This window comes from Aminobacter sp. 01T433 (assembly GCF_056398585.1).
In genome coordinates, this window is the sequence record NZ_JBFTPR010000020.1 from 56,032 (window position 1) to 100,000 (window position 43,969).

Annotated in this window: 38 protein-coding genes and 2 rRNA genes (2 of these 40 running past the window's edge); 20 read left to right on the forward strand and 20 right to left on the reverse strand. The window is 62.9% G+C overall.

The window, feature by feature from the left end; genetic code table 11:
- The 6 genes from AC1DLV_RS25775 to bcoG all read right to left on the reverse strand — a co-directional run.
- Positions 1–916, reverse strand: partial view of an alpha/beta hydrolase gene (locus tag AC1DLV_RS25775; RefSeq protein ID WP_476802887.1) — the 5' portion only. Its footprint begins 26 nt before the window's first position; 916 of the gene's 942 nt are visible here — the first part of the coding sequence; it begins with the start codon at positions 914–916; its stop codon lies off the left edge, out of view.
- A gap of 223 nt (positions 917–1,139) precedes the next feature.
- Positions 1,140–1,922, reverse strand: coding sequence for a carnitinyl-CoA dehydratase (locus AC1DLV_RS25780; protein ID WP_476802888.1), 783 nt, complete (start codon positions 1,920–1,922; stop codon positions 1,140–1,142).
- An 8-nt stretch (positions 1,923–1,930) separates the two neighbouring features.
- Positions 1,931–4,012 (reverse strand): acetate--CoA ligase family protein, encoded by a 2,082-nt coding sequence (locus tag AC1DLV_RS25785; RefSeq protein ID WP_476802889.1) that lies wholly within the window; start codon positions 4,010–4,012, stop codon positions 1,931–1,933.
- Positions 4,013–4,207: 195 nt separating this feature from the next.
- Positions 4,208–5,371, reverse strand: a complete 1,164-nt coding sequence (locus AC1DLV_RS25790; RefSeq protein ID WP_476836284.1) for an acyl-CoA dehydrogenase family protein — start codon at positions 5,369–5,371, stop codon at positions 4,208–4,210.
- A 4-nt stretch (positions 5,372–5,375) separates the two neighbouring features.
- On the reverse strand, positions 5,376–6,464 hold the full coding sequence (locus tag AC1DLV_RS25795) for a carnitine 3-dehydrogenase (protein ID WP_476802891.1): 1,089 nt from the start codon (positions 6,462–6,464) through the stop codon (positions 5,376–5,378).
- Between the two features lie 37 nt (positions 6,465–6,501).
- Positions 6,502–7,419, reverse strand: coding sequence for a 3-dehydrocarnitine:acetyl-CoA trimethylamine transferase BcoG (gene bcoG / locus AC1DLV_RS25800; RefSeq protein ID WP_476802892.1), 918 nt, complete (start codon positions 7,417–7,419; stop codon positions 6,502–6,504).
- Positions 7,420–7,495: 76 nt separating this feature from the next.
- Here bcoG and AC1DLV_RS25805 point away from each other — a divergent pair, with 76 nt between their 5' ends.
- On the forward strand, positions 7,496–8,476 hold the full coding sequence (locus tag AC1DLV_RS25805; RefSeq protein WP_476802893.1) for a GlxA family transcriptional regulator: 981 nt from the start codon (positions 7,496–7,498) through the stop codon (positions 8,474–8,476).
- Here the strand turns inward: AC1DLV_RS25805 and AC1DLV_RS25810 are convergent.
- The 3 genes from AC1DLV_RS25810 to xylA all read right to left on the reverse strand — a co-directional run bounded on the left by AC1DLV_RS25810 (position 8,473) and on the right by xylA (position 10,926).
- Positions 8,473–9,264, reverse strand: a complete 792-nt coding sequence (locus AC1DLV_RS25810) for a TIGR01458 family HAD-type hydrolase (protein ID WP_476802894.1) — start codon at positions 9,262–9,264, stop codon at positions 8,473–8,475. The two genes, AC1DLV_RS25805 and AC1DLV_RS25810, sit on opposite strands and share 4 nt — an antisense overlap.
- 24 nt (positions 9,265–9,288) lie before the next feature.
- Positions 9,289–9,417 carry a hypothetical protein gene (locus AC1DLV_RS25815; protein WP_476802895.1) on the reverse strand — a complete coding sequence of 43 codons (129 nt, stop codon included), beginning with the start codon at positions 9,415–9,417 and terminating at the stop codon, positions 9,289–9,291.
- A gap of 198 nt (positions 9,418–9,615) precedes the next feature.
- Positions 9,616–10,926, reverse strand: a complete 1,311-nt coding sequence (xylA, locus tag AC1DLV_RS25820) for a xylose isomerase (protein ID WP_476802896.1) — start codon at positions 10,924–10,926, stop codon at positions 9,616–9,618.
- A 151-nt stretch (positions 10,927–11,077) separates the two neighbouring features.
- Here xylA and AC1DLV_RS25825 point away from each other — a divergent pair, with 151 nt between their 5' ends.
- Positions 11,078–11,437: a nuclear transport factor 2 family protein gene (locus tag AC1DLV_RS25825; RefSeq protein ID WP_476802897.1), complete on the forward strand. Its 360-nt coding sequence runs from the start codon at positions 11,078–11,080 to the stop codon at positions 11,435–11,437.
- A gap of 19 nt (positions 11,438–11,456) precedes the next feature.
- On the opposite strand, the gene xylB is transcribed toward AC1DLV_RS25825, so the two are convergent.
- Complete coding sequence (gene xylB, locus AC1DLV_RS25830) at positions 11,457–12,920, reverse strand: xylulokinase (RefSeq protein WP_476836285.1); 1,464 nt, start codon at positions 12,918–12,920, stop codon at positions 11,457–11,459.
- Positions 12,921–13,182: 262 nt separating this feature from the next.
- Positions 13,183–13,806, reverse strand: coding sequence for a LysE family translocator (locus AC1DLV_RS25835; protein WP_476802899.1), 624 nt, complete (start codon positions 13,804–13,806; stop codon positions 13,183–13,185).
- Between the two features lie 175 nt (positions 13,807–13,981).
- Between AC1DLV_RS25835 and AC1DLV_RS25840 the strand changes: the two genes are divergently transcribed.
- The 3 genes from AC1DLV_RS25840 to AC1DLV_RS25850 all read left to right on the forward strand — a co-directional run bounded on the left by AC1DLV_RS25840 (position 13,982) and on the right by AC1DLV_RS25850 (position 16,727).
- On the forward strand, positions 13,982–14,728 hold the full coding sequence (locus tag AC1DLV_RS25840) for a L,D-transpeptidase (RefSeq protein WP_476836286.1): 747 nt from the start codon (positions 13,982–13,984) through the stop codon (positions 14,726–14,728).
- 110 nt (positions 14,729–14,838) lie between these two features.
- Positions 14,839–16,005 (forward strand): diphosphate--fructose-6-phosphate 1-phosphotransferase, encoded by a 1,167-nt coding sequence (locus AC1DLV_RS25845; RefSeq protein WP_476802901.1) that lies wholly within the window; start codon positions 14,839–14,841, stop codon positions 16,003–16,005.
- Between the two features lie 50 nt (positions 16,006–16,055).
- A complete protein-coding gene (locus tag AC1DLV_RS25850) occupies positions 16,056–16,727 on the forward strand; it encodes an MBL fold metallo-hydrolase (protein WP_476802927.1) in 672 nt (223 codons plus the stop codon).
- Between the two features lie 263 nt (positions 16,728–16,990).
- Here the strand turns inward: AC1DLV_RS25850 and AC1DLV_RS25855 are convergent, their stop codons facing one another.
- Complete coding sequence (locus AC1DLV_RS25855) at positions 16,991–18,439, reverse strand: aldehyde dehydrogenase family protein (RefSeq protein WP_476802902.1); 1,449 nt, start codon at positions 18,437–18,439, stop codon at positions 16,991–16,993.
- Between the two features lie 218 nt (positions 18,440–18,657).
- Between AC1DLV_RS25855 and AC1DLV_RS25860 the strand changes: the two genes are divergently transcribed.
- Positions 18,658–19,902 carry a TCR/Tet family MFS transporter gene (locus AC1DLV_RS25860; protein ID WP_476802903.1) on the forward strand — a complete coding sequence of 415 codons (1,245 nt, stop codon included), beginning with the start codon at positions 18,658–18,660 and terminating at the stop codon, positions 19,900–19,902.
- 19 nt (positions 19,903–19,921) lie between these two features.
- On the opposite strand, the gene AC1DLV_RS25865 is transcribed toward AC1DLV_RS25860, so the two are convergent.
- The 6 genes from AC1DLV_RS25865 to AC1DLV_RS25890 all read right to left on the reverse strand — a co-directional run bounded on the left by AC1DLV_RS25865 (position 19,922) and on the right by AC1DLV_RS25890 (position 26,178).
- Positions 19,922–20,953 carry a hydroxyacid dehydrogenase gene (locus tag AC1DLV_RS25865; RefSeq protein WP_476802904.1) on the reverse strand — a complete coding sequence of 344 codons (1,032 nt, stop codon included), beginning with the start codon at positions 20,951–20,953 and terminating at the stop codon, positions 19,922–19,924.
- A 21-nt stretch (positions 20,954–20,974) separates the two neighbouring features.
- Positions 20,975–21,751 (reverse strand): ATP-binding cassette domain-containing protein, encoded by a 777-nt coding sequence (locus tag AC1DLV_RS25870; protein ID WP_476802905.1) that lies wholly within the window; start codon positions 21,749–21,751, stop codon positions 20,975–20,977.
- A 3-nt stretch (positions 21,752–21,754) separates the two neighbouring features.
- Positions 21,755–22,741, reverse strand: coding sequence for an ABC transporter permease (locus AC1DLV_RS25875; RefSeq protein WP_476836287.1), 987 nt, complete (start codon positions 22,739–22,741; stop codon positions 21,755–21,757).
- Between the two features lie 63 nt (positions 22,742–22,804).
- Positions 22,805–23,713: a substrate-binding domain-containing protein gene (locus AC1DLV_RS25880; protein WP_476786301.1), complete on the reverse strand. Its 909-nt coding sequence runs from the start codon at positions 23,711–23,713 to the stop codon at positions 22,805–22,807.
- A 366-nt stretch (positions 23,714–24,079) separates the two neighbouring features.
- A complete protein-coding gene (locus AC1DLV_RS25885; RefSeq protein WP_476802907.1) occupies positions 24,080–25,150 on the reverse strand; it encodes a hypothetical protein in 1,071 nt (356 codons plus the stop codon).
- Positions 25,151–25,185: 35 nt separating this feature from the next.
- Positions 25,186–26,178 carry a LacI family DNA-binding transcriptional regulator gene (locus AC1DLV_RS25890; protein WP_476802908.1) on the reverse strand — a complete coding sequence of 331 codons (993 nt, stop codon included), beginning with the start codon at positions 26,176–26,178 and terminating at the stop codon, positions 25,186–25,188.
- 284 nt (positions 26,179–26,462) lie between these two features.
- On the opposite strand from AC1DLV_RS25890, the gene AC1DLV_RS25895 reads away from it, so the two are divergent.
- The 14 genes from AC1DLV_RS25895 (at position 26,463) to AC1DLV_RS25960 (ending at position 42,607) form a co-directional block, all read left to right on the forward strand.
- On the forward strand, positions 26,463–27,542 hold the full coding sequence (locus tag AC1DLV_RS25895) for a fatty acid desaturase family protein (RefSeq protein WP_476802909.1): 1,080 nt from the start codon (positions 26,463–26,465) through the stop codon (positions 27,540–27,542).
- A gap of 9 nt (positions 27,543–27,551) precedes the next feature.
- Positions 27,552–27,869 (forward strand): MocE family 2Fe-2S type ferredoxin, encoded by a 318-nt coding sequence (locus AC1DLV_RS25900; RefSeq protein WP_476802910.1) that lies wholly within the window; start codon positions 27,552–27,554, stop codon positions 27,867–27,869.
- 49 nt (positions 27,870–27,918) lie between these two features.
- A complete protein-coding gene (locus AC1DLV_RS25905) occupies positions 27,919–28,728 on the forward strand; it encodes a 3-methyl-2-oxobutanoate hydroxymethyltransferase (protein ID WP_476802911.1) in 810 nt (269 codons plus the stop codon).
- A gap of 44 nt (positions 28,729–28,772) precedes the next feature.
- The gene (locus tag AC1DLV_RS25910; protein ID WP_476802912.1) at positions 28,773–29,849 is read left to right on the forward strand and encodes a Gfo/Idh/MocA family protein; all 1,077 of its coding nucleotides are present in this window, start codon (positions 28,773–28,775) and stop codon (positions 29,847–29,849) included.
- Entirely contained in the window at positions 29,846–30,976 is a 1,131-nt protein-coding gene (locus AC1DLV_RS25915) for a Gfo/Idh/MocA family protein (protein ID WP_476802913.1), read from the forward strand. The genes AC1DLV_RS25910 and AC1DLV_RS25915 overlap by 4 nt, the downstream gene beginning before the upstream one ends.
- Before the next feature lie 238 nt (positions 30,977–31,214).
- On the forward strand, positions 31,215–32,246 hold the full coding sequence (locus tag AC1DLV_RS25920) for a substrate-binding domain-containing protein (protein ID WP_476802914.1): 1,032 nt from the start codon (positions 31,215–31,217) through the stop codon (positions 32,244–32,246).
- A 99-nt stretch (positions 32,247–32,345) separates the two neighbouring features.
- Positions 32,346–33,884 (forward strand): sugar ABC transporter ATP-binding protein, encoded by a 1,539-nt coding sequence (locus AC1DLV_RS25925; RefSeq protein ID WP_476802915.1) that lies wholly within the window; start codon positions 32,346–32,348, stop codon positions 33,882–33,884.
- Positions 33,885–33,903: 19 nt separating this feature from the next.
- On the forward strand, positions 33,904–34,890 hold the full coding sequence (locus AC1DLV_RS25930; protein ID WP_476802916.1) for an ABC transporter permease: 987 nt from the start codon (positions 33,904–33,906) through the stop codon (positions 34,888–34,890).
- Positions 34,891–34,910: 20 nt separating this feature from the next.
- Entirely contained in the window at positions 34,911–35,891 is a 981-nt protein-coding gene (locus AC1DLV_RS25935) for a sugar-binding transcriptional regulator (RefSeq protein WP_476802917.1), read from the forward strand.
- Positions 35,888–36,883 carry an aldo/keto reductase gene (locus tag AC1DLV_RS25940; protein ID WP_476802918.1) on the forward strand — a complete coding sequence of 332 codons (996 nt, stop codon included), beginning with the start codon at positions 35,888–35,890 and terminating at the stop codon, positions 36,881–36,883. The genes AC1DLV_RS25935 and AC1DLV_RS25940 overlap by 4 nt, the downstream gene beginning before the upstream one ends.
- A 19-nt stretch (positions 36,884–36,902) precedes the next feature.
- Positions 36,903–38,615 (forward strand): glycerol-3-phosphate dehydrogenase/oxidase, encoded by a 1,713-nt coding sequence (locus tag AC1DLV_RS25945; protein WP_476802919.1) that lies wholly within the window; start codon positions 36,903–36,905, stop codon positions 38,613–38,615.
- Positions 38,606–39,448 carry a class I fructose-bisphosphate aldolase gene (locus AC1DLV_RS25950; RefSeq protein ID WP_476802920.1) on the forward strand — a complete coding sequence of 281 codons (843 nt, stop codon included), beginning with the start codon at positions 38,606–38,608 and terminating at the stop codon, positions 39,446–39,448. The genes AC1DLV_RS25945 and AC1DLV_RS25950 overlap by 10 nt, the downstream gene beginning before the upstream one ends.
- Positions 39,449–39,470: 22 nt before the next feature.
- The gene (locus tag AC1DLV_RS25955) at positions 39,471–40,985 is read left to right on the forward strand and encodes an FGGY-family carbohydrate kinase (RefSeq protein WP_476802921.1); all 1,515 of its coding nucleotides are present in this window, start codon (positions 39,471–39,473) and stop codon (positions 40,983–40,985) included.
- Positions 40,982–42,607, forward strand: a complete 1,626-nt coding sequence (locus AC1DLV_RS25960) for a GMC family oxidoreductase (protein ID WP_476802922.1) — start codon at positions 40,982–40,984, stop codon at positions 42,605–42,607. Before AC1DLV_RS25955 ends, AC1DLV_RS25960 begins: the two co-directional genes overlap by 4 nt.
- A 361-nt stretch (positions 42,608–42,968) precedes the next feature.
- Here the strand turns inward: AC1DLV_RS25960 and rrf are convergent.
- Together rrf and AC1DLV_RS25970 are read right to left on the reverse strand one after the other, a co-directional pair.
- Positions 42,969–43,083: ribosomal RNA gene (gene rrf / locus AC1DLV_RS25965) — 5S ribosomal RNA — on the reverse strand.
- 151 nt (positions 43,084–43,234) lie between these two features.
- Positions 43,235–43,969: ribosomal RNA gene (locus tag AC1DLV_RS25970) — 23S ribosomal RNA — on the reverse strand; it runs 1,841 nt beyond the window's last position.

Below are 43,969 nucleotides of genomic sequence, written 5' to 3' on the forward strand. Positions count from 1 at the left end.
GTACCCCCACCGCGTCGACGATCCTTGTGAAGCTTTGACTGGCGCGGGCGACTGTGTGGCGGGCGCGGAGATAGCCGTGCACCAGCCCCGGCTCCTCATACCAGAAGGCCTTGCCTTCAGCCGCGACGACACGCTCGCCATAGGCCTCGCCGTCCGACGACAGCGGGTCGCATTCGGCAGATACAATCACCGTCGGCGGCAGATTGGCGAAGTCGCCATCGGCGAGCGGCGACATGGTGATGTCGCCGGTGCGGTCTTCGCCGCCAGTGCGGATATCCCGGTAGAAATGAAGGTCGCGCACCGTCAGCATCGGCGCTTCGGCATGTTTGACGTAGGAGCCGCGCGACTGGTCGCCGCCGAGGCCAGGATAGATCAGCACCTGGCCGGCGGGCTTTCGCACATGGCCGCGCGTGGCGTGGCTGACGGCGGCGGCCAGATTGCCACCGGCACTATCGCCGGCAAGAACGACCGGCAGGTCGTAGACGGCGGTCGTCCATTCGAACGCCTTCATGGCATCGTCGAAGGCTGCGGGATGGCGATGCTCCGGCGCCAATCGATAGTCGACCGAAACCACTTCAAAACCCGTCCTACCGCACAACTCGGCACAGACATCGTCATGACTGTCGAGCCCCCCAAGGATGAAGCCGCCGCCATGCAGATAGACCACTACAGCCGTCGGCTTCTTGGCCACGAGGCGATAGATGCGGATGGGAATGTCGTGCGTCGGCGTGGCAACGGCAGTCGTCTCGGCCACGACACCCTCGGGGTAGCCGGCGAAGAACTCGCGGCACATCCGATCGTAGATCTCGCGCTGCTGGGCGATGGTGTAGTCGATCGTGTCGGGCGGATAATATGAATTGGTCCGCTCGATGAACGCCCAGGTCTCGGCATCGATGAGTTTTGTGTAGTCGGTCATTGGAGCGCGCCCGGGAAAGGCTGGCGCTCCGCCTCACCCCCCTCTGGCCTGTCGGCCATCTCCCCCTCAAGGGGGGAGATCAGTCGCGTCGCCGGCGGCGCCAGTCTGGCACCATTGGTCATTGGCGAAAGTCGGGACGACGGGTGATCTCCCCCCTTGAGGGGGAGATGGCCGGTAGGCCAGAGGGGGGCGTGCAAAAACTCTGCCATGCCGCTAAGCCTATTCACTTCCCCTTCCACACCGGGTCGCGCTTCTCGGCAAACGCGCGAAAGCCTTCAAGGTTGTCGTCCGAGGCATAAAGTTCGTCCACCGTGCGGAACTGGCGCTTGGTGATGCGGTTCATCGTTTCCTGGAAACCCATCACTTCGGCGGCGCGCGCCACTTCCTTGATCGCCGCGAACACCAATGGCGGGCCACCGCCAAGCAGCCGCGCGATCTCCCAGACACGGTCCTCGAGCTTGTCGGCAGGCAGCACCTCGTTGACCAGCCCCCAGCGATGCGCCTCGGCGACGTCCATCCAGCGGCCAGTCAGCAAAAGGTCCATGGCGACATGGTAAGGAATGCGCTTGGGCAGCTTGATGGTCGCAGCATCTGCCAGGGTGCCGGCCTTGATCTCAGGCAAAGCGAAAGTCGAATGATCGGAGGCGTAGATCAGGTCGCAAGACAGCGCCAGTTCGAAGCCGCCGCCGACGGCCATGCCGTTGACGCAGGCGATCACCGGCTTGTTGAGGTCGCGCAGTTCCTGCAGACCCGCAAAACCGCCGACGCCATAGTCGCCGTCGACCGCATCGCCATTGGCAGCAGCCTTGAGGTCCCAGCCAGCCGAGAAAAACTTGTCACCGGCGGTTTTGACGATGGCGACGCGCAGCTCGGGATCGTCGCGGAATGCCTTGAAGGCTTCGCCCATTTCCCGCGAGGTCTTGAGGTCGATGGCATTGGCCTTGGGCCGGTCGAGCGTGACTTCGAGGATAACGCCCTCGCGGCGGGTTTTGACGACGTCAGACATTTATCCTCCTACGAAGCTTCGCATGTAACAAGCAAGGCATCGGCGACCCAGGCGCCCTGCCCTCCGCCGCAGACGATCAACGGATTGATGTCGAGTTCCTTGATGACGTCAGCATTGGCTGTGACGAATGCGGCGATGCCGACAATCGCCTGGATTGCCGCATCCAGATCGGCCCTGGGCCTGCCACGATAGCCATCGAGCAGCGGAAACATTTTCAGGCCGCGTAGCGCTGTCTCGATCTCGGAAGCAGACGCCGGCAAAAGCAGTGTTGCGCTGTCCTTCAGCAGTTCAACCAGAACGCCGCCCGTGCCGATGGTCATGACAGGCCCGAACAACGGATCGCGAACGACACCAACGATCAGTTCGGCAACACCGCCTGTGACCATCTTCTCGACATAGAGGCCGCTGCCGAGCGGCAGGAGAGCAGCGGCCGCCGCGCCCACCTCTTCCGCGTTCTTCAGGTTGAGCCTGACCGCGCCCATCTCGCTCTTGTGGGCGACGCCAAGCGCCTTGAGAGCGACGGGATAGCCCATGGCGTCGGCGGCCTCGATGGCTTGCGCGATTGTCGATGCGCGGCAGCCTTGGGGAACAGCCAAACCAGCTTTGCCAAGCAGAGCCTTGGCTTCTGCTTCATCAAGGGTTGCGCGCGAAGCTCCCCCCTCTGGCCTACCGGGCGGTGCATATGCGCAAACCAATGCGGCAAGCGGCCTCGCCCACGCCTCACCAGCAAACGCCGCCGCCTCCGCCGCGTCCATCGCCTCTGATATGCCCTGCAACGGCACGATGCCGCGCGCAAACAGGTCGGCGGCGTGCTCTTCGGTCAGGTTTTCCGACATGGACGCCACCACTGCGCCGCGCGCGGAATTGGCCTTCAGCGCCGCTTCGAACGCCCTGACCGTCGGCCACCAGTCGGCATCCGAGCAGCGGTCGTTGCGCGGAAAATCCAGCACCAGCATGTTGAGGTCGAAGCCACCAGCTACCATCGCCGTGAAGGTCGCCGTCATCGCCGGTTCGTCGTTCCAGATGAAGGTGTGATAGTCGAGCGGGTTGGCGACCGCGACGAAGGCACCAAGTGTCGACTTCACCCTGGCATAATGCGCCGGCGTCAGTGCCGGGAAGCTCAGCCGCCGGCCCTCGACGCTATCGGCCATGACCGACGCCTCGCCGCCCGAACAGCTCATCGACGAAAGCGTGCGACCCGACAGAGGGCCGAACGCGTGCAAAAGCTTCAGCGTTTCAAGGAACGACGGGATGGTGTCAACGCGGGCGATGCCGAGCCGCTTGAGGAAGGCGGCCGAGGCGGCGTCCGATCCGGCCAGTGAGGCGGTGTGCGAGATGGTCGCTGCCCGCGCCTGTTCGGAGCGGCCGACCTTCATGGCGACAATCGGCTTGTTCAGCTCACGCGCCCGCGCCGCAAGCCGCTCGAAGCCGGCAACCTTGTCAAAACCCTCGATGTGCAGCCCGAGGCAGGAAACGCGTTCGTCCTCGATCAGGCCGAGCGCCATCTCTGAGAGGCCCGTCTGCGCCTGGTTGCCCGCTGTCATCAGAAAGGCAACCGGCAGGCCGCGCTTCTGCATGGTCAAGTTGCAGGCGATGTTGGAAGACTGGGTGATGATCGCGGCACCCCGCGCGCCAGGCGCCAGACGCTGTCCACCATGCTGGTCGGGCCACAAAAGCGCACCGTCGGCATAGTTGATCAGGCCGTAGCAGTTGGGGCCGATCACCGGCATCGTCCCTGCAGCGGCCACCAGTTCCGCCTGCAGCCGCTCGCCGTCAGCATCGTCTTTTCCGGCTTCGAGGAAGCCCGAGGCAAAACAGATCGCCCCGCCGGCGCCGCGATCCGCGAGCGCCTTGATGACTTCAATCGTCAGGAAGCGGTTGACGCCGACGAAGGCGGCATCGGGGGCAGCGGGAAGGTCGGCAACCGAGCGGAAGGTCTTGATGCCAGCGACTTCGTCCTTGGTCGGATGCACCGGCCAGATGTCGCCGGCATAGCCCATCTTGAGGCACTGCTTGACGACTGCGGCAGCCTGGGAGCCGCCGAAGACGGCAATGGATTTGGGGCGGAGGAGGCGTTCGAGTCTATGCATGATCGCCCCCCTCTGTCCTGCCGGACATCTCCCCCTCAAGGGGGGAGATCGGCTGTCGCAACCGCTTACGCCAATCGCCGACGCTGCAAGATAGACGCAGCCGCCAAAGCTGCTGATCTCCCCCCTTGAGGGGGAGATGTCCGGCAGGACAGAGGGGGGCGCCGTAGAGCCCGGACGGCGGTTGCGATAGCTGCATCACCCCCCCACCGCCCTGAGCAACGCGCGTGAAATGATGTGGCGCTGGATCTCAGACGTACCTTCCCAGATGCGCTCGACGCGCGCATCACGCCAGATACGCTCCAGCGGCAGGTCGTCCATCAGGCCCATTCCGCCATGGATCTGGATCGCCTCGTCGGCGACGAAAGCCAGCATCTCGGTCGCCTTGAGCTTGGCCATCGCCATGTCCTGGTCGGTGACCGTGCCCTGGTCGTATTTCCAGCCGGCCTCCATCACCATCAGTTCGGCTGCCTTGAGCTCGGTCGCCATGTCGGCGAGCTTGAACGACACGCCCTGAAACTTGCCGATCTGCTGGCCGAACTGCTCGCGCTGGGCAGCGTATTCGATGGCATGGCCAAGCGCGCGTTCGGCGCGGCCCAGGCAAGTGGCGCCTACCTGCAGGCGGGTCGCGCCCAGCCATGAATTGGCAACCTCGAAACCCTTGTGCACCTCGCCCAGTACCTGGCTGGCCGGCAGCCGGCAGTCGTCGAACTCCAGCACCGAATTGGTGTAGCCACGATGGGAGACGTTGCGGTAGCCATCACGCACCGAGAAGCCCGGCGTGCCCTTGTCGACGAAGAAGGCGGTGATCTTCTTGCGCTTGCCGCGCGGTGAATCTTCCTCACCCGACGCCATGAAGACGATGGCGAAGTCGGCGATATCGGCATGGCTGATGAAATGCTTGGTGCCGTTGAGCACCCAATCGCCGCCGTCCTGGACAGCGCTCGCCTTCATGCCGCGCAGGTCGGAACCTGCGCCTGGCTCGGTCATGGCCAGGCAGTCCGACTTTTCGCCGCGAATGCAGGGGAAAAGGTATTTCTCGCGTTGCTCTGATGTGCCAGCGAGCAAGATGTTCGAAGGCCTGGCAACGCAGGTCCAATGCAGCGCGTAGTTGGCGCGGCCAAGCTCCTTTTCGTAGAGCAGCCAGGTCAGCGTATCGAGCCCGGCGCCGCCGACATCGGCAGGCATGTTGGCGGCATAGAGCCCGGCGGCGATCGCCTTGGCCTTGATCTCTTCGATCAATTCCCTGCGCAGATGGCCGGTGCGTTCGACCTCCAGCTCATGCGGATAAAGCTCGTTTTCGACAAAGGCGCGCGTCGTGTCGACGATGAGCCGCTGTTCCTCGGACAGACCGAAATGCATCGTCTCAGCCTTTCTTTTTCGCGGGCTTCTTGTCGACTTTCTTCTTCGGCTTTTCGGCCCTCGCCTTCTCGGCGGCCTTCGACACCTTGCCGGCTGCGAGCTTGGAAAGCTGTTTGGTGTAGTCCTTGTAGAGCGCGCCGGCACCCCAGCCCTTGCCCTTGTTCTGTTTTGACAGGGCTTCCATGATCGCAACCAGATTGTCGTCGCGGATCTTTTCGAGTTCGCGGATCGACCATTGGTCGGACTGGTCGTCGGATTGGGTAGCGATCAGGTCGACCAGTTCGTCATTGAACTCCGGCACGTCCATCAGCTTGGTCCATGGCCATTTCAGGCATGGCCCGAACTGCGCCATGAAGTGGCGCATGCCCGCCTCGCCGCCGGCAACACGATAGACCTGGAACATGCCCATCTGCGCCCAGCGCAGGCCAAAGCCATAGCGCATGATGTCGTCGAGTTCCTCGACCGTGCAGATGCCGTCCTTGATCAGCCAAAGCGCCTCGCGCCAGGAGGCTTCGAGCAGGCGGTCGCCGACAAAGGCCTCGATCTCCTTGCGGATCACCACCGGCTTCATGCCGATCGACGCGTAGATTTCCTTGGCGACCTCGATGGCCTCCGGAAAAGTCTGCTCGCCACCAACGATCTCGACGATCGGGAGCAGATAGACCGGGTTGAACGGGTGGCCGACGACCAGCCGCTCAGGATGCTTCTTCATCGCCACCTGCATGTCGGACGGCTTGATGCCCGAGGTCGACGAGCCGATGATCGCATTGGCCGGCGCGTGCATGTCGATCTCGGCCAGCACCTTGTGCTTGAGGTCGAGCCGTTCCGGCACGCTTTCCTGGATAAAATCGGCGTCGGCCACGGCTTCCGCAATGGTCTTGGCGAAGGTCAGTCTGCCTTCCTTGGGCAGGCCGCCGGGCAGCATCTGCTTGTAGGCGCGGCGCGCTCCCTTCATCACTTCGCCGACCTTGCGCGAAGCCTCCGGATCGGGATCGAAGATCGAAACGTCGATGCCGTTCAACAACAAGCGCGCGACCCAGCCGGCGCCGATGACCCCGCCACCGATGGCAGCTGCTTTGGTGATGATGCTCATGAGAAAGCCCCCCAGGCGAATCTAGATTATGTCGCGATCAGGCCGCGAGTGGCGCACGCTTTACGAGGTTGAGCTTCTTGCGCACCTCCTCGGGACCGATCACCCGTGCGCCCATATTCTCGACGATCGTGACGGCGCGTTCGACCAGTTGGGCGTTGGTGGCGAGCACACCCTTGCCCAGCCAGAGATTGTCCTCGAGGCCGACGCGCACATTGCCGCCGGCAATCACCGCGGCTGCCGCATAGGCCATCTGGTTGCGGCCGAGCGAAAAGGCCGACCAGTTCCATGTCGAAGGCACGTTGTTGACCATTGCCATGAAGGTGTTGAGGTCGTCGGGCGCACCCCACGGCACGCCCATGCACAGCTGCACTAGCGCGTCAGGCTTGAGCACGCCTTCCTCGACCAGCTGCTTGGCGAACCACAAATGGCCAGTGTCGAAAGCCTCGATCTCCGGCTTGACGCCAAGTGCGGTCATCATGCCGCCCATGGCACGCAGCATGCCCGGCGTGTTGGTCATGACGTAATCAGCCTCGGCGAAATTCATGGTGCCGCAATCCAGAGTGCAAATCTCTGGCAGGCACTGGCGCACGTGCTCCATGCGGTTGGTGGCGCCGCCCATGTCGGTGCCAACTTCCTTGAGCGGCAGCGGCGCTTCCGGCGAGCCGAACACCATGTCGCCGCCCATTCCGGCGGTGAGGTTCAACACGACATCGACATTGGCGTCGCGGATGCGTTCGGTCACCTCGCGATAGAGATGGACATCGCGCCGCGGCTTGCCCGTCTCAGGGTCGCGGACATGGCAGTGCACGATTGCGGCACCGGCCTTGGCGGCATCGATGGCAGCATCGGCGATCTGCTTGGGCGAGCGCGGCACATGTGGGCTGCGGTCCTGCGTGCTGCCGGAACCGGTCACGGCACAGGTGATGAACACGTCCTGGTTCATGGCAAGCGGCATCGGACTTCCTCCCAATCGGATACACGATCAACATGCCTGACTTGCAGAAGTCTGTTTTGCATTTTACGAAATCAAAATGGCAAAAAGCGAAAAGCTCACGATCTTTCGCGCCGAGCGCATGCCGCTCAAGGTGACCATGCTGGTGTTCTCCGGCGCATCGATCATGTGCGTGGCGTCAGCCATCGACCCGCTGCGCGCGGCCAACCGCATCGCCGGTGAAACGCTGTTTGATTTCCGGCTGGTCTCGGTGACGGGCGAGCCGGCGATGACCACCTGCGGCCTGCCGGTGGCGATGAGCGGCGCCTTCGACCCTGATGAGGCAAGTGACGTCATCGTCGTCATCGCCGGTTTTGGCACGCAAGGCTACGCGACCTCGAAGCTGCTCGGCGGTTTGCGGCGAGCCGCCCGCCGCGCCCGCGCTGTCGGCGGCGTCGAGGCCGGCACATGGCTGGTCGCCCGCGCCGGACTGCTCGAAGGCCGCGCGGCGACCACGCACTGGGAGGACATGGAGGATTTTTCCACCGCCTTCCCCGAGATCGACGTGCGGCCCGACCGCTACGTCATCGACGGGCCGGTGTTCACCTGCGGCGGTGCCGCGCCGACCTTCGACCTGATGCTGCATCTTGTGCGTTCGCGGCTCGGCATGGCCGTCGCGCTCGATGTCGCCAGCGTGTTCATCTACGATCAGTCGCGCGCGGCGACCGACGCTCAGCCCCTGGTTTCGCTCGGCCGGCTCGACGGCTACGACCCGCGTCTCGCCCAGGCGATCCGGCTGATGGAAAGCCATGTCGACCAGCCGCTGACCATCGCGGCGATTGCCAGGCGCGCGGGCGTGACGGCGCGGACCTTGGAGAGCATCTTTCGTGCCTCGATCGGCGAGACGCCGGGCACCTATTATCTTCGCCTGCGCCTGAGTGCTGCGCGGCGGCTGGTGGTGGACACCAAGGTAAGCATGGCTGAGATCGCCGAGCGCACCGGTTTTTCCTCGGCGGCAGCCTTTTCGCGCAGCTTTTCTCGCGCTTTCGGCTCAGCCCCAGTCAGGCTAAGGCGGGGTTAGCTGCGGTTTGCCATTATCCAGTCGACGGCAGCCACGAGATCATCGACCAACGCAGTGGGCGCCGGCCCAAACCTCGCCTCATCTCCCGGCCGATATTTGCCCGTCCGAACCAGCAGCGCAGCACCAAGGCCAGCATTCAACGCGCCAGCGACATCGCTTTCGGCATCGTCGCCCACCATCACCGCCTCGCTCGGCAGGCAATCCAATCCTGCGAGAGCGGCGAGAAAGAAATCCGGCGAAGGTTTTCCGAGCACGGTTGCCTTTCGACCGCTCGCGAACTCCAGCGCGGTCACAAAGGCACCGGCATCAAGGCTGAGCTTGCCATCCCCAGCCTTGAAGGTGCGGTTGGTGGCGAGCGCCACGAACTCAGCGCCGTCGACCAGTTCGCGAAAAGCCCTGTTGAGCCTCAAATAATCAAACGCCTCGCCGGCATCGCCAACGACAACTGCCTTGTGCGGCCGGCCCTCAGACCCGGTGAACTCCGGTTCAAGCTCGGCATGAACAAGCAGATGCGGCGAGCAGCGATGGGCGCGCAACCATTCGACTGCCGCTCGCGCTGGCGTCAGCAGTTCGTCGTCGCTGATGTCGATGCCAAGGCCGGCAAGTTGCCTGATGATGGCGGCACGCGGCGAGCGCGTGGTGTTGCTGACAAAGCGAACGGCCAGGCCTTCCGCCCGCAATCGCCCTACGGCATCGACCGCGCCCGGTATCGGCGTGTCGCCGTCATAGACGACGCCGGAAAGGTCCAGAAGCACCGCGCGTATCATCGGCGAAGGATGGCCGACCATCCTTCGTTCGTCAAACCCGAGCTGTCAGGCGGCGCGGCTTTCAGAACCGATGCGCGAGCGCATGTTCTGGGCAAGCACGGCTTCGAGCCGCAGCGCAACCGCCCGGCTCCAATCGTTGGACTGTTCGGCCTCCACAAGCGGAGGCAGGGCCATCAGGCGATCAACGAAAGATGCGGTCTGCGACCGGCAAAGCAGGGCGTCGATCTCTGGCTCGTTGGAATGTGTGAAAGTCTTTTGTTCCCGTCTCATGCGCCGTAAGTCACTGATTCGACGGGCGTCTTGAGGGCGAGAAAGAGGCAATATGGCGGCAAGGGGGAAGTGCTAATTCCCCCTCGCCGATTGGTTGCGGCATCAAACGTAGCGGTTGACCACGTTCTCCAGATATTCCTGCCGGCCCGACTTCGGCTGCGGCTCGATGCCGTCCTTGATCACGCGCGCGGAGATGTCTTCGAGCGTGCGCTGGCCGCCCAGCATTGCCTTGGCCTCAGGCGAATTCCAGCCGGCATAGCGGGTGTCGAGCGGGGCGGACAACGCCTTGTCCTCGATCATCTTCGCCGCCGCCTTGAGGCCGCGCGCGCAGGCATCCATGCCACCGACATGGGCGATCAGCAGATCTTCTGGATCCAGCGACTGGCGGCGCAGCTTGGCGTCGAAATTGGTGCCGCCGGTCTTGAAGCCGCCGCCTGCGAGCACCTGGTAGTAGGCCAGCGCCATCTCCGGCACATTGTTGGGGAACTGGTCAGTGTCCCAGCCCGACTGGTAGTCGTTGCGGTTCATGTCGATCGAACCGAAGATGCCGAGCGCGTTGGCGGTCGCCAGCTCATGTTCGAAGGAATGGCCGGCCAGGATCGCGTGGCCCTGCTCGATATTGACCTTCACCTCGTTTTCCAGCCCGTACTTCCTGAGGAAGCCGTAAACGGTGGCGACGTCGTAATCATACTGGTGCTTGGTCGGCTCCTGCGGCTTGGGCTCGATCAGGATCGTGCCGGTGAAACCGATCTTATGCTTGTAGTCGACCACCAGATTGAGGAAGCGGCCCATCTGGTCGAGCTCGCGGCCCATGTCGGTGTTGAGCAGCGTCTCGTAACCTTCGCGGCCGCCCCACAGCACGTAATTCTCGCCCTTGAGCCGCTTGGTGACGTCGATGCAATGCTTCACCGTCGCCGCCGCATAAGCAAAGACATCGGGATCCGGGTTGGTGGCGGCACCCGACATGAAGCGGCGGTTGGAAAACAGGTTCGCCGTGCCCCAAAGCAGCTTGACGCCCGTCTGCTTCATCTTGCCTTCGAAATGATCGGCGATCTCGTCGAGACGCGTTGCACTTTCGGAGAAAGTCGCACCTTCAGGGCGCACATCGGCATCGTGGAAGCAGAAATAAGGGACGCCCAGTAGCGAAAACAGCTCGAAGGCAACGTCCGCCTTGAGTTTGGCATGTTCCATCGTCTCGCCGAACCAAGGGCGTTCAAACGTCTGGCCGCCAAACGGGTCGCCGCCCGGCCAGGCGAAGGTGTGCCAGTAGGCGACGGCAAAGCGCAGATGATCTTCGAGGCGCTTGCCCAGCACGATTTCGTCGGGATTGTAGTGGCGGTAGGCCAGCGGGTTCGTGCTGCTGGTGCCTTCATATTTGACGGGTTTGATGTCGCCGAAATAGCCGGTGCTCATAGGGGAACTCCTTTCAATGAGTGCCGATAACCGCCCGTTGCCGGGCGGCGTGCGAAATTCCGAATTCGATTACCTCTGCGGTAATTGGTCTGGGTCGAGCCCAATGGCAAAACGGCTGCGTCAACGAAGACATCCCTGACGGAGACCTCAAATGACCGACCACAACACCATCGCCCGGAACTACATCGCCGCCTGGAACGAGACCGACGCCGCGCGCCGGTCGGGACTTGTGGAAGCTGCATTCACCAGCGGTATTCAGTACCGCGACCCGATCATGCAGGGCGACGGCCACCAAGGCGTCGCGGCGCTGATCCAGGGCGTGCATGCGCAGTTCCCGGGCTTCCGCTTCGCGCTCAAGGGCAATGTCGACGGCTTCGGCGACAATGTCCGCTTCTCCTGGGGCCTTGGCCCTGATGGTGCCGACGCGGTGATCGAAGGCACCGATTTCGGCGTCATCGAAAACGGCAGGCTGAGCCGCGTAACCGGCTTCCTCGACAAGGTGCCGGCGTAAGCTGGCATCCACTATGGGCTCAGACGGCATCATCTGTCACGGCCTTGATAGCTGGATAGAGCCTGCGGTAACGCCGATACGCCTCGCCATAGGCATCGGCCAAAGCTGCGGCGGGCTCAATGGTTTCGGCGGTCACGGGCGGGGTGCAGACGGCGTAGGGGTCGCCCCCCTCCGCCGCGATCAGGCCAAGGCGTGCGGCACCGAACGCCGCACCGAAGTCGCCACCGGCGGGAATGTCGACAGGAACGCCAAGTGCGGTGGCAATCGCCTTCAGCCAGTAGCGTGAGCGCGAGCCGCCGCCGATCGCCGTCACGCGCTCCAGCGTGGTGCCGGCCTTCTCAAGCGCTTCAAGGCTGTCGCGGAAAGCGAAAGCAACACCTTCGAGAACGGCTTGCGTCATCCCCGCGCGGTCGATCTCATGTGCAAGGCCGGTGAACGAACCACGGATCGCCGCATCATTATGCGGTGTGCGCTCGCCCGAGAGATAGGGCAGGAAGCTGACGCCCGACGGCGCACGCAATTCATCGCCCAGTTCGCCGGTCAATTCCCCAGCATTCTTGCCGGTGATGTTGCTCAGCCAGTTGAGCGAATCCGTCGCCGACAAGATGACGCCCATCTGATGCCAGGCATTGGGCAGCGCGTGACAGAAGGTGTGAACGGCGCTTTCGGGATTGGGCAGATAAGCGCCGTTGGCGGCAAACAGCACGCCAGATGTACCGAGCGACACAAAGGCAGAGCCCGGCCGAACCGTGCCCATGCCACAGGCTGAAGCCGCGTTGTCGCCTGCCCCACCCGCGATCACAACCGAATGTGCCATGCCCCATTTGGCGACCAGTTCGGCGCGCAATTGTCCGGCACGTTCGGTGCCTTCGACCAAATGCGGCATGTGGCTTTCATCGAGATCGGTCGCGGCCAGAAGTTCGGGTGACCAGCGTCTCCCCGCAACATCAAGCCATGCGGTGCCCGCAGCATCAGACATTTCGGAGATGTGCTCGCCCGACAGCCAGAGCCGGAGATAATCCTTGGGCAAAAGCACCTTGGCGACCTTGGCGAAAATGGCCGGCTCGTTGGCCTTCACCCAGGCGAGCTTTGGGGCGGTGAAGCCTGGAAAGACGATGTTGCCGGTGATCTTGCGGAAGCGCGGGTCAGCGTCGAGCCTGGCGGCTTCGGCATGGCTGCGGGTATCGTTCCAGAGAATGCAAGGGCGAAGCACCTTGCCGGCTGCGTCGACCAGCGTAGCGCCATGCATCTGGCCGGACAGGCCGATGCCGCGAACGGCAGCGAGTGCTTTAGGATACGTCGCCTTCAGCTCGGCAATGGCAGCTTCGGTGGCGCGGATCCAGTCGGCCGGATCCTGCTCGGACCAGCCGGGATGCGGCCGCGACACGTCGAGTGAACCGTGACCGGAGCCGACCACCTTCTGCTCGGCGTCGATGAGCAGCGCCTTGACGCCCGATGTGCCGAGATCCAGCCCGAGATACATGATCGCTCCTCCCGAACGAGCCATTCAGGCGCGAAAAGTCAGCGCGTGGGCCCTTCAATTCAACTGGCGCAACCGGCAAAACGGTTCAGGTCGCCGCCCGTTCCTCCGACGGACATCGTTTCATACCAAAAAATCCGTGGCCTGAAAGTGGCAAGGCGGCTATTTTTTTCGAATCTCGCAATAAATATCAAACCACTGTGAAACGGGCCGACTGGCGGCGCTGTAGCGAAGGCGACGGCCATCGCGCCGGCGCCGCAAAACCTCAGTGTCCGGTGCGCACCGCGGCAGCCGCGATGCCCGCGCCGACCAGCAGCGTGCCGCCGGTGCGGTTGAAGATGCGAATGGCGCGCGGATTGGCAACCACGCTGCGGGCGCGGGCCGCGACCAGCGCGTAACCGAAGGCATTGGCAAAGGCGAGCGTCAGGAAGGTCAGCTCGAAGATCAGCATCTGGGTCCAGAAATCGCCGTTGCGGTCGAGGAACTGGGGCAGGAAGGCGACGAAGAAGGTGATGCTCTTGGGGTTGAGCGCGGTCACGATCCAGGCATGCGCCATCATCTTGGCAGCCGAGGCGGCGTCCGTCCGTGGCTTGGCGTCGAGCGCTCCACCGGCGCGGAACAGCTTGATGCCGAGATAGATGAGATAGGCAGCGCCAATCCACTTCAGCAAGGTGAAGACGGTGGCAGAAGCCGCAAGCAGCGCACCGATGCCGAGCATCGACAGCGTCATTGCGGTGAAATCGCCGAGTGCCACGCCAACCGCCATCGGCAGCGCGGTGCGCCAGCCCTGGCCGAGCGCGTAGGACACGACCAACAGGATTGTCGGCCCCGGAATGACAAGCAACACCGCAGAAGCGGCAGCAAAGGCGGCCCAACTTTCAAACGACATGCAAACTCTCCCTCTTTGGAAAAGGGATCAAGCTCCGCCATTGCACCGATGTAAAGCCCTTAACGCAGCACACGCGGCGTTCATGCTTTTTCAACCATGAATGGTGAAAATGCGAACTATCCAGCCGGGTCCGCCCGGTGTCTGGCCGCCCCCGCGTAAACAGTGGAATTGTGCCGTGTCGAAATCGCCTGCTCCCTCGAAGCCCGACCTGACCGATCGCGCCCAGAATCTTGCCTCGCGCCGCAAGGTGCTCTTCGGCCTCGGCGCCGCCGGCCTGCTCGCGGGCTGCAGCCGCAGCATGGATTTCGAACTCCCAGCCATGGGGCTCGACACCACCACGACCGGTTCGATCCGGCCGCAGATCAGCGTCGACAAGCAGGTCACTCGCCCCGAGCTGATGTATGCGTCCTTCACCGACGAAGGATACCAGCTGCCCGAAATCCCGTTCGCCAAGGTCGACCCGAAATTTCGCCGCCAGATCGTTGTCGATCCGACCGGCGAAGCCCCCGGCACGATCGTTGTGCGGCTGCAGGAACGCTATCTCTATCTTGTCCAGCCGGGTGGCGACGCCATCCGCTATGGTGTCGGCATTGGCCGCGACGGCTTCTTGTGGAATGGCCGCGCCAACATCCAGTACGGCAAGAAGTGGCCGACATGGACGCCGCCGCGCGAAATGATCGCGCGCAAGCCGGAGTTGGTTAAGTGGGCCGGCGGCCAGCCCGGCGGCCTCGACAATCCGCTCGGCGCACGCGCGCTCTACATCTTCAAGGACGGCCAGGACACCGGCTACCGTGTTCACGGCTCGCCCGAATGGTGGACCATCGGCCAGGCGATGTCGTCGGGCTGCGTACGCATGATCAACCAGGACGTCATCGACCTCTACAGCCGCGTCAACGGCAAGACGCCGATCGTCGTCGGCTGACCACCTATGGCCGGAGTATTTGCTCCGGCTCAAAGCCCTGAATCTCCCATTGCGTCCGCTCCCCGGAAGGGCGCATGCTCAAGAAAATGCCAGATGGGAGGACAACGTCCATGCCTTCGACATTCGTGATCGCGCAAGGTGGCGGACCGACCGCCGTGATCAACCAGACGATGGCCGGCGCTGTGCTCGAAATTCGCCGCCGCCACCCCAGTGCACGCATTCTGGGCTCGCGCCATGGCGTGCGCGGCATCCGCGACGGCGACTATGTCGATCTGACCGACATCGCAGAAGAACAGCTTCTGCGCATCGCCGCGACACCCAGTGCTGCCCTTGGCAGCACACGCGACAAGCCTGACGCAGCATATTGCGAGGTCATCCTCGAAGGGCTGAAAAAGGCCGACGCCCGCGCCTTCATCTATATCGGCGGCAACGACACCGCCGGCACCCAGCAGATCCTGGCCGACGCAGCGCAAGGTTCCATTGCTTTCGTGCACGCGCCCAAGACCATCGACAACGATCTCGAGGAAAACGACCACGTGCCGGGCTTCATCTCGGCGGCGGAGTTCGTTGCCGGCGCCTTTCTCAGCGTCGATCTCGATTTCCGCGCATTGCCCGGCATCTATGTCGGCATCGTCATGGGTCGCCATGCCGGCTTTCTGACCGCTGCTGCGGCGGCCTGGCGCGACGACAACAGCGACGGCCCGCATCTGATCTATGTGCCCGAGCGCGCCTTTTCGGTGCCGCGCTTCATCGACGAGGTGAAGGCTACACTTGCCCGTCATCGCCGTTGCGTCGTCGCCGTTTCCGAGGGCGTCACCACCGCCGACGGCAAGGCCTTGGTCGAAAGCATCGTGCCCGCCGACAAGCTCGAGCGCGACGCGCATGGCAACATCAAGCTGTCGGGCAGCGATTTGAGCCGCGCGTTCGAAAACGCATTGGCCGAGGGGCTTCCGGGCAAGCGTGCCCGTGTCGATGCGCTCGGCTATATGCCGCGCGGCTATATCGGCGCCGTCAACGCGGTCGATGCGCAGGAAGCTTTTGACGCCGGCGTTTTCGCCATCGACGCTGCCGACAAGGGCGGCGGCTCGGTGGCGCTGAAATATGAAGGCGGCAAGACGGTTCTCAAGCTCGTGCCCCTCGCCAACGTCGCCGGCAAGACGCGCCACATGCCCGACGATTACATGCTTTCAGACGTCAACCAGCTGTCGGAAAAGGGCATGGACTATTTCAGGCGGCTGGTGCCCGGCCGCTTCAAGATCGGCAGGCCGTTCGTTTGAAGCCACGTGCCGGCTGGTTTTCGAAAAGCATCGTCGACGCGACGACAACGATGCTGACCGAACCTTTCGTCACCGACTATTGCCGCGCCAACATGTGGCTGGTGCGCGGGCGCAACCTGGATCTTCTGGTCGACACCGGCATGGGCATCTGCCCGCTCGCGCCCGAAATTGATATCCGGCCCGGCAAGCCGCTGCTCGCAGTGGCGACGCATGTGCATCTCGACCATGTCGGCTCGCTGCACGAATTCTCGTGGCGCGCCGGCCCGCGCATCGAGGCTGCGTTCTTCGAGACGATGCCGGACGAAGCAACCTACGCCCACATGTTCCGCGATTTTCCCGGCGCCGTATCCGAGCTGCCCTATCCCGGCTGGAATTCCGCCGGCTACGCGATCGAACCCGCGCCGCTTCACCGCCTGCTCGATGAGGGCGACGTAATCGACCTTGGCGACAGGGCTTTTCGCGTCCTGCATCTGCCTGGCCATTCGCCCGGCTCGATCGGTCTGTTCGACGAGCATGACGGAACGCTGTTCAGCGGCGACGCCATCCATGGCGGGTTTTTGGTCGACGACATGCCGGATTCGAACCGCGCCGACTATTGCGCCACGATGCGCCGGCTCATCGACTTGCCGGTGCGAGTTGCCCATGGCGGCCACGCCGACAGCATCGACGGGCCAAGGATGCGCGAGATCGCCGAGGATTATTTGACGAGGAATGAGGGTTAGGCGCGAGCCGAGTCTGATCCTTCACGCCCAGCAACACCCCCTCTCCGTCACGGCTTCGCCGTGCCACCTCTCCCCCACTTTGTGGGGGCGAGGAAACGCTAGTCGCGTTCTCCGTGCAGGGGAGTTTATTAGGTCCGACCTCGCAGAACTCGGGTTCCTCGCCCCCACAAAGTGGGGGAGAGGTGGCACGGCGATGCCGTGACGGAGAGGGGGACCTTCTACGAGACTACCTCCGAGAAGGTCACCTCGATAGCTCCCAAGCCCTAGCCCAGCCCTTCCTCAAAACCGCTGATCGCCTTGACCTCGAGGAAATCCTCTAACCCCCACTTGCCGCCCTCGCGGCCGAGGCCCGACTGCTTGTAGCCGCCAAAGGGGCTGCCATAAGGACGATCAGCGCCATTGATCTGCACCATGCCGGCCCTGAGCTTGCGCGCCACGCGCTGGGCACGCGCCTTGTCGCCTGATTGCACATAGGCCGACAGGCCGTAGGGCGTATCGTTGGCAATGGCGATCGCCTCTTCTTCCGTCTCGAACGGGATCATCGCCAGCACCGGTCCGAACACCTCTTCACGCGCGATGCGCATGTCATTGTTGACGTCGGCGAAGACGGTAGGCCTGACATAATAGCCGCGGTTGAAACCCTCCGGACGTCCAAGCCCGCCGGCAACGACGCGCGCGCCTTCCTTGATGGCGACGTCGATCAGGCCTTGCACCTTGTCGAACTGCACGTCGGACGACAGCGGTCCGATATGGTCGCCGTCCTCGGCCGGATTGCCGACCTTCACAGTGGCGGCGTACCTGGCGGCGATGTCGACCGCCTTGTCATAGACCGGACGCTGCACCAGCATGCGCGTCGGGGCATTGCAGGACTGGCCGGTGTTTTCAAAGCAATGCGCCAGCCCGCGCGTCACCGCATCTTCAAGGTCGACATCTGCGAAGACGATGTTGGGCGATTTGCCACCAAGCTCCAGCGCCACGCGCTTGACCGTCTCCGATGCTGCCTTGGTGACCGCGACGCCAGCCCGCGTCGAACCGGTGAACGACATCATGTCGATGCCGGGATGGCGCGACATCGCCTCGCCCACGCTCGGCCCGTCTCCATTGACCATGTTGAACACGCCCGCCGGGAAACCTGCCTCTTCCATCATCTCGGCAAAAACGATCGACGACATCGGTGCGATCTCGGACGGCTTCAGCACCACCGTGCAACCGGCGGCAAGTGCGGGCACAACCTTCAGCGTCACCTGGTTCATCGGCCAGTTCCACGGCGTGATCAGTCCGCAAACGCCGATCGGCTCGCGCACGATACGCTCCTGCGGATTTTTCTCGTCGAGCGGCTCCTCAAATTCGAAGCCCTTCAGCACTTCGATGAAGCTCGCGATGTGACCGGCACCGCAGGCGGCCTGGGATTCGAGCGCCAGCTTGATCGGCGCACCCATCTCCCACGAGATCGCATTGGCCATGTCGCGCATGCGCCTGTTGTAGGCGGCGAGCAGCTTTTCGAGCAGCTCCAGACGCTGTTTGCGGCTGGTCGCGCTCCATGCCGGGAAGGCGCGCTGGGCGGCCGCGACAGCCTTGTCGACATCGGCGGCCGAGCCCAGCGAAATGACCGCAAAAGCCTGCTCGTCGGCCGGGTTGATGACCTCGAGCTCCTTCGCAATCGTTGGCGCGACCCATTTTCCGTCGATGAAGAAATTCGTCTTGCGCAGCATGGCGGGCTCCTTGTTTGGCAGATTTGTAGAACAGCGCACAACGCGCCCATGTCTTGAATCCGACCGCATTTGTAGGCCGGCAACCCCAGCGCGGGAAGGCTTGGGTCACTGCTTGGCAGCCTGTGACACAATGTCAGTAGGTTTTGGTAATATAGCCGGTGGCGGGTGGATCGCGCGCCAAGTTGTTTTTATAAGGCTCGTCCATCGAGGCCTCCATCATGTCCATCACAGGTTCGCGCCGCCAGGCGGCGATCGCCTTCATCTTTGTCACCGCCGTTCTCGACATCGTGGCGATGGGCATCATCATCCCTGTGCTGCCGTCGCTGATCGAGGAATTCGTCGGTTCCAATGCCGATGCGGGCTGGATCAACGGTGTCTTTGTCGCGCTTTGGGCCTTCATGCAGTTCGTCTGCTCGCCGATCATCGGTTCGCTGTCGGACCGCTACGGCCGCCGGCCAGTGATCCTGCTGTCGACGGCTGGCCTTGCCGCCGACTATGTGCTGATGGCACTGGCGCCCAACCTGTGGTGGCTGGCGCTTGGCCGCATCGTAGCCGGCATCACCTCGTCGAGCTTCACCACCGTCTTCGCCTACATGGCCGACATCACCCCGCCCGAGGGCCGCGCCCGCGCCTATGGCCTGATCGGTGCTGCGTTCAGCGCCGGCTTTGTCGCCGGCCCGCTGATGGGCGGCTTCCTCGGCGAAATCTCGCCGCGCGCGCCGTTCTGGGTGGCAGCAGCTATGAGCGGGCTCGCCTTTCTCTACGGTGCCTTCGTCCTGCCGGAATCGCTGGCGCCGGAAAAGCGCATGGCATTCTCATGGCGCCGGGCCAACCCTTTCGGTGCGATGATGCTGCTGCGCTCGCACCCCGAACTGACCGGCCTTGCAGGCGTGACCTTCCTTCTGCACTTCGCCCACCATGTCTTCTCAGCCGTGTTCGTGCTCTATGCTGCCTATCGCTACAACTGGCATGCCTGGGAGGTCGGCACATTGCTTGCGCTCGTCGGCGTGCTCGACATGATCGTGCAGGGCCTGATCGTCGGCCCGGTCGTCAAGCGCTTCGGCGACCGCGCCACCATGGTGTTCGGCCTGTTCGGCGGCGCAGTCGGCATCGCCTGCATGGGCTGGGCGCCCACGGGCCTCTGGTTCACGCTGGCGATGATCCCCAATGCCTTATGGGGCCTCGCCATGCCCACAACCCAGTCGCTGATGACCCAGCGCGTTTCAGAATCCGAACAGGGCCAGCTCCAAGGCGCCAATATGAGCGTGGCAAGCATCGCCGGCGTATTGTCGCCGCTGTTTTTTGGCGCTGTCTATGCCTGGACGTTGCGCGAAGGCACGCCGATGCCCTACCCCGGCCTCGCCTTCTACCTCGCCGCCGTCGTGCTGCTTGCCGCGGCCCTGCTCGGCTGGGCGGTTGCCCGCAAGGCCGGCCGTGCCGACGAAGCGGAAAAAACTGCCTGAGATCAGGGACTGAACCCCATCAGCTCTTGTCGACCGGCTTCGAGCGCATGCGCGACACGGTCTCGCGCTCGGCGCGTTTGCAGCGCATCGGCGGCAAGTTGCGGTCGATGAGCGCCATGTCTTCCAGCACCATGTCGCCCATGCGCTTGAAGGCGACGTCGAGCGCGCCGGCACGGTGAGCGGAACGCAGGAAGCCGGGCAGCGAACGCACCGGATGATCCTTCGCCGGCGGTTCCTCGGGAAAGACATCGCTGGCAGCAAGGATGTGGCCACTGCGCACAGCTTCCATCAAATCAGGGAAATCGACGACACCTGCACGGCTGAGCAAGATGAGCGCAGCTCCCTTGCGCATGCTGGCGAAGGACTTTGCATCGAGAAAACCCTGGTTCTCGCTGGTCACCGAAGCGACGACGAAGACAAAATCGCTTTGCGAAAGCACCTCGTCCAGCGACGCTGGCACCACGCCATGCTCGATCAGCACGGAAGGCGGCAGCCATGGGTCGAAGGCCTTGATCCGCGCCCTAAATCCTTGAAGCAGGCGATGCAACGCCTTGCCGAGATCGCCAAAGCCGATGAAGCCGACCTCCGAACCTGAGAGCAGCCGCGCCGTCCGGTTGCCCTCGGAGCCCCACAGCTCATCACCCTGCCGGAAGGCCAGGTCGGCATCGACCACCCCGCGCGCCAGGTCGAGCGCGAAGGCGAGCCCGATTTCGGCCACCGGCTCGGCGAAAACCTGGCTCGACGTGACGACATGAATGCCGCGCTGAAACAGCTGCTCGTAAGGCATATTGTCGAGCAAATTGCCTTCGACGTTGAAGATGCAGCGCAAGGACCGCATCCGCGACAACGTCTCCTGCGACAGCGGCGGCTGGCCAATGATGTAGCGGATGTTCGCCAGCGTATTGTCGTCGAGAGCGGCGATATCAGCGGGCTCGACTTCCACGATTTCGTACTTTTCGTGCAGCACGCCAAGAGCGCTTGGCGAGAAGATCAGGTCAAGCGTGCGCGGTGCTGGTGAACTCAACACAAGCGGTTTTTCGGCCTTGGCCATGTCTCCTCCTGCTGTGCGACTTCAACCGTGATCCAGGCCAAGCGCCTGGATGAGGTGCTCACCGGTGATCACCCGCTCCACTTCCTCGATGCTCGACTTCTTCGGATCGATGTCGTCGGCGACGATCTTGCCGCCGCGCATGACGACGATCCGGTCGACCACCTGGAAGACGTGGTGAATGTTGTGGGCGATGAAGATGCAGGAGTGACCGGTGTCGCGCACCTCGCGCACGAAGCGCAGCACGCCTTGCGTTTCGGCCACGCCCAGATTGTTGGTCGGCTCGTCGAGCACGATCAGGCTGCTTTCGAAATGCATGGCGCGCGCGATGGCCACCGCCTGGCGTTCGCCACCCGACAAAGCGCCGATCGGCGTATTCGGCGGGATGTCCTTGGTGATGCCGACGCGTTTCAGCAGGCTGCGCGCCACATCGTTCATCGCATCGTGGTCGAGCCTGTTGAGCAGGCGCGGCCCCTTGATCGGTTCGCGACCGAGAAACAAGTTCCGGGCGATTGACAGCTGCGGCACCAGGGCTGAGTCCTGGTAGATGGTCTCGATACCGTTGGCGATGGCGTCGGTGGTGCTCTTCATCACCACCTCCTTGCCCTTGACGTAGATTTCGCCGCTGGTCATCGGCACCGCACCCGACAGCACCTTGATCAGCGTCGACTTGCCGGCACCATTGTCGCCCAGCAGACCTACGACCTCATGGGTGTTGACCGTCAGCGAAACGTCCCTGAGCGCATGGATGCGCCCGTAGAACTTGTTGATGTTCTGCATGCGGACGAGTTCTTGGGTCATCGCTCAGGTTCCCGCATTGTGGCGGCGTTCGAGCCAGGAATGCAGTGCCATCATGCCAAGGATGATCGCACCGATGAAGATGTTGTAGGCAAGGCCTGGCACCCCGACCATGACGATGCCGTTGCGCATGATGCGCAAGATGAAGATGCCCAGCACCGTGCCGATGATGGTGCCACGACCGCCGGTCAGCACCGTGCCGCCGATGACCACCATGGCGATCACTTCGAGCTCGTAGCCGGTGCCGCTATTGGGGTTCGCCGCCGATGTGCGGATCGAGCTGATGATGCCGGCAAACGCCGCCATCGCCGACGACACCATGAACAGCAACACCTTGGTGCGATTGACGTTGACCCCTCGGGCACGCGCCGCATTGGGGTTGCCGCCTGAAGCCTGGATCCAGTTGCCGGCCTTGGTCTGGGTCAGCACGTAGTGGGCAAGCAAAGCAAACAGCGCGAACCACAACAGGGACATGTAGACCCGAAAGCCGCCGATATAGAACTCGCCGACCAAAAGTTCCGCCAGCCATTGCCCTTCGGCGTTCCAGGTGCGCTGGGGGAAACCGTCGGTGATGTAAAGCGCTGAGCCACGCGCGATCAAAAGCATGCCGAGCGTCACCAGGAAGGACGGGATGGCAAGCCGCGTGACGAACCAGCCATTGACGAAGCCGATCAGCAGAGCAATGCCGATGGCGATCAGGAAGGCCAGAGGCAGCGGCGCAAGACCGGTGTTGAACACCGTCCACATCACCACCGCAGACAGCCCGAACACCGAGCCGACGGACAGGTCGAATTCGCCCGACGTCATCAACAGCGTCATCGCCAGCGCGATTAGTCCAAGCTCGACGGTAAAGGCGAGCGTGTTGGAGATGTTCAGCGGTGACAGGAAGTCCGGATTGATCGACCAGAAGATCGCGATTTCCAGAATGAGCAGGACCAATGGCCCGAATTCAGGCTTCGCAATGAAGCGCTGCGCAAATGATCGATTTTCCATGGCTGATCCGTTCGGGAAGGAATGCCCGGTCCGGCGAACCGGACCGGGGGCGTAAATCAGCGATTACTTGCCCGACAGGATATCATCATAGAGCTGGGCGGTATCCTTCTCGTAGAGCGCGCCAACGATGATGTCGAAACCCGGAGGGATCTTGCTGGCGGCCATCGCTGCCATCGACAGCGCCATGTAGCTGGTCGCCTGCGGATCCTGCCACTGCGCGGCATTGACGTAGCCTTCGAGCACTTCCTGCGTGGTGTCGCGCGAATTGCCCCAGCCAACGACAGGGATTTCGCCCGGCTTGACGCCGACCTGGTCGAAGACGCGCTTGATCGAGCCGGTGACGAGATCGCCAAGCCCGATGATCGCCTTCACCTTGGCGCGGTTGGCGGTCAGGTAATCGGCCATGCGGGTGATAATCTCGGCCTGGTCAAGCGTCGCATCGGTGACTTCCCAGGTGATGTTGAGCGGCTTGAAGACGCTTGAAATGCCTTCTTCTTCCTGCACGCCGTAGGTGGCCCCCGGAACCTCGACCGGCATCCAGACGAAATCGCCTTCCTTCACCAGCTTCTTGTCGACAAGATACTGCGCCCAGGCCTTGCCGAAGGCGACATTGTTGCCGCCGACATAGGCGTTGAAATTGGCTGTCGGGTCGGGCGTGTTCATGTTGATGATCGGAATGCCGGCCGCGCGGGCCTCCTCCGTCACCTTGACCAGGCTGCCGGGATCGGGGCTCGACGTAACGATACCGGAAGCCTTGGCGGCGATCGCGGCGCGGATGGCTTCCTGGTGCGCCGGCACGTCGCCATTGTGGAACGAGGTGTTGACGGTGTTGCCGGTGTCTTCGGCCCACTGCTTGGCGCCGGCCAGGAAATAGGTCCAGACCGGATCGGCAGGCGAGCCATGCGACACCCAGTAATATGTCTTTTTGGCCTGCGCATAGGCGGTCGTGGCCATTCCCAGGCTCACCGCCATAAGCGCCGCCGATACAACAGCGATTGTCCTTTTCAGCACGGTATTTTCTCCTCCTCATCGAGGGTGGTTTTGGCCCCCGCTCCAACGCTGCAATTCGCGTGGCCGTGCCATGCCCATCTCTGGCGATGGCTCCGGCGCGCAATCTCACTGATGGATTGTTCCCTCCATCTGACGTTCGTTTCCTCCCGCACGGCTGATGATCAAAATGATACGTTCCCGGCATCATTTTGATGCTTGAAAGTTGACGTAACGTCCGGTGGGAGTCAAGCGCGAATCCGCTCGTCCGCCGCCAGCGCGCGATCAATACCCAGACGACTTAAAATGCTGAGATTTCAACTATGTACGCCTCAATTTGAGGCGAACCCGTCAATCGGCGAAGAATGACCCGCGAAACGGTATCGCCAGCCTTTGGCCGCCGCGGTCGGCGATATCGATCGCCGCAGCGTCCAGCCGGATGTCAGTCACCTCGCTCCAGCCCACCGGCACTGGAATAGCACCGAAGGCGTAGCGAATCGTTGTGGCACGATATGGATCGAGGCTGAGCGATGTCGGCACGCCGTCGGGCGCATTCTCTCCGGCATCCAGATGAATACCGGTCGCGGCTTCTTCGATGCCGAGCACTGCGATGTGGCGGCTATTCCAGGGCGCATAAGAGCGCCCGCCATTGCTCATCCACAGAACCGTCTGCGGCAACATGCGCGCATCCTTGATGGCAAAAAGCAGAAAGCCATCCTTGGCCGCCACCGCAGCGGACCAGCCGATACGGGCGCCGGGCTTTTCGGACAGGACGACGATATCTTCGTGGCCACTGTCGAAGGGGTAGAAGCTGGCATCGGCCGTCGCACCATCGCCCCGCCGCACCGACGACAGGTTCGAAAACGACTGCGGATAGGCTAGTAGCGAGCGGCCTCGCGCTGGGTCGTTCTCCGGTGGCGCCGGCATCGTCCGGCCGCCCGACTTGGGCGAAAAGCTGAGCTTTGCACCACCCGGCACATGCACCATCGCATGATGTGCGACCGGCAAGCGGCCTGCCCCGCCCTCGAAAATATGGGTCTGGTAGACGACTGGCTGGCCTGGACAAAGCATGATGCGCTTGGTCAGCCGCGCACCCGCCACGGCTTCACGCAGGCTGTAGGTCGCGGTAGCAGCACCGTCGGCGGCGACGATGCTGCCAGCACCTTCCCAGGTGCCGTTGGCCGACCAGCCATGGATCGGCACGCCCGGCTCGCTTTGCGCGAAGGGCGCACAGAAGAAGTCTCCCGCCAGTCGCCGCTCGACCGGTGCGACATGATCGGGCAGCACCTCGCCATTGCGGACCCACGGCGCGCGGTGCAGCGGGCGCAAGGTCTGCCCGCCAGCCTCGATGACGACCTCATCGATGACGCCACCATCCTTGTCGAAACAAACCGAAATGCCGTCAGTCGAAATCACGTCCATGCAAACCTCGCCTGCAAATCAGCTGGGATCGCGGCCTATTCGTTCGGGATGTTCTCGCGGAAAACCGACTGGATTCGAATTGTCGCCGGCGAGATGTTGGCCTCGTTGCGGATCGCGCGGACAAGCCTGTCGATCGCCTCGCGCGCCGTCACCTGCGCGTTCTGGTCGATCGCCGCGTCCATGACGCCGCTCAAAAGATATTGGCGCGTGTTGTCGGTCAGGTCGTGACCGATGAAGATCACCGACTTGTCGCGGCCCTTCTCGGTCAATGCCCGAGCCACGCCCTCCTGTCCGGCGCCGATGCAATAGATCGCCAGCAGATCGTCGTGCTCTTCGAGCAGCGCCCGCACTTCATCATAGGCGCGGTCGGGATCCTCCTGAACCTCTCGCGCCGCCACCACGTCGAGTTGCGGGAAGCTTTCGAGCAGCACATGCCGAAATCCCATTTCGCGCTCTTCATGGCCGCGATAGGCCAGCGCACCGGCAATCAGCGCCACCTTGCCCGAAGCGCCGGGTAGGAAGCGGCCGATGAGATAGCCGGCCAGCCGGCCAGCGGCGCGGTTGTCGATGCCGACATAGTTCATGCGCCCGACATGGCTGATGTCGGAGACCAGCGTCAGCACGGGAATACCAGTGCTGATCAGCTTGCGCACGGCCTCGCGCACCGACGGACTGTCCAGCCCGATCAGCCCGACGCCCTGGCAATCGGCGCGCAGGCTGCCAAGCTTTTCGGCGATCTGCTCGGGATTGAGGCCGACGAGCTGATGAATGGCAATGTCGACGTCGCCGCGCAGTTCCGCCCGCCGCTCGATCTGGCGCACAAGATCGGCCATGAATTCGTTGCGCCCACCAGGCAACACGAAGTCGAGGCGAACAGCGCTCGCCGATGTCGCGGCAGCTCCGCCGGCAAGGTTGGCGGCAATCGACAAGACATGGGTTCGGGTGTGCTCCTGCACGCCGGGGCGGTTGTTCAGCACCCGGTCCACCGTCGCCTTGGAGACCCCGGCCAGCCGCGCGATGTCGTCCATTTTGGGTCGCGTGCTGTCCAACATCATCCTCGCCGGCTCGTGCCATTTCGCCGGTAAACTACGGCGGCCTTTTGGAGCGGTCAACGTCAAGAAACATCAAAATGATGTATTGCACGGCAATCGCCGACTAGAGATGCCAGCCAAGGCGACGAGCCATGTCAAACACCAGCTCGGTGCGGAGATTCCCGCTTGACGCTCGGCGCATCCTGTCGATAGCATCAAAATGACACATCATTATGATGTACATTGAAACTGCGTGGCGCGCAGCCGGAATACCCGCATAGATGACACCGACACCGAGAGACTACAGCCTGATCGGACGCGACGCCGCCCTTGCCGAAGCCAACGGCATGGCAGCGGCCGAATGGTATTCCTGCCCGATCCCGCGCAAGGAACTGAAGGAGCTGATGAAGCGCTCCGATGGCCCCGCATTGCGCGACACGGCGATCTGGATTTCGGCACTGGTGCTTTCGGCAGCCGGCGGCATCTTTTTCTGGGGCAGCTGGTGGGCCGTGCCCTTCTTCCTTGTCTATGGCGTGCTTTACGGCTCCTCCAGCGACAGCCGCTGGCACGAGGCCGGGCATGGCACGGCGTTCAAGACGCGCTGGATGAACGACGTGCTCTACTACGTCGCGAGCTTCATGATCCTGCGCGAGCCGACAGTCTGGCGCTGGAGCCACACCCGCCACCACACCGACACTATCATCGTCGGCCGCGATCCCGAGATCGCAGTGCCCCGTCCGCCCGATGTCATCGGCCTGATGCTCAACATCTTTGCGCTAAAAAGCAGCCTGCTTACGCTGAAGGGACTTTTCATCCACGCCGCCGGGCGCCTGAAGCCGGACGAAGAGACCTTCATCCCCGAGATGGAGCGCTGGAAGGTCTATCTCGTCGCTCGCATCTATCTGGCGATCTTCGCCGCCGTCGCCATCGCCTGCTTGTGGATGGGCAGCATCCTGCCGGCGATGCTGGTCGGCCTGCCCAGCCTCTATGGCGGCTTCATGACCATCTATTTCGGGCTGACGCAGCATGCCGGCTTGGCCGAGGACGTGCTCGACCACCGGCTCAATTCGCGCACTATCTACATGAACCCGCTGTTCCGCTTTCTCTACTGGAACATGAACTACCATGTGGAGCACCACATGTTCCCCATGGTGCCCTACCACGCGCTGCCCAGACTGCATCAGGCGATCAAGGACGACTGCCCGGAGCCCTACCCCAGCACGATCGCCGCCTATCGCGAGATCATCCCGACCATCATCAGGCAGGTCAAAGAGCCCGCCTATCACGTCGTGCGTTCGTTGCCGGCCGGCAAGACGCCAGTGCCCTACAACCACGGCGCCATCATCAATCCGGCCGAATAGGAGAGGTCATTGCCTCAAGACTGGATCAACGCTTGTAATGCCGACGACATCGACCCCGACGATGTGATCCGCTTCGATCACGACGGCCGCACCTTCGCGCTCTACCGTACCCAAGACGACCGCTTCTTTGCCACCGATGGCCTATGCACACATGAGAAGGTCCACCTCAGCGGCGGGCTGGTCATGGGCACGATCATCGAATGCCCCAAGCACAATGGCCGCTTCGACTTCACCTCCGGAAAGGCCAAGGGCGCGCCTGTCTGCGTCGACATCGCCACCTATCCGGTCAAGGTCGAGGACGGCCGGGTGATGATCAAGCTCGGCTGACTGACCGCCTCGCCGAAATGCCAGCCCAAAACGCCAGCCGAGGAATGAGATGAAATCGTCCCAGCCCACCGTCGCCGACATCCTCGCCCTCAAGGGCAAGCGCCAACTGACCAAGCTGCGCGTCGAATCCCTTGACGAGGCCGCCGCCGCCAATGCGGCAAACATCGACATGCTGTCGGTGCCGCCCGAAGTGCTTGCCCTCGACGGTTTTCGCGCCATCTGCCCCACTCCCTTCGTCGTCGGTGGCCTCGAGCCGGGCGCCTACATCACCGAGGAAGACTATCTGCGCGTGGCCTTCCGCCTGCTCAAATCAGGCGCCAACGCCGTCTATTGCGGCGCGAGCTTGAAGATCATCAGGCGCCTGCGCGACGAAGGCATTCCCGTCGTCGGCCATGTCGGCCTGATCCCCTCGCGCCGCACCTGGACCGGCGGCTTCAAGGCGGTTGGCAAGACTTTCGATTCCGCCATGATGGTCTGGCAACAGACCAAGGCGCTGGAAGAGGCCGGTGCCTTCGCCGCCGAGATCGAGGTCGTGCCCCCGGCCATCGCCGAAGCGATCTCGAAGCGCACCAGCCTCTTGATGATCTCGATGGGCGCAGGTGCAGGCTGCGACGCGCAGTATTTGTTCGCAACCGACGTGCTCGGCGAACATGACGGCCACTACCCACGCCATTCGAAGATCTATCGCGACTTCCATTCGCAGTATCGGCGCCTGCAACAAGAACGCATCGCCGCCTTCCGCGAATATGCAACCGACGTCGCCAGCGGCGCCTATCCGCAAACTGGCCACCTTGTCCGCATGGACAGCGCGGAGCAGGATCGCTTCCTGGCCGAGATGGAAAAGGCGCCGCTGGCCTGAGCTAACAGACGGCCTGGGGAGAGGCCAAAGAGGGAGGACGATAAATGGCCAGATGGCGGGTTGCCGGCATCGATTTCGCCCATATGCATATGGGCGACCTGTTGCGCGAGGTGCATGAGCACCCCGACGCCGAGATCGTCGGCATCTATGACAAGCAGCCGGAGCGCATGGCTGCGGCGATCGAAAAGTTTGGCATTCCGTCCGAACGCGTCTTCACCGATCTCGACGCCTGCCTGGAGCAGGCCAGGCCTGATCTCGCCATCATCTGCGCTGCAACCGCCGACCACGCCGACCATGTCGAGCGCGTTGCCCGTCACAAGGTGCATGTGCTGGTCGAAAAGCCTTTCGCCGCCTCGCTAACCGATGCCGACCGCATGATTGCGGCAATGAAGGCGGCGGAGCGCGAAATGGCGATCAACTGGCCGCTCGCCTGGTATCCCTGCCACAACACCGCCAAGCGCCTGGTCGACGAGGGCGTGATCGGCGATGTGATCGAGGTGCATTATTACGATGGCAACCGCGGCCCGCTGTTCCACCTCGCCGACAAAATCGAGGTGACGCCCGAAGAGGTCGAAGCCGCCAAGACGTCGTCCTGGTGGTACAAGAAGGCATCCGGCGGTGGCAGCCTGCGCGACTATCTCGGTTATGGCGTGACGCTCGCCACCTGGTTCCGCAACGGCGAAAAGCCCTTGGAAGTCACAAGCGTCGTCGACGAAACGCCTGGCATCGAGGTCGACCAGCATTCGATCACCGTGTGCCGCTACGCCAAAGGCCTGTCCAAATTCGAAACGCGCTGGGGCACTTTCACCGATCCATGGACGCTGCAGCCGCAGCCCAAATGCGGCTTCGTCGTCGTCGGTACGAACGGCACGATTTCAAGCTACGACTACGAACCCCATGTCACGGTCCAGACCCGGGCGCGGCCCGAGGCCCACCGGATCCCGGTCGATGTGCTGCCTGTCGGGCAACGCGCGCCGATCGAGTACGTGCTGGACTGCCTCGCCAGGGGTGCGCCGATTGCCGGTCCGCTCGACCCGGCCCTGTCGCGCATCGGCCAGCAGATCACCGACAGCGCCGCCCTTTCCGCCAAGCTCAAGCGCACCGTCGAGCTTTTGCCATGACCGAGACGCCGAGCGAGGACTCCTATACGCTGAAGGCAGCAACAGCAAAGATCGTCGCCGCACCTGAGCTGCCTTACCAACCGCCAAAGCCGCGCAGCTACGCCCCACGCATCGCCCTTGCCGGTGCCGGTGGCATCTCATTTGCCCATCTCGACGCCTACCGCAAAGCTGGCTTCGACGTTGCCTTGATCTACAACCGCACACTGGAAAAGGCTGCGGCACGCCGCGATACGTTCTTCCCCGATGCCGAAGTCACCGACGACTTCGGCGCCGTTCTTGCCCGCAACGACATCGAAGTGGTCGACATCACCATCCATCCCGCCGAACGCGCAACGATGATCGAAAAGGCGCTGCACGCCGGCAAGCATGTGTTGTCGCAGAAGCCCTATGTACTCGATCTCGATACCGGCGAACGGCTTACCAACCTCGCCGAGCAAAAGGGCCTCAAGCTTGCCGTCAACCAGAACGGCTGCTGGGCGCCGCACCTCGCTTATATGCGCGAGGCGGTGCGCTCGGGCCTGATCGGCGAGCTGGTGTCCTGCCATGTCTCGATCCACTGGAACCACGGCTGGATCAAGGGCACGCCGTTCGAGGAGATCGACGATCTCATGCTCTATGATTTTGGCGTCCACTGGTTCGACTTCCTGGCGAGCCTCATCGGCAACCGAGCAACCTCGATCTATGCCACGCGTGCCCGCGCCGCCGGCCAACAGGCCAGGCCGCCGCTGCTGGCACAGGCACTGGTCGAGTTCGACGGCGGCCAGGCATCGCTCGCCTTCGACGGTTCGACGCCATTTGGCCCGCAGGATCGCACCTATCTGGCGGGCACCAAGGGCAGCCTGACCAGCATCGGCCCCGATCTCGGCCAGCAAACCGTCAAGCTGACAACCGATGCCGGCATTGCGACGCCTGCCCTTTCGGGCTCATGGTTCAATGACGGGTTCGCCGGCACCATGGGCGAGCTCCTGTGTGCCATTGAAGGCAATCGCGAGCCGCTCAACGGCGCCCGCGCCAATCTCCACAGCCTGGCGCTGACATTCGCCGCCATCGCCTCGAGCCACCGGGGCAGATCGGTTCAGCCCGGCACCGTGCGAAGTCTTGCCGAGGCCAAACGCCGCCCGGATTGATCCGGCGCGGCCCGACACATCTTCCGCATATATTTCGCTCCACCCCGTCTCGATGCTCCACCAATTGACATCTGATGTGAAATATATTTCACTATATGAATTTTATTGACTCATCGCTGAGAGCCTGTAATCTCTGACCGTCGGCTTTCGGGAGGAGGTCGGCGGCAATCAATCCACATAGCGGCGCCATGAGCGGCCGCAACGGTCATTGAGGATGGCTTCGGCCAAGGGAGGAAACTTGCGCAAATTTTTGAGCACGCTCGCAATCGCGGCGGCTGCGTCGACCTGTTTGGCTTCGACCCAGGCGCTTGCCGAAACCGCCAACCCGTTCAAGTGCGAGCCGGGTGAGAAATACGTCATGAACGTGATGGTTTCGGGCGTCGAATACTGGTTCCCGGTCTACGAAATGTTCAAGCAGGCCGGCCAGCAGTTCGGCTGCGAGACCGAATATACCGGCACGCCCGAATACGACGTCAACAAGCAGATCGCCACCTTCGACCAGGCACTCGCCCAGAAGCCGGCTGGTATCCTGGTCCACCCGATGAACTCCGATCCGTTCATCGAGCCGATCAACCGCGCCATCGAGCAGGGCACCGCAGTCGTCACTTTCGCCGCCGACTCGCCCAACTCCAAGCGCGCCTCCTTCATCACCTCCGACAATCTGGCCGAAGGCACCTATGCCGCCGACGCCGTTGCCAAGGCGATGGACGGCAAGGGCGAATATGCCGTGCTGGAAAACCCCGGCCAGGACAATCACGACAAGCGCATCTCGGCCTTCATCGCTCGCATGGAAGCCAAGTGGCCCGACATGAAGCTGGTCGGTCGTGCTGCCTCGAACCAGGATCCGACCAAGGCCTATCAGGCGGTGCTCAGCCTCGCACAGGCGCATCCTGATCTCGGTGCGGTGTTCATGCCGGAAGCCAACTCGGCCATCGGCGCTGCCCAGGCCGCCAAGGAAGGCGGCGGCAAGATCAAGGTCATGCTCGCCGACGTCAACGCCAAGATCCTCGACATGATCAAGGCCGGCGAGATCTACGGCTCGGTCAATCCGAACCAGGGCATGCAGGGCTATATGGGCTTCATGCTGCTGTGGATGGCCAAGCATCCCGAACTGATCGACCCGATGAACGACACCAAGCGCTCGGGCGCCAACGGCATGAGCGTACCCTTCGTCGACAACGGCTTCTCCATCGTGACCGCCGAAAACGCCGACGACTTCTACTGGGACAAATACCTCAAGCGTCGCGGTACCAAGGGCATCGAGGAATAAGCTCGAAATCCTTCGCCTCGACAGCAGATCGGGGCGGATAAAGTCGGAAGGGGGTTTGCGCCCCCTTCCCCCTCGCGGCGCCCATCGCAGGAGCATGGCGTGACTGAGACGCCCATTCTTGAAATACGCGGCCTGTCCAAGGCGTTCGGCCCGGTCAAGGCGCTGAGCGACGTGCAGTTCGAACTCAGGCGCGGTGAAATCCATGCGCTGTGCGGCGAAAACGGCGCTGGCAAGTCGACGCTGATGAACATGATCGCCGGCGTGCTTCAACCCGATCAGGGCGACATCCTGATCGACGGTACCAATGTTTCCATCCCCTCGCCGGCGGCGGCACAACGTCTCGGCATAGCACTTGTCCATCAAGAGATCGCGCTCTGCCAGGATGCGACGGTCGCCGAAAACATCTACATGGCCGCGATCAACGCCCGCCGTGCGCCACTGATGAATTTCCAGCGGCTCTACGCCGACGCGCAGAAGGTCATGGACCTGCTGGCCCCCATTCCGGTGCGCACCAAGGTCGCCGACCTCTCCATTTCCAACCAGCAGCTCGTCGAGATCGCCAAGGCGCTGACGCTCGACTGCAAGGTGCTGATGCTCGACGAACCGACGGCAGCGCTGACTGAAAGCGAAGCCCAGCGGCTGTTTTCCATCGTGCGCGGGCTCAAGCAGCGCGGCATTTCGGTGGTCTATATCAGCCATCGCATGGCCGAGATCTTTTCGCTGTGCGACCGCGTCACCGTCTTCCGCGACGGCCACTACGTCGCCACCGATCCGATCGCCGAAAGTTCCCCCGACGATGTCGTGCGCAAGATGGTCGGGCGCGAGATCACCCAGCTCTATCCCAACAAGCTGGCCCCGCAAGAACCCGGGCGACTGTTGCTCGCCGTCGATGGTCTTTCCGACGGCACTCGCTTTGCCGACGTACAGCTGGAACAGCGCTCAGGCGAAATCCTCGGCATAGGCGGCCTGATCGGTGCTGGCCGCAGCGAAATCGCGCAGACCATCTGCGGCCTGAGGCCTGCAGCTTCAGGAACTGTCGCGCTCGACGGCAATGCACTGCGCATTCGCAACTACAGCGACGCCGTGCGTGCCGGGCTCGTCTACCTCTCGGAAGACCGCAAGGGCTCAGGCGTCTTCCTCGACATGCCAATCGCCGCGAACGTCTCGGCCCTCGATCTCGGCAAGCTGACCGGTTCGCTCGGCCTGCTCGACCGCAAGGCGGAAGACCGCCAGGCAAGCGACCTGACCAAGCGCCTCGGCGTGCGCATGGCCGGCATCGACGCCAGGGTGTCGACGCTAAGCGGCGGCAACCAGCAAAAGGTGGCGATCGCCAAGCAGCTGTCGATCGACCCCAAGGTCATCATCATGGACGAGCCGACGCGCGGCATCGATGTCGGCGCCAAGGTCGAGATCCACCGCCTGCTGCGCCAGCTCGCGTCCAAGGGCGTCGGCATCGTCGTCATTTCCTCGGAGCTGCCGGAACTGATCGGCCTGTGCGACCGGGTGATGGTGGTGCGCGAAGGCCGGATCGCCGGCGAACTCGGTGCCGATGAGCTCAGCGAGGAAGCCATCATCATGCTCGCATCGGGCGTCGAGAATTCTTCAAATCAAGAAAAGCAGGCCCAAAATGTCGCCTAGGGAAGCGGGAGAAACCCTCATGCATGCCGAGATCAAGGCAGCCGGTGGCAACAGGCGCATCAATTTCGCCCGCCTCGCCTCGATGCGCGAGGCCGGCCTGATCGTCATCATCCTGGCGCTATGCATCGCCATGAGCTTTGCCTCGCCGCACTTCCTGACATGGGGCAACTTCCGCGCCATGCTGATGAGCTTCTCGATCGAAGGCATCGTCGTCGTCGGCATGACCATTCTGCTCATCGTCGGCGGTATCGATCTGTCGGTCGGCTCGGTCGTGTGTTTCTCGATGGTCGTCTCAGGCGCGCTGTTTCTCGCCGGGCTCGACCCGTGGACGGCCAGCCTGATCGGCATCGGCGTCAGCGCTTTGATCGGCGCTGCCATGGGCTTCTTCGTCACGGTGGTCGGGCTCAACCACTTCATCACCTCGCTTGCCGCGATGGTCATCGTGCGCGGCATGTGCCTGGTCATCACCAAGGGCACGCCGCTGTCGCTTTTCACCTTGCCGCCATCGTTCAAGGCCATTGGCCAGGGCAATTTCCACGGCCTGCCCTATGTCATCATCATCTTCGTTGTTGTCGTTGCGATCTTCGACTTCCTGCTGCGCCGCGCCACCGCCTTCCGCAAGGTCTTCTACACCGGCTCCAACGAGAAGGCGGCGCAGTTCTCGGGCATCAAGACCAAGCAGGTGAAGTTCTGGGTGACGGTGCTATGCTCCACCCTCGCCGGCCTTGCGGGTGTCATCTACATGGCCCGCTTTGGCGCTGCGACGCCGACCTTCGGCGCCGGCATGGAGCTTAACATCATCGCTGCGGCCGTGATCGGCGGCGCCTCGCTCAATGGCGGCTCGGGCACCATCTTCGGCGCCATCCTCGGCATGGCGCTGCTGTCGGTGGTCACCAGCTCGCTGATCCTGCTCGACGTCTCAGTCTACTGGCAGGACATGATCAAGGGCTGCATCCTTTTGGCCGCCGTCTCCATCGACCACTTCCTGCATCGCAAGAAGTCCTGAGCATCAGACGAGACACCATCATGGCCCCCCCCAACACCCGCGACGACATATCGACCGTCCGCCAGATGCACCAGGCGCTTGTGCTTCACTATGTCGAAGGCAAGACCCAGGCCGAAATCGCTAGGGAACTCGGCATCTCGCATGCCACCGTCAACCGCCTGATCAAGCGCGGCCACCAGCTCGGCCTCGTCGAAATCAAGATCAAGTCGCCGATCGACCATCTCGTCGACATCGAGGCGCGTCTTGTCGCGCTCGGCGGCATCGAGCGCGCGGTTGTCGTGCCCTCGGTTTCCGACAATCCGCAGACAGCCCTGCAGCGCGTCGGCGAAGCGGCGGCCCGCCTGCTGCTCGACACCATCAAGGATGGCGACACCATCTCGATCACCGGCGGCAAGGGCGTCAGCGCGCTCGTCGCCGGCCTCAAGCCCGGTCGCAGCTATGACGTCGAGGTCATCCCGGCCACCGGCCTCGTCCAGGGCAAGCACTACACCGACGTCAACCACGTGGCGTCGCTGATGGCCGACAAGCTCGGCGGCCGCGCCTATCAGGTCCATGCCCCGCTGTTTGCCGACACGCCTGAACAGCGCGAAATGCTGATGGGCGTGCGCTCCGTCGCAGACGTCTTCCGCAAAGCGCGCGAGGCCAACGTCGCTGTGATCGGCATCGGCTCGATCCTGACCGACGATTCCAGCTACTACGACCTGCATCCGTCATCGAGCGCCGACCGCCGGGCCATCGAGCAGTCAGGGGCGTCGGGCGAATTGCTCGCCCACCTCATCGACCGCGACGGCAAGCTTTGCAGCTACGCGCTCAACCGATCGCTGGTGTCGCTGACGCTCGACGAATTCGCCACCATCCCGCGTTCGATCGGCATCGCCAGCGGCCCTAGCAAGGCAGCCCCGATCCTCAGTGCCATGCGTGGCAACCATCTCGACACCATCGTCACCGACGAGGCGACAAGCCTCCAGATTCTTGAACTTGCCGAACAGGAGGCAGCATGAGCTCCCGACAGATCCAACGCCGCATCGGCCGCTCCGACGTCTCCGCCTCGGCCGTGGGCCTCGGCACCTGGGCAATAGGCGGCTGGATGTGGGGCGGCACCGACGAGCAAGTCTCGATCCGCGCCATCGAAGCCTCTATCGACGCCGGCATAAGCCTGATCGACACAGCACCCGCCTACGGCCTCGGCCGCAGCGAAGAGATTGTCGGCAAGGCCATCAAGGGCAAGCGCGACAAGGTGGTGATCGCCACCAAATGTGGCCTCAACTGGCATTCCGGCAAGGGCAACCATTTCTTCGACCAGGATGGCAAGCCGGTGCATCGTTATCTCGGCGCCGACGGCATCGCCAATGAGTTGGAACAGAGCCTGCGCCGCCTCGGCACCGACTATATCGACCTCTACATCACGCATTGGCAGGACCCCACGACACCGATCGCTGAGACCATGGCAACGCTCGAAAAGCTCAAGGCATCAGGCAAGATCCGAGCCATCGGCGCCTCCAATGTCAGCGCCGAAGACCTCGAGCAATATGTCGCCGCCGGCCAGATCGATGCGATCCAGGAACGCTATTCGATGATCGACAAGGAGATCGAACAGACCCTGCTGCCGATCACCCGCCGCAACGACATCGCAACCCTCAGCTACTCGTCGCTGGCGCTCGGCCTGCTGACGGGTGCCATCGACCCGGCGCGCGAATTCACCGGCGACGACCAGCGCAAGGACAATCCGCGCTTCTCCGCCGCCAACCGGCAAAAGGTGGCGAACCTGAAGCAGGCCATCGCCCCGATCACTGAACAGCACAAGGCTTCGATGGCGCAGATCGTCATCGCTTGGACACTCGCCCAGCCCGGCATCACTTTTGCACTGTGTGGTGCACGCAATGCCGAGCAGGCACTCGACAACGCGCGGGCCGGCGAAATCACGCTTGGTGCAGACGAACTGACAATCATCGACAAGGCAATCGCCACGCATCTCACCTCCATGGATGCCTGAGCGAAAAGGCACAGCCCACATGAACCGCAACGACACACTCGCCGCTCTGCGAGAGCGGCCCGATATTGCCGTGCTCGTGATAGGCGGCGGCATCAACGGCATCTCGGTGTTCCGCGAGCTCGCCCTGCAAGGCGTCGACGTGTTGCTTGTCGACAAGGGCGACTATTGCAGCGGCGCGAGTGCTGCCCTGTCGCGCATGGTGCATGGCGGGTTGCGCTACCTCGAAAACGGCGAGTTCAAGCTGGTGCGCGAGTCGCTCGTCGAACGCGACCGGCTGCTGAAAAACGCGCCGCACTACGTCGCACCGCTGCCGACCACAGTGCCGATCTTCGATACTTTCTCCGGCATCGCCAATGGCGCGGTCCGCTTCCTCGGCCTGACACGGCGACCGAGCCGCCGCGGTGCTTTGGTGATCAAGGCCGGCCTGACCATGTACGACCTGTTCACGGCGGCGAGGCGATTGATGCCAAAGCATCGCTTCCGGGGACGTGCCGAAACGCTCAAGGCATGGCCTGATATCAATCCCGATATCCGCAGCTCCGCCACCTATTACGACGCCTGGGTCAGCCGTCCCGAGCGCCTCGGCCTGGAGATGCTGTTCGACGCGATGGCATCGAGCTCATCCGCGCGCGCCCTGAACTACGCCGCGGTTGCCACGTCGAACGATGGCCTCACGCTCACAGACACCCTGACCGGCGAGATGCTACCAGTCCGTCCCAGGCTGATCATCAATGCCACCGGCGGCTGGATCGACCTGACCAACAAGGCCATCGGTGCAGCAGCACCCCGCATGATGGGCGGCACCAAGGGTTCGCACCTGATCGTCGACAACGCCGAACTCCACGACGCCCTTGGCGGACACATGGTTTATTACGAAAACGAGGACGGGCGCATCTGCATCCTGTTCCCCTATCTCAGCAAGGTGCTGATCGGCTCGACCGACATCCGCATCGACGATCCCGACCAGGTCCGCTGCGAGGACGACGAGCGCAGCTACATCCTGCAGTCGCTCGCCTTCGTGTTCCCCTCGATCGTCATCGCCGAAGACGAGATCGTCTTCCGCTTCGCCGGCGTGCGGCCCCTGCCCGCCAGCAACGACAGCTTCACCGGCCGCATCCCGCGCGACCATTTCTGCGAATTCGTCGAAGCGAGTGGCGATCTGCCGGCGACCTTGTGCATGATCGGCGGCAAGTGGACGACCTTCCGCTCCTTCGGCGAGATGGCGGCCGACATGGTGCTGGAGCGGCTTGGCCTGGCGCGGCGTACCGGCACTGAAGATCTCGCCATCGGTGGCGGCCGCGACTTCCCGTCCGCCCAAGATACATGGTGCGCAGAGCTGGCGGCCCAGCATGGTCTCACCGTCGAACGTGCGCATGTCCTGCTTGAGCGCTACGGCACTTCGGCAGCGGATTTCGCAGCGGACCTCACCTCTGACCCGATGCTGGCAGGCTCGGATTATTCGACTGGAGAAATCCGGCTGATCGTCGAGCACGAGCATGTCGAATGCCTCGCCGACATCTTCCTGCGCCGCACCACCATCGCCATTTCAGGCGGGCTCAGCCTCCAACTCATCGACGCCGTGCTCGCCATTCTCGCCGAACACAAGGGTTGGGACGCCGCCCAAGCCTCGGCCGAGCGCACTTCCTTCCTCGCTTTGCTGGCGCATCAGCACGGCATCCATCTTTCCGACCTCTCCCAGACGAACGACAAAAGGAGCGCCCTATGCGCGTGAACCACAAAGTCCGCATGAACCGGCTCTTCACAGGCGGCCGCTGCCTCGACGTCGCCATCGATCATGGCGTCTGCAACGAGCCGAGCTTTCTTAACGGGCTCGAGGACATGGCCGGCGTCGTGTCTCAGCTGGTCAAGGCCGGCCCCGATGCCATCCAGATGAACTACGGTCAGGCCGACCTGCTCCAGGCAGTTCCCGGCAAGGACAAGCCGGCGCTGGTCATGCGCATCGACATGGGCAACCCCTACAACAAGATCCGTCACCGGGCGATGTGGGCGCTGCTGCAGAACGAGGCCGAGCCCTTGCTCGGCGCCATCGAAATGGATGCAGCCTGCGTCGTGGTCAATTTGTTCATGCTGCCCGATGAGCCCGACCTGTTCCGCCAGTGCGTCCAGAACATCGCGCGCGTCCGCGCCGATTGCGACAAATACGGCCTGCCGCTGATGATCGAGCCGCTGGCCATGCTGCCGGTCGACCAGAGCGGCGGCTACATGGTCGACGGCGATGCCGAAAAGATCGTGACGCTGACACGCCTCGCCCGGGAGATGGGCGCCGACATCATCAAGGCCGACCCGACCACCGATCCCAACGACTTCCACCGCGTCGTCGAGGCGGCACGCTGCCCGGTTCTGGTTCGCGGTGGCGGCAAGGAAGATTTGCGCGCCGTGTTCGACAAGTCGGCGGCACTGATGGCGCAAGGTGCTGTGGGGATGGTCTATGGTCGCAATATCTACCAGCATGCCAATCCGAGCGCAGTCGTGCGCGGGCTAATGGCGATCATCCACGACGGTGCGGATGGTGCCACGGCCTTCGACCTGTACAAGCAGGCCTAAGCAGCGGCATCGGGAGGAGCCAATGGGTAAGTACATTCTTGGCCTTGATGCGGGCAACACCGTCATCAAGGCGATCATCTTCGACATGTCGGGCCGCGAACTGGCACTCGCCGCCTGCGATGGCCGCTCTTGCATGCCCAAACCGGGCCATGTCGAGCGCGACCTCAATGAGCTCTGGAACAATGCGGTCGCGGTCATCGGCCAATGCATCGACCAGGCCGGCATCGACCCAAGCGAAATCGTCGCCATAGGCTGCGCCGGCCATGGCAATGGCCTCTACGCGCTCGACCGCGACGGCGCTCCGCTGATCGGCATCCAGTCGCTCGACACCCGCGCCATAGGCATCGTCGCCGAATGGGCCGAACAAGATGTCGGCGCCCGAACTTATGTGCATTGCCTGCAAAAGCCGTGGGCAGCGCAGACACCAACCTTGCTCGCCTGGCTCAAGCGCTTTTCGCCGGAACTATTCGCCAGGATCGGCACGGTGTTCCTGTGCAAGGATTTTGTCGTCAACCGGCTGACCGGCGCGAGCTCGACCGACACCTCTGACATGTCGGGCTGCGGCCTGCTGCAGATGCCGGACCGGCGCTACGACCACGACCTGCTCGCGGCTTACGGGCTTGGCGAGTGCATGGACCTTTTGCCGCTGGTGCTGGAATCGGCCGAAATCGCCGGCCACATCACATCGGAGGTCGCAGCACTCACCGGTCTTCGCGCCGGCACGCCCGTTGTGGCCGGCCTGTTCGACGTGGTTGCAAGCGCCGTAGGTTCCGGAGTCACCCGCACTGGTGCCGCTTCGATCATCGCCGGAACCTGGAGCATCAACCAGGTCATCACGGACGAGCCGATCCGCGACCCCTCGATCTTCATGCTCTCGACCTTCGATCCCAAGCGCTATCTGGCGATCGAATCGAGCGCCACCTCTGCTGCCAATCTCGAATGGATCGTGCGCGAATTCCTCGAGCACGGCCACGACCCTGACAAATCGCCGTTCGAGCTGTGCAGCGATCTAGTCGCCTCGGTCGATCCCGACGGCGACATCCCGATCTACCACCCCTTCCTCTACGGCTCGCAGCAGAACGGCCGCGCCCGTGCCGGCTTCTACGGCATCGCAGGCTGGCACACACGCGCCCACATGTTGCGCGCGCTGTTTGAGGGCGTCGCCTTCGAGCACAAGCGCCATGTCGAGACCTTGCGCAAGGCGGGTGCGGTCTTCGACGAGGTCGTGCTGTCCGGCGGCGGCTCGCGCAGCGCCGTTTGGCCGCAAATATTTGCTGACGTGCTCGGCGTCTCCGTCACCGTGGCGCGCAGCCGCGAGACTGGCGCCCTGGGTGCAGCGATTGCAGCGGGCACCGGCGTCGGTATCTTTGAGAACTACAGCGCCGGTGCCGCCGCGATGACCGCAGCTGCGCGGCACTATACGCCCAACGGCGCGATTGCCCCGGCCTACGCCAGGCGCTATCGCCTGTATGGCGAGATCAACCAGGCGATGACGCCAATCTGGCAGCGCATCGCCACTGAGCAGGCACCGCAGTGACCGAAGTCCCTTCCTCCTCATTCGGCGAATACGATTACGTCATCGTCGGCGCCGGCTCGGCCGGCTGCGTGCTCGCCAACAGGCTTTCCGCCAATCCGCGCAACCGCGTGCTTTTGCTCGAAGCCGGCGGCAGCGACCGTTATCACTGGGTCAACATCCCGATCGGCTATCTCTACTGCATGGGCAATCCGCGCACCGACTGGCTGATGAAGACCGAGCCGGAAGCCGGCCTCAACGGGCGCAGCCTCAACTATCCCAGGGGCAAGGTGCTGGGCGGCTGCTCGTCGATCAACGGCATGATCTACATGCGCGGCCAGGCCGCCGACTATGACGGCTGGCGCCAGGCCGGCAATGTCGGCTGGGGTTGGGACGATGTGCTGCCCTATTTCCTGAAGTCGGAGGATTATCACGGCAGCAAGAGCGCCATGCATGGTTCGGGCGGCGAGTGGCGCATCGAAAAACAGCGCCTGTCCTGGCCGATCCTCGACGCTTTTCGCGACGCAGCCGAGGAGCTCGGCATCCCCCGCACCGACGACTTCAACACCGGCACCAATGAGGGCTCGGGCTACTTCGAGGTCAACCAGAAGAAAGGCGTGCGCTGGAACACCTCCAAGGCCTTCCTGCGCGGCATCGCCGACCGCAAGAACCTGCGTGTCATAACCGCCGCCGAGACCGAACGGCTGGAATTCGACGGCCGCCGCGTCACTGGCCTCGTTTTCCGCAAGGACGGGCAGCTCCATCGGGTCAAATCAGGCCAAACCATCCTCGCCGCCGGTGCCATCAACTCACCGAAGATTCTGGAACTTTCCGGCATTGGCCAGCCGAAACTGCTCTCAACCCTCGGCATCGAAGTCCGCCACGCCCTGCCGGGCGTCGGCGAAAACCTGCAGGATCATCTGCAGATCCGAACGGTGTTCAAGGTCTCAAATGCGGCAACCCTCAACCAGCGCTACCACAATCTGTTCAGCCGCGCGGCGATGGGCCTCGAATATGCGATGAAGCGCAGCGGCCCGCTGTCGATGGCACCGAGCCAGCTCGGCATCTTCGCCAAGAGCGATCCACGGCTTGCCACGCCCGATCTCGAATATCACGTCCAACCGCTCAGCACCGACCGACTCGGCGAGCCGCTGCATCGCTTTCCCGCCGTCACCGTGTCGGTCTGCAACCTGCGCCCTGAAAGCCGCGGCACCGTGCACATGGCCTCGGTCGATCCGCGCGAGGCGGCAAAAATCCAGCCGAACTACCTCTCCACCGACGGCGACCGCAACACCGCCATTGCCTCCCTGCGCCATGTCCGCCGGCTGATGAAGGCTAAGGCCGTCGCGCGCTTTGCGCCAGAAGAAATGCTGCCCGGCACCCAGTATGAAAGCGACGAAGACCTGCTCCGCAAGGCCGGCGACATCGGCACGACCATCTTCCACCCCGTCGGCACCTGCAAGATGGGGTCGGACCCCATGTCCGTGGTCGACGACCGCCTACGCGTCCATGGGCTTGACGGCCTGCACGTGGTCGACGCCTCGATCATGCCGACGATCGTCTCGGGCAACACCAACTCGCCAGTGATCATGATAGCCGAGCGTGCTGCCGAGATGATCCTGCAGGATGCCTCCGCGAGAAGCTGAGCCGAACCTGCTTCCATCCGGGCATCAAGATTTTCGCCCCCTGCGCAGCCCAAATTCAAAAGGCCCGCCGGTTTTGACCGTGCGGGCCTTTGTCATTTCTGGTTTTGCCGGACGGGGATTTGTGTTTTTGTCCCGCTTTTGTCGGCGAATGCCTCCTTGCGGGCCCCTGATGCCGTTTCAACTCGGCCGTCACCAACATCTAAATACAAAGAAGCCCGCACGAGGCGGGCTTCTTTGTATGTTGGTTGCGGGGACAGGATTTGATTACGCGGCCCGGATACCCTTTGGCGGGCCTTTTTTGCAAAGAGAAGATTTTCCGCCATCGCTTGGGCGATGGTTTGATTTAACGTGCGTTTGGCAGACCTGGCAGCGACTTACTCTCCCGCGTCTTGAGACGAAGTACCATCAGCGCTGGAGCGTTTCACGGCCGAGTTCGGAATGGGATCGGGTGCAGCCGCTCCGCCATAACCACCAGGTCGGCAAAACGCACGTTGTTCGAGAAGCTTTCTAGCGAAGGAGCATGAAGGGCGCCAGCAGCATTGCTGCTGGGTGCCTTTCGGGCTGTTCGCTGGTCTTTGTGTGCCTTTTCATCCTGCCTGATGGCAGTAATGGACATTAGGAATGAGAACGATCAAGCCTATCGAACTATTAGTACCGGTAAGCTTCATGCGTTGCCGCACTTCCACACCCGGCCTATCAACGTGGTCGTCTTCCACGGTTCTCAAGGGAATACTCGTTTTAAGGTGGGTTTCCCGCTTAGATGCCTTCAGCGGTTATCCCGTCCGGATATAGCTACCCTGCTATGCGGCTGGCGCCACAACAGGTCCACCAGAGATCCGTCCATCCCGGTCCTCTCGTACTAGGGACAGATCCTTTCAATATTCCTACACCCACGGCAGATAGGGACCGAACTGTCTCACGACGTTCTGAACCCAACTCACGTACCGCTTTAAATGGCGAACAGCCATACCCTTGGGACCTGCTCCAGCCCCAGGATGCGATGAGTCGACATCGAGGTGCCAAACAACCCCGTCGATATGGACTCTTGGGGGTCATCAGCCTGTTATCCCCGGCGTACCTTTTATCCGTTGAGCGATGGCCCTTCCACGCGGGACCACCGGATCACTATGACCGACTTTCGTCTCTGCTCGACTTGTCAGTCTCGCAGTCAGGCGGGCTTATGCCATTGCACTCGACGACCGATTTCCGACCGGTCTGAGCCCACCATCGCGCGCCTCCGTTACTCTTTAGGAGGCGACCGCCCCAGTCAAACTACCCACCATACATTGTCCCGGACCCGGATAACGGGCCGCGGTTAGACATCCATAGAGATAAGGGTGGTATTTCAAGGTTGGCTCCACC

Excerpts from the sequence above, each read along its gene's own strand:
- AC1DLV_RS25780 (WP_476802888.1), bottom strand. The coding sequence starts at position 1,922 with ATGTCTGACGTCGTCAAAACCCGCCGCGAGGGCGTTATCCTCGAAGTC.
- AC1DLV_RS25785 (WP_476802889.1), bottom strand. The coding sequence starts at position 4,012 with ATGCATAGACTCGAACGCCTCCTCCGCCCCAAATCCATTGCCGTCTTC.
- AC1DLV_RS25790 (WP_476836284.1), bottom strand. The coding sequence starts at position 5,371 with ATGCATTTCGGTCTGTCCGAGGAACAGCGGCTCATCGTCGACACGACG.
- AC1DLV_RS25795 (WP_476802891.1), bottom strand. The coding sequence starts at position 6,464 with ATGAGCATCATCACCAAAGCAGCTGCCATCGGTGGCGGGGTCATCGGC.
- bcoG (WP_476802892.1), bottom strand. The coding sequence starts at position 7,419 with ATGCCGCTTGCCATGAACCAGGACGTGTTCATCACCTGTGCCGTGACC.
- AC1DLV_RS25805 (WP_476802893.1), top strand. The coding sequence starts at position 7,496 with ATGGCAAAAAGCGAAAAGCTCACGATCTTTCGCGCCGAGCGCATGCCG.
- AC1DLV_RS25810 (WP_476802894.1), bottom strand. The coding sequence starts at position 9,264 with ATGGTCGGCCATCCTTCGCCGATGATACGCGCGGTGCTTCTGGACCTT.
- AC1DLV_RS25815 (WP_476802895.1), bottom strand. The coding sequence starts at position 9,417 with ATGGCCCTGCCTCCGCTTGTGGAGGCCGAACAGTCCAACGATTGGAGC.
- xylA (WP_476802896.1), bottom strand. The coding sequence starts at position 10,926 with ATGAGCACCGGCTATTTCGGCGACATCAAACCCGTCAAATATGAAGGC.
- AC1DLV_RS25825 (WP_476802897.1), top strand. The coding sequence starts at position 11,078 with ATGACCGACCACAACACCATCGCCCGGAACTACATCGCCGCCTGGAAC.
- xylB (WP_476836285.1), bottom strand. The coding sequence starts at position 12,920 with ATGTATCTCGGGCTGGATCTCGGCACATCGGGCGTCAAGGCGCTGCTC.
- AC1DLV_RS25835 (WP_476802899.1), bottom strand. The coding sequence starts at position 13,806 with ATGTCGTTTGAAAGTTGGGCCGCCTTTGCTGCCGCTTCTGCGGTGTTG.
- AC1DLV_RS25845 (WP_476802901.1), top strand. The coding sequence starts at position 14,839 with ATGCCTTCGACATTCGTGATCGCGCAAGGTGGCGGACCGACCGCCGTG.
- AC1DLV_RS25850 (WP_476802927.1), top strand. The coding sequence starts at position 16,056 with ATGCTGACCGAACCTTTCGTCACCGACTATTGCCGCGCCAACATGTGG.
- AC1DLV_RS25855 (WP_476802902.1), bottom strand. The coding sequence starts at position 18,439 with ATGCTGCGCAAGACGAATTTCTTCATCGACGGAAAATGGGTCGCGCCA.
- AC1DLV_RS25860 (WP_476802903.1), top strand. The coding sequence starts at position 18,658 with ATGTCCATCACAGGTTCGCGCCGCCAGGCGGCGATCGCCTTCATCTTT.
- AC1DLV_RS25865 (WP_476802904.1), bottom strand. The coding sequence starts at position 20,953 with ATGGCCAAGGCCGAAAAACCGCTTGTGTTGAGTTCACCAGCACCGCGC.
- AC1DLV_RS25870 (WP_476802905.1), bottom strand. The coding sequence starts at position 21,751 with ATGACCCAAGAACTCGTCCGCATGCAGAACATCAACAAGTTCTACGGG.
- AC1DLV_RS25875 (WP_476836287.1), bottom strand. The coding sequence starts at position 22,741 with ATGGAAAATCGATCATTTGCGCAGCGCTTCATTGCGAAGCCTGAATTC.
- AC1DLV_RS25880 (WP_476786301.1), bottom strand. The coding sequence starts at position 23,713 with ATGGCGGTGAGCCTGGGAATGGCCACGACCGCCTATGCGCAGGCCAAA.
- AC1DLV_RS25885 (WP_476802907.1), bottom strand. The coding sequence starts at position 25,150 with ATGGACGTGATTTCGACTGACGGCATTTCGGTTTGTTTCGACAAGGAT.
- AC1DLV_RS25890 (WP_476802908.1), bottom strand. The coding sequence starts at position 26,178 with ATGGACGACATCGCGCGGCTGGCCGGGGTCTCCAAGGCGACGGTGGAC.
- AC1DLV_RS25895 (WP_476802909.1), top strand. The coding sequence starts at position 26,463 with ATGACACCGACACCGAGAGACTACAGCCTGATCGGACGCGACGCCGCC.
- AC1DLV_RS25905 (WP_476802911.1), top strand. The coding sequence starts at position 27,919 with ATGAAATCGTCCCAGCCCACCGTCGCCGACATCCTCGCCCTCAAGGGC.
- AC1DLV_RS25910 (WP_476802912.1), top strand. The coding sequence starts at position 28,773 with ATGGCCAGATGGCGGGTTGCCGGCATCGATTTCGCCCATATGCATATG.
- AC1DLV_RS25915 (WP_476802913.1), top strand. The coding sequence starts at position 29,846 with ATGACCGAGACGCCGAGCGAGGACTCCTATACGCTGAAGGCAGCAACA.
- AC1DLV_RS25930 (WP_476802916.1), top strand. The coding sequence starts at position 33,904 with ATGCATGCCGAGATCAAGGCAGCCGGTGGCAACAGGCGCATCAATTTC.
- AC1DLV_RS25935 (WP_476802917.1), top strand. The coding sequence starts at position 34,911 with ATGGCCCCCCCCAACACCCGCGACGACATATCGACCGTCCGCCAGATG.
- AC1DLV_RS25940 (WP_476802918.1), top strand. The coding sequence starts at position 35,888 with ATGAGCTCCCGACAGATCCAACGCCGCATCGGCCGCTCCGACGTCTCC.
- AC1DLV_RS25945 (WP_476802919.1), top strand. The coding sequence starts at position 36,903 with ATGAACCGCAACGACACACTCGCCGCTCTGCGAGAGCGGCCCGATATT.
- AC1DLV_RS25950 (WP_476802920.1), top strand. The coding sequence starts at position 38,606 with ATGCGCGTGAACCACAAAGTCCGCATGAACCGGCTCTTCACAGGCGGC.
- AC1DLV_RS25955 (WP_476802921.1), top strand. The coding sequence starts at position 39,471 with ATGGGTAAGTACATTCTTGGCCTTGATGCGGGCAACACCGTCATCAAG.